General features: G+C 64.9%; 50 protein-coding genes (1 of these 50 only partly in view). 28 read left to right on the forward strand and 22 right to left on the reverse strand.

Going from position 1 to position 56,364, the window contains the following annotated elements:
- A partial coding sequence (locus HL671_RS38080) for a hypothetical protein (protein ID WP_210264161.1) occupies nucleotides 1-330 on the reverse strand: 330 nt, incomplete at its 3' end.
- On the reverse strand, nucleotides 302-1,267 hold the full coding sequence (locus HL671_RS30160) for a DUF4238 domain-containing protein (protein ID WP_172241389.1): 966 nt from the start codon (nucleotides 1,265-1,267) through the stop codon (nucleotides 302-304). The genes HL671_RS38080 and HL671_RS30160, both read right to left, overlap by 29 nt.
- Nucleotides 1,268-1,603: 336 nt before the next feature.
- On the opposite strand from HL671_RS30160, the gene HL671_RS30165 reads away from it, so the two are divergent.
- Nucleotides 1,604-2,014: an SRPBCC family protein gene (locus HL671_RS30165; protein WP_172241392.1), complete on the forward strand. Its 411-nt coding sequence runs from the start codon at nucleotides 1,604-1,606 to the stop codon at nucleotides 2,012-2,014.
- 875 nt (nucleotides 2,015-2,889) lie between these two features.
- On the opposite strand, the gene HL671_RS30170 is transcribed toward HL671_RS30165, so the two are convergent.
- Both HL671_RS30170 and HL671_RS30175 read right to left on the reverse strand, forming a co-directional pair.
- Nucleotides 2,890-4,239, reverse strand: a complete 1,350-nt coding sequence (locus HL671_RS30170; RefSeq protein ID WP_172241395.1) for a malonyl-CoA decarboxylase — start codon at nucleotides 4,237-4,239, stop codon at nucleotides 2,890-2,892.
- 133 nt (nucleotides 4,240-4,372) lie between these two features.
- Nucleotides 4,373-5,179: an AraC family transcriptional regulator gene (locus HL671_RS30175; protein WP_012046155.1), complete on the reverse strand. Its 807-nt coding sequence runs from the start codon at nucleotides 5,177-5,179 to the stop codon at nucleotides 4,373-4,375.
- 62 nt (nucleotides 5,180-5,241) lie between these two features.
- On the opposite strand from HL671_RS30175, the gene HL671_RS30180 reads away from it, so the two are divergent.
- The 4 genes from HL671_RS30180 (at nucleotide 5,242) to HL671_RS30190 (ending at nucleotide 8,850) form a co-directional block, all read left to right on the forward strand.
- Nucleotides 5,242-6,435 carry an MFS transporter gene (locus tag HL671_RS30180; protein WP_172241398.1) on the forward strand — a complete coding sequence of 398 codons (1,194 nt, stop codon included), beginning with the start codon at nucleotides 5,242-5,244 and terminating at the stop codon, nucleotides 6,433-6,435.
- A 328-nt stretch (nucleotides 6,436-6,763) separates the two neighbouring features.
- Nucleotides 6,764-7,501: a hypothetical protein gene (locus HL671_RS30185; RefSeq protein WP_307769049.1), complete on the forward strand. Its 738-nt coding sequence runs from the start codon at nucleotides 6,764-6,766 to the stop codon at nucleotides 7,499-7,501.
- Between the two features lie 151 nt (nucleotides 7,502-7,652).
- On the forward strand, nucleotides 7,653-7,886 hold the full coding sequence (locus HL671_RS38570; RefSeq protein ID WP_246579725.1) for a hypothetical protein: 234 nt from the start codon (nucleotides 7,653-7,655) through the stop codon (nucleotides 7,884-7,886).
- A gap of 166 nt (nucleotides 7,887-8,052) precedes the next feature.
- Nucleotides 8,053-8,850: a transporter substrate-binding domain-containing protein gene (locus tag HL671_RS30190; protein ID WP_172241404.1), complete on the forward strand. Its 798-nt coding sequence runs from the start codon at nucleotides 8,053-8,055 to the stop codon at nucleotides 8,848-8,850.
- 77 nt (nucleotides 8,851-8,927) lie between these two features.
- On the opposite strand, the gene HL671_RS30195 is transcribed toward HL671_RS30190, so the two are convergent.
- From HL671_RS30195 to HL671_RS30205, 3 genes are all read right to left on the reverse strand, one after another.
- Nucleotides 8,928-9,722, reverse strand: a complete 795-nt coding sequence (locus tag HL671_RS30195) for a substrate-binding domain-containing protein (protein WP_012046150.1) — start codon at nucleotides 9,720-9,722, stop codon at nucleotides 8,928-8,930.
- A 203-nt stretch (nucleotides 9,723-9,925) separates the two neighbouring features.
- The gene (locus HL671_RS30200; RefSeq protein WP_172241407.1) at nucleotides 9,926-11,413 is read right to left on the reverse strand and encodes a flavin-containing monooxygenase; all 1,488 of its coding nucleotides are present in this window, start codon (nucleotides 11,411-11,413) and stop codon (nucleotides 9,926-9,928) included.
- 309 nt (nucleotides 11,414-11,722) lie between these two features.
- The gene (locus tag HL671_RS30205; RefSeq protein ID WP_012046148.1) at nucleotides 11,723-12,172 is read right to left on the reverse strand and encodes a cupin domain-containing protein; all 450 of its coding nucleotides are present in this window, start codon (nucleotides 12,170-12,172) and stop codon (nucleotides 11,723-11,725) included.
- A gap of 132 nt (nucleotides 12,173-12,304) precedes the next feature.
- Between HL671_RS30205 and HL671_RS30210 the strand changes: the two genes are divergently transcribed.
- Nucleotides 12,305-13,348 (forward strand): AraC family transcriptional regulator, encoded by a 1,044-nt coding sequence (locus tag HL671_RS30210; protein ID WP_172241410.1) that lies wholly within the window; start codon nucleotides 12,305-12,307, stop codon nucleotides 13,346-13,348.
- Here HL671_RS30210 and HL671_RS30215 read toward each other — a convergent pair.
- On the reverse strand, nucleotides 13,338-14,558 hold the full coding sequence (locus tag HL671_RS30215; protein ID WP_172241413.1) for a polyhydroxyalkanoate depolymerase: 1,221 nt from the start codon (nucleotides 14,556-14,558) through the stop codon (nucleotides 13,338-13,340). The two genes, HL671_RS30210 and HL671_RS30215, sit on opposite strands and share 11 nt — an antisense overlap.
- 208 nt (nucleotides 14,559-14,766) lie before the next feature.
- On the opposite strand from HL671_RS30215, the gene HL671_RS30220 reads away from it, so the two are divergent.
- A complete protein-coding gene (locus tag HL671_RS30220) occupies nucleotides 14,767-15,420 on the forward strand; it encodes a glutathione S-transferase family protein (protein WP_172241416.1) in 654 nt (217 codons plus the stop codon).
- Nucleotides 15,421-15,926: 506 nt separating this feature from the next.
- Here HL671_RS30220 and HL671_RS30225 read toward each other — a convergent pair.
- Nucleotides 15,927-16,208: a hypothetical protein gene (locus HL671_RS30225; RefSeq protein ID WP_012046144.1), complete on the reverse strand. Its 282-nt coding sequence runs from the start codon at nucleotides 16,206-16,208 to the stop codon at nucleotides 15,927-15,929.
- 135 nt (nucleotides 16,209-16,343) lie between these two features.
- Here HL671_RS30225 and HL671_RS30230 point away from each other — a divergent pair, with 135 nt between their 5' ends.
- The 5 genes from HL671_RS30230 (at nucleotide 16,344) to HL671_RS30250 (ending at nucleotide 21,165) form a co-directional block, all read left to right on the forward strand.
- Nucleotides 16,344-16,706: a hypothetical protein gene (locus HL671_RS30230; RefSeq protein WP_012046143.1), complete on the forward strand. Its 363-nt coding sequence runs from the start codon at nucleotides 16,344-16,346 to the stop codon at nucleotides 16,704-16,706.
- A 79-nt stretch (nucleotides 16,707-16,785) separates the two neighbouring features.
- A complete protein-coding gene (locus tag HL671_RS30235) occupies nucleotides 16,786-17,625 on the forward strand; it encodes an AraC family transcriptional regulator (RefSeq protein WP_172241419.1) in 840 nt (279 codons plus the stop codon).
- A 173-nt stretch (nucleotides 17,626-17,798) separates the two neighbouring features.
- Entirely contained in the window at nucleotides 17,799-18,725 is a 927-nt protein-coding gene (locus tag HL671_RS30240) for an SMP-30/gluconolactonase/LRE family protein (RefSeq protein WP_172241422.1), read from the forward strand.
- 148 nt (nucleotides 18,726-18,873) lie between these two features.
- Entirely contained in the window at nucleotides 18,874-19,467 is a 594-nt protein-coding gene (locus tag HL671_RS30245; RefSeq protein WP_012046140.1) for a GNAT family N-acetyltransferase, read from the forward strand.
- Between the two features lie 63 nt (nucleotides 19,468-19,530).
- Entirely contained in the window at nucleotides 19,531-21,165 is a 1,635-nt protein-coding gene (locus tag HL671_RS30250) for a GMC family oxidoreductase (RefSeq protein WP_172241425.1), read from the forward strand.
- 83 nt (nucleotides 21,166-21,248) lie between these two features.
- Here HL671_RS30250 and HL671_RS30255 read toward each other — a convergent pair whose 3' ends face one another.
- Nucleotides 21,249-22,394: an ABC transporter substrate-binding protein gene (locus HL671_RS30255; RefSeq protein WP_172241428.1), complete on the reverse strand. Its 1,146-nt coding sequence runs from the start codon at nucleotides 22,392-22,394 to the stop codon at nucleotides 21,249-21,251.
- 177 nt (nucleotides 22,395-22,571) lie between these two features.
- On the opposite strand from HL671_RS30255, the gene HL671_RS30260 reads away from it, so the two are divergent.
- Complete coding sequence (locus HL671_RS30260) at nucleotides 22,572-23,360, forward strand: response regulator transcription factor (protein WP_172241431.1); 789 nt, start codon at nucleotides 22,572-22,574, stop codon at nucleotides 23,358-23,360.
- A gap of 86 nt (nucleotides 23,361-23,446) precedes the next feature.
- Nucleotides 23,447-24,625, forward strand: coding sequence for a cytochrome P450 (locus HL671_RS30265; RefSeq protein ID WP_172241434.1), 1,179 nt, complete (start codon nucleotides 23,447-23,449; stop codon nucleotides 24,623-24,625).
- 45 nt (nucleotides 24,626-24,670) lie between these two features.
- On the opposite strand, the gene HL671_RS30270 is transcribed toward HL671_RS30265, so the two are convergent.
- Nucleotides 24,671-26,350 carry a methyl-accepting chemotaxis protein gene (locus HL671_RS30270; protein ID WP_172241437.1) on the reverse strand — a complete coding sequence of 560 codons (1,680 nt, stop codon included), beginning with the start codon at nucleotides 26,348-26,350 and terminating at the stop codon, nucleotides 24,671-24,673.
- A gap of 323 nt (nucleotides 26,351-26,673) precedes the next feature.
- Between HL671_RS30270 and HL671_RS30275 the strand changes: the two genes are divergently transcribed.
- Nucleotides 26,674-27,789: a helix-turn-helix transcriptional regulator gene (locus tag HL671_RS30275; RefSeq protein ID WP_172241440.1), complete on the forward strand. Its 1,116-nt coding sequence runs from the start codon at nucleotides 26,674-26,676 to the stop codon at nucleotides 27,787-27,789.
- An 848-nt stretch (nucleotides 27,790-28,637) separates the two neighbouring features.
- Here HL671_RS30275 and HL671_RS30280 read toward each other — a convergent pair.
- Nucleotides 28,638-30,230: an ATP-binding protein gene (locus tag HL671_RS30280; RefSeq protein WP_244424194.1), complete on the reverse strand. Its 1,593-nt coding sequence runs from the start codon at nucleotides 30,228-30,230 to the stop codon at nucleotides 28,638-28,640.
- A 276-nt stretch (nucleotides 30,231-30,506) separates the two neighbouring features.
- Here HL671_RS30280 and HL671_RS30285 point away from each other — a divergent pair, with 276 nt between their 5' ends.
- A complete protein-coding gene (locus tag HL671_RS30285) occupies nucleotides 30,507-32,636 on the forward strand; it encodes a phosphocholine-specific phospholipase C (protein ID WP_012046132.1) in 2,130 nt (709 codons plus the stop codon).
- Between the two features lie 45 nt (nucleotides 32,637-32,681).
- Here the strand turns inward: HL671_RS30285 and HL671_RS30290 are convergent, their stop codons facing one another.
- Nucleotides 32,682-34,196 carry a helicase HerA domain-containing protein gene (locus HL671_RS30290; protein ID WP_012046131.1) on the reverse strand — a complete coding sequence of 505 codons (1,515 nt, stop codon included), beginning with the start codon at nucleotides 34,194-34,196 and terminating at the stop codon, nucleotides 32,682-32,684.
- Nucleotides 34,197-34,429: 233 nt separating this feature from the next.
- Here HL671_RS30290 and HL671_RS30295 point away from each other — a divergent pair, with 233 nt between their 5' ends.
- Both HL671_RS30295 and HL671_RS30300 read left to right on the forward strand, forming a co-directional pair.
- Nucleotides 34,430-38,119 carry a PAS domain-containing protein gene (locus HL671_RS30295; protein WP_172241443.1) on the forward strand — a complete coding sequence of 1,230 codons (3,690 nt, stop codon included), beginning with the start codon at nucleotides 34,430-34,432 and terminating at the stop codon, nucleotides 38,117-38,119.
- Nucleotides 38,112-38,477, forward strand: coding sequence for a response regulator (locus HL671_RS30300; protein ID WP_012046129.1), 366 nt, complete (start codon nucleotides 38,112-38,114; stop codon nucleotides 38,475-38,477). The genes HL671_RS30295 and HL671_RS30300 overlap by 8 nt, the downstream gene beginning before the upstream one ends.
- Before the next feature lie 62 nt (nucleotides 38,478-38,539).
- On the opposite strand, the gene HL671_RS30305 is transcribed toward HL671_RS30300, so the two are convergent.
- Complete coding sequence (locus tag HL671_RS30305) at nucleotides 38,540-39,382, reverse strand: AAA family ATPase (RefSeq protein ID WP_012046128.1); 843 nt, start codon at nucleotides 39,380-39,382, stop codon at nucleotides 38,540-38,542.
- A 109-nt stretch (nucleotides 39,383-39,491) separates the two neighbouring features.
- The gene (locus HL671_RS30310; RefSeq protein ID WP_012046127.1) at nucleotides 39,492-39,737 is read right to left on the reverse strand and encodes a GlsB/YeaQ/YmgE family stress response membrane protein; all 246 of its coding nucleotides are present in this window, start codon (nucleotides 39,735-39,737) and stop codon (nucleotides 39,492-39,494) included.
- A 117-nt stretch (nucleotides 39,738-39,854) separates the two neighbouring features.
- Between HL671_RS30310 and HL671_RS30315 the strand changes: the two genes are divergently transcribed.
- The 3 genes from HL671_RS30315 to sseA all read left to right on the forward strand — a co-directional run bounded on the left by HL671_RS30315 (nucleotide 39,855) and on the right by sseA (nucleotide 42,516).
- On the forward strand, nucleotides 39,855-41,030 hold the full coding sequence (locus HL671_RS30315) for a vWA domain-containing protein (RefSeq protein WP_012046126.1): 1,176 nt from the start codon (nucleotides 39,855-39,857) through the stop codon (nucleotides 41,028-41,030).
- A 91-nt stretch (nucleotides 41,031-41,121) separates the two neighbouring features.
- Entirely contained in the window at nucleotides 41,122-41,535 is a 414-nt protein-coding gene (locus HL671_RS30320) for a rhodanese-like domain-containing protein (protein WP_012046125.1), read from the forward strand.
- Between the two features lie 123 nt (nucleotides 41,536-41,658).
- Nucleotides 41,659-42,516 carry a 3-mercaptopyruvate sulfurtransferase gene (gene sseA, locus HL671_RS30325; RefSeq protein ID WP_172241446.1) on the forward strand — a complete coding sequence of 286 codons (858 nt, stop codon included), beginning with the start codon at nucleotides 41,659-41,661 and terminating at the stop codon, nucleotides 42,514-42,516.
- Between the two features lie 6 nt (nucleotides 42,517-42,522).
- On the opposite strand, the gene HL671_RS30330 is transcribed toward sseA, so the two are convergent.
- Nucleotides 42,523-43,530, reverse strand: a complete 1,008-nt coding sequence (locus HL671_RS30330) for a hypothetical protein (RefSeq protein WP_172241449.1) — start codon at nucleotides 43,528-43,530, stop codon at nucleotides 42,523-42,525.
- 364 nt (nucleotides 43,531-43,894) lie between these two features.
- On the opposite strand from HL671_RS30330, the gene HL671_RS30335 reads away from it, so the two are divergent.
- The gene (locus HL671_RS30335; protein WP_041750962.1) at nucleotides 43,895-45,115 is read left to right on the forward strand and encodes a L,D-transpeptidase; all 1,221 of its coding nucleotides are present in this window, start codon (nucleotides 43,895-43,897) and stop codon (nucleotides 45,113-45,115) included.
- 75 nt (nucleotides 45,116-45,190) lie between these two features.
- On the opposite strand, the gene HL671_RS30340 is transcribed toward HL671_RS30335, so the two are convergent.
- Together HL671_RS30340 and HL671_RS30345 are read right to left on the reverse strand one after the other, a co-directional pair.
- Nucleotides 45,191-46,153: a D-2-hydroxyacid dehydrogenase family protein gene (locus tag HL671_RS30340; protein ID WP_172241452.1), complete on the reverse strand. Its 963-nt coding sequence runs from the start codon at nucleotides 46,151-46,153 to the stop codon at nucleotides 45,191-45,193.
- A 120-nt stretch (nucleotides 46,154-46,273) separates the two neighbouring features.
- The gene (locus HL671_RS30345; RefSeq protein WP_172241455.1) at nucleotides 46,274-46,492 is read right to left on the reverse strand and encodes a hypothetical protein; all 219 of its coding nucleotides are present in this window, start codon (nucleotides 46,490-46,492) and stop codon (nucleotides 46,274-46,276) included.
- A 304-nt stretch (nucleotides 46,493-46,796) separates the two neighbouring features.
- Between HL671_RS30345 and ettA the strand changes: the two genes are divergently transcribed.
- The 3 genes from ettA to HL671_RS30360 all read left to right on the forward strand — a co-directional run bounded on the left by ettA (nucleotide 46,797) and on the right by HL671_RS30360 (nucleotide 50,949).
- Entirely contained in the window at nucleotides 46,797-48,446 is a 1,650-nt protein-coding gene (ettA, locus tag HL671_RS30350; protein ID WP_012046119.1) for an energy-dependent translational throttle protein EttA, read from the forward strand.
- Nucleotides 48,447-48,586: 140 nt separating this feature from the next.
- Complete coding sequence (locus HL671_RS30355) at nucleotides 48,587-49,168, forward strand: TIGR00645 family protein (protein ID WP_012046118.1); 582 nt, start codon at nucleotides 48,587-48,589, stop codon at nucleotides 49,166-49,168.
- A gap of 554 nt (nucleotides 49,169-49,722) precedes the next feature.
- Entirely contained in the window at nucleotides 49,723-50,949 is a 1,227-nt protein-coding gene (locus HL671_RS30360) for a lytic murein transglycosylase (protein WP_172241458.1), read from the forward strand.
- 101 nt (nucleotides 50,950-51,050) lie between these two features.
- Here HL671_RS30360 and HL671_RS30365 read toward each other — a convergent pair whose 3' ends face one another.
- Both HL671_RS30365 and HL671_RS30370 read right to left on the reverse strand, forming a co-directional pair.
- Entirely contained in the window at nucleotides 51,051-51,332 is a 282-nt protein-coding gene (locus tag HL671_RS30365) for a hypothetical protein (RefSeq protein WP_172241461.1), read from the reverse strand.
- 219 nt (nucleotides 51,333-51,551) lie between these two features.
- A complete protein-coding gene (locus HL671_RS30370) occupies nucleotides 51,552-51,890 on the reverse strand; it encodes a hypothetical protein (RefSeq protein ID WP_012046115.1) in 339 nt (112 codons plus the stop codon).
- A gap of 166 nt (nucleotides 51,891-52,056) precedes the next feature.
- Here HL671_RS30370 and HL671_RS30375 point away from each other — a divergent pair, with 166 nt between their 5' ends.
- The 3 genes from HL671_RS30375 (at nucleotide 52,057) to bfr (ending at nucleotide 53,392) form a co-directional block, all read left to right on the forward strand.
- The gene (locus tag HL671_RS30375; protein ID WP_172241464.1) at nucleotides 52,057-52,329 is read left to right on the forward strand and encodes a hypothetical protein; all 273 of its coding nucleotides are present in this window, start codon (nucleotides 52,057-52,059) and stop codon (nucleotides 52,327-52,329) included.
- Nucleotides 52,330-52,508: 179 nt separating this feature from the next.
- Nucleotides 52,509-52,787 carry a (2Fe-2S)-binding protein gene (locus HL671_RS30380; protein WP_012046113.1) on the forward strand — a complete coding sequence of 93 codons (279 nt, stop codon included), beginning with the start codon at nucleotides 52,509-52,511 and terminating at the stop codon, nucleotides 52,785-52,787.
- A gap of 119 nt (nucleotides 52,788-52,906) precedes the next feature.
- A complete protein-coding gene (gene bfr / locus HL671_RS30385; RefSeq protein ID WP_008964970.1) occupies nucleotides 52,907-53,392 on the forward strand; it encodes a bacterioferritin in 486 nt (161 codons plus the stop codon).
- Nucleotides 53,393-53,486: 94 nt separating this feature from the next.
- Here bfr and HL671_RS30390 read toward each other — a convergent pair whose 3' ends face one another.
- Complete coding sequence (locus tag HL671_RS30390; protein WP_012046112.1) at nucleotides 53,487-53,798, reverse strand: DUF3240 family protein; 312 nt, start codon at nucleotides 53,796-53,798, stop codon at nucleotides 53,487-53,489.
- Nucleotides 53,795-56,364: the 3' portion of an efflux RND transporter permease subunit gene (locus HL671_RS30395; RefSeq protein ID WP_172241467.1), read on the reverse strand. It continues 508 nt past the right edge of the window; only the last 2,570 of its 3,078 coding nucleotides appear in the window; the start codon falls outside the window, past its right edge; its stop codon occupies nucleotides 53,795-53,797. Before HL671_RS30395 ends, HL671_RS30390 begins: the two co-directional genes overlap by 4 nt.

Raw genomic sequence — 56,364 nt, forward strand, 5'->3', positions numbered from 1 at the left:
AACTCTAGTTATGGGTGGTCCAAAGTTCGGTCTCACTGCAGGTAGCTTGTATTGAAAGAACCAGGGTAGACCAGGAAGATCGATGCGAACATCATAGCCAAGATCCGCTTCTTGGACGAGGTTCGGAAAAACGGGGGCGCCGCTCGGCGACAAAGGCGAGGAGCGAATCAAGTTCTCTGTAAAGGCGTAACCGAAGGAAAATTCAGAGTATCCGAGCTTCATAGCGGGCCTAAAAGGAATAGCTTGGTAATCGGTGTGCAAAAAATGGAGCCGAGTCGTTGCTTTCGAGTTGCTGACGTCCTCACTTTTTGCGGCGGAATAGAAGGTCATTCACTAGATCTGCTCCTCGTCGCGGCTTCTCCGTATAACTGCGAGAGTAGGTGAATCCTGTGTCATGTGCGTAAACCTGCCGCTCGGCGTAAGCGACGATTGCGCCGTTCACACCGGCAACATTTTCCTCGGTCAGTTGAATCTCATCCTCCTCGAGTTCGAACGCGCCGACAAGAGCTAGGCGTTTTCCGACGGGAAAGATGATCTCAGTTCCGCGCAGGCCATGGCCTGGCCCAATTACGCCTCCGCGCATGCTCGGGTCAGAAAACATCAAGCAGACGGGATGATCCGAGGTGATAAAGCCACTTGAATCGCTTGGAGGGGTTAGGCTAACCCACTTCCTGTTGAACAAGGTTGGCAGAATGGCATCAAAGCCTTTCAATTCGCTAGAGATATTGAAAGTGTTATTAAGCTCGATCCGATGAGCTTTCCTTTCAACAAGATCTCTCATTTGTTCGTATGTGACGTTGGCGGACCCCTCTTTGAGGTAGCCGTTCTCCCTCATGCGTTTTAGCTGTCCTTCCCACCTATCAGGGGTGGCTGTGGCGAGATCCATTACTCTGTCCATTATCTGCTCGTTGAAGTCGCGGAAACTCTCGCGAAATCGCGGGTTGCGTATTGCAATCAGGCCGATAAAATTCAGCAGAATAGCTCGGTCTTCGCTATTTCTGATGTTTTGAGCTTGGAGCACTCTCGTAATAGCAGGAGCAAGTTGGCCTTCAAAAGTTGCCATAATCTGCTCGAATGCGTCTGGTGCGTGCCCTTCTATTTCCACGCGGTTGAAGTCTTGCTCAACAGCAATATTCAGAATGTTAGACGTGAACGACTTTCCGCTCCTGTCAAATGTGACAACCTGGTGCGTTTTGCCGCGCTTCTTCGATCGGCTAAAGCCCCTTAGATAGCATTGAGGTAAGAAGTGGTGCCGGCGAGCCACCATCGGCGTTCTTTCCTTTGCGAATCGTGAATTTAGTTTAGTCGCCTCCTGCGGATGCTCCAGTCCGGGAGAACGGCTCCTATCGCGAAACTTAGGGCAAAAAAGCCGTCTGCGAGCAGCGCTAGCTGAGAACGGCCGCGCTAAGGGCGGCCCACTCACCAGGGCTCCGAAGGCGATGAATGACGCTTGCATCGCGGTTCCCGCCGGCGATGCGCGCTGCGCCCCCGGAGGCCAGATTGTTCTACGGTCTGTCGGGATCTGCCAGTCTGTATCGTCCTTCGAGCACAAACTCCTGCACGTCTGCAGCGGGCCGTCAAATCGAACCAAGGAGCAATGGTCATGCGGATCACCGTCGAAACCGCCGTCGCAGCCCCGATCGATCAGGTCTGGCGCGCCTATACGACGCCGGCGGACATCGTGAAGTGGAACGCCGCGTCCGACGACTGGCATACGACCAAGGCCGCGGTCGATCTCAGAGAAGGCGGCGCGTTCTCGTCGCGGATGGAGGCCAAGGACGGCAGCATGGGCTTCGACTTCGCCGGCACCTACACGAAGATCGCGGAACACAAGCTGATCGCCTACGCTTTCGGCGACCGCAAGGCCGAGGTCCATTTCGAGCCCGGTCCGAACGGCGTCGTCGTTCGCGTGGTCTTCGATCCGGAAACGATGCACCCGGTCGAGCAGCAGCAGCAAGGCTGGCAGGCCATTCTCGACAATTTCAAACGGCACGTGGAGGCGAAGACGTCGTGAATTTGCTGTTGCACGGCGTCCCGATGGGGCGTCGTGAACGGCCTGAATCTTCGGTTTGACAAATTCTGAAAATCAGCAATACTGCGCGCGTCCTGCCTCATCACACAAGGGGCGTACGCGTCGTCACGAACGTCGGGGCAGGGATGCGGTGGCCGTGAGGATGTCGGCAGACGACCGGCGTCGGCACGGACGGAGAAGTCGTGTGGTCCTGACCTCTCGACGCTGAGGTCAAGCCCGTGGTCGTTGCTTGACGGCACGCGCGGGCGATGGGGGCAAAAGAGCCGATCCCCAGGGAGAGCACGAAGGACACCGTTCAAACCATCGCGCAGGGAAGGCCGGATGCACCGGTCGTACCTGTGGTTCCTGCCCCGTGCATTTTCTCACGCACGGGGGCCATGGGTTGCGGCCAGCACCCGGTCTTCCCTGCGCCCTCTGTTTCGATCGGAGGGATATGAGTGATGCAGCACTCGGGCGTGAAGCGCCGCGAGAGCGCGGTCGCACGTCCCCCAGCTGTTTGAGATGTGAAAGCGGTTCCCCCACAGTGTCGTCCCGGGCAAGCCGTGCCGCGCTGCGCGCGTCACAGCGCCGGCCCGGGACCCGTACGCTGCGGCGGATGTGGCGTGCGAGCAGGTCATGACGAGCCTGCCTCGAATGACTTCCGGGGGGTATGGATCCCGGCGTTCTTGGCGTCAGCACAGTCTCTGACCAGCGTCATTGCGAGCGAAGCAATCCAGAGTCGCGCACGTAACTCTGGATTGCTTCGTCGCTTCGCTCCTCGCAATGACGGAGTTTGGAGCGGGCGGCTTGCCCCGGAGGCAATAGGCTTGAAGTCGACGCGACGATGACGGGCGCGATTGAAAGCGCCCGCGCTTCACCTACGACGACAACCTCATGTCCAGCAGCCGCCGGCCCTCGCCGCGCAGCAGCTTCTTCACGGCGCTTGAGGCGACAACCTCGCCGTCATTGGCATAGGCCTCGTGGTTCTTCTCGATGTCCTCGAGACGATAGAGGTAGTTCACCATGACAGTCGCCGACTCGCGCTGGCCCTTGGCGGAGAGGTCGCCGAGCCAGTTGATACGCTCGAGGCGCGCGCCGTTGCCGAGGTGGAAGCGCGCGACGGGATCGATCAGCCTGCCCTTCGCCGTGCGCGCCTTGAGGAAGTAGTGCGCGGCAAGCGGCTCGATCACGGTGCGCAGCTCGGCGGTCATCTCGGCGTCTTCGATCCAGCGCGGCTCGTTCAGGAGCTTGAGCACGTTGCGATCCTCTTCGGTCGCATCGCTGGTGGATTTCAGCCAGCCCATGAAGCCCGGCACCGGCGACAAGGTGACGAAGGTGTCGAGCTTCGGCAGCTCGCGCCTGAGCTCCTCGACGACCTGCTTTATCAGGAAGTTGCCGAACGAGATGCCGCCGAGGCCGCGCTGGGTGTTGGAGATCGAATAGAACACCGCGGTGCGGGCGCGATCGGCCGGCACCGGCGGGCGGTCGACCGCGAGCAGCGGCGCGATCGCGCCGGGGATGGCTTCCGTCAGCGCGATCTCGACGAAGATCAGCGGCGCATCCGGCATCGCCGGATGGAAGAACGCGTAGCAGCGGCGATCGACCGGATCGATGCGGCGGCGCAGATCATCCCAGTCATGGATTTCGTGCACCGCCTCGTAGCGGATGATCTGCTCCAAGATGTTCGCCGGCGTCGACCAGTCGATCTTGCGCAGCACGAGAAACCCCCTGTTGAACCACGAACTCAAGAGATGCACGATGTCGCGATCGAGCGCGGCGAGTTCCGGATTCGCCTTCAGGAGATCCAGGAGATCGGTGCGCATCGCGACCAGTTCGGGCGTGCCGCCCGGCGCGCGGTTGAGGCGGCGGATCAGCTCCTGCCGCCGCGGCTCCGAGGCGAAATGCAGCGCGCTCGCGCCTTCGTCCGAGGGCGCCGCGCGCCAATCCTCGATCGCCTTGGCGAGCCTGGTCTTGTCGGGACCGAAATCGTGCACCAAAGCGGTGAAGAACGCCTTGCGACCCTCGGCATCGAGATCGTGATAGCCGTCGAGCACGTCGCGGGCCATCGCCGTGCCCGAGGCTTCGCCGGCGCCGGACACCAGCGCCTCGCACAGCTCCGCGAGACTCGTCGCATCGTGCTTGTCGACCGGGGCGCTGCCGCCGCGCAGCAGCGTCCGGCCGCGCTCGGAAATCGTGGTGATCAGGTCAGTGAAAAACGCGTTGGCCATCTGGTCTCAGTCGAATCCCCGCACAGCGATGGCGGTCATGTTACATGGATTTATGGCAAAGATGGCGACATTCAACCATAACAAATCGTCAACGCCGTCGTCACCGCGCGCATGCGCCCATGATGCGCGCAGGTCATGCGCCGGACTGCTCGGCGAAGTCTGTCGGCGTCCGGCCGGTCACCTGCCGGAACGCATGCGAGAACGCCGGCACGCTGGCATAGCCGAGATCGGCGGCGAGCTGCTTGACGGACAGATGACGGTCGGTCGACAGGCGCTCGATCGCGGCGGCGATCCGGGCGCGCTGGCACCACGCCTTGAAACTCAGCCGCGTCTCCGCCGCGAACAGCCGCGACAGAGTGCGGGCCGAGCTCCCGACCATGCTCGCCAGGGTCGCGAGATCCTCCTCGGTCGCGGGCGAGGCGAGGACGAGCAGGGCGGCACGCCGCGCGCGCGGATCCTGCGGCAGGGGGATGAAGGTCGAGGAATCCTCGGCGCGGCGCAGTTCGAGCAGCGCCAGCCGCACCAGCAGCGCGGCGCGCTCGGCGCCGCCGTCGGGAGCGAACAGCGCCAGGATCGCCTGATGCAGCAGCGGCGACACCTGCACCACGAACTCGCGGTCGAGCCGCAGACCGCGTGCCGCCTGCCTGAGCCAGTCGAGCTCGAAATAGAGCGTGCGCATCTGGCTGTCGGCCAGCATATCGATGGCGTGGGCATGGCGTGCGGGAACCCAGACCGCGCGATCGGGCGGCACCAGCCAGCGGCCCTGCGGCGTCGTCACCTGCATCGTGCCGCGCGATGCGTAGATCAGCTGCGACTCGCGGTGCATGTGCGGATCGAGCCGCGCGCCCTTGTGATAGAGGCGTGCGATCAGGTGGACGCCGGGCTCGGTCGTCATTCGGTCGGCGCCGAGCGCCTTCAATGGCGTGTCCACGATGGTCATTGGCGCCTTCTCGTTGGGGCGAGCCAGTATAACCGATTTGTCCGGGAATCGAGGATCTGCGCATGAACAACCCCCGCCGCGTGATCGGCTTCGTCAACGTCGCCCATTTCGTCGACCATTACGCGATGCTGATCTTCGCGGCTGCAGTCATCATCATGGGGCCGGCGCTCGGCATGGCCTATGCGGAGCTGCTGCCCTATGCGACGCCCGGCTTTGTCGCCTTCGGCGCCGGCGCGCTTCTCACCGGCTGGCTCGGCGACCGCTGGAGCCGGCGGCACATGATACTGATCTTCTATCTCGGCATCGGCCTGTCGATGATCTCGGTCGGCCTGGTACAGACGCCCTGGCAGCTCGGCGCGGCGCTGTTCGCCATCGGCCTGTTCGCCTCGATCTATCATCCGGTGGGAACCGCGATGCTCGTCTCCTATGCCGACCGGCTCGGCCGCGACATGGGGCTGAACGGCGTTTTCGGCAATCTCGGCGTGGCGTCGTCGGCGCTGGTCACGGGTGTCGTGGGGCAATATCTCGGCTGGCGCTTCGCGTTCATCGTGCCCGGAGTCATCACGGTCGGCCTCGGCGTGGCCTTTGCGATGCTGGTCGCGCATGAGGACCGCAGGGGTTCGAAGCAGGCGGCGGCGCAGGCCCGCGTCGCGCGCGATCAGATGTGGCGCGTGGTGCTGGCGCTGTTGCTGGTGGTGGTGGCGATCTCCACGACCTTCAACGCGATCACCGTGGCGCTGCCAAAGCTGTTTGCGGAACGGCTGGCTGGGCTGACGCAGAGCCCGGCGCTGCTCGGATTGATCGCGGCTTGCGTCTACGTGTTCGGCGCGCTGACGCAGTATACGATCGGGCGATTGCTCGATCGTCACACGTTGAAGGCTGTCGCGCTGCCGCTGTCGCTGGTGCTGGCGCCGCTGCTGTATCTCGCCGCCGATGCCCGCGACTGGACGCTGATCCTGGCCTCGATCGGTATCGTGATGGGCGCGTTCGGCCAGGTCACCGTCAACGACGCGATGGTCGGCAAATACACTGCGGAAGAGTGGCGTTCGCGCGCTTATGCTGTGCGCTATTTCGTCGGCTTCACCGCGGCCGGCGCCTCGGTCGGCCTGGTTGCCTGGCTGTATGAGCGCGGCGGCTTCGTCACCATGCTGCAGGCCTTCGCCGCGCTGGCCCTGGTCGCGATCGTCGCCGCCCTGATCCTGCCGCCGGAGCTTCCGGCGGCGCAGCCGGCCTTGCGCGTGTCGCCGGCGGAATGAGGATGCGGTGCGGCACTGGGCTCACTCCGCAGGCTGCACGGTGATCGCCTGGCCTCGCACCGGTCGTAAGCCGCTAAGCAGCAACGGCAGCGCAACACGCATGTGCCCCGAGAAAGCAGGGCTGGTGCCGATCCGCCCAAAATGTCATAATTGCCATGCGCCCGTCGCCGCCGCAGCTTGCGCCACCGGTGGGGCGGGTACCTGTCAGAACAGACGCGCATACTAACATCATTATTAGTCGCAGGCCTGCCCGTTTAGTCGTGACCTAAGGATTAAACCCAATGTCATTGAGGATCGACGGATGATCAATCGTCACGGATGGACTCGCGTGCTCGGCCTGGCGGCCGCAGCGGGCGTTGTCGCGACGCCGGCGCTCGCGCAGACCGACGCGCAGCGCAGCGCGATCAAATCGGCTTGCCGCTCGGACTACATGGCGAAATGCGCGAGCGTTCCGCCCGGTGGCGCCGCGGCCTTCCAATGCCTGCAGAAGAACATCGCGGGTCTGTCGGGCCCTTGTCAGACCGCCGTCAAGGCGCTCGAACCCGCCGCGGAGACGAAGCCTCCTGCCGACGTCAAGCCTGCTGCCGAGGCCAAGCCGGCGTCCGCGCCGGTCGTGAGCAAGCCGCCGGAAACCGAAGCAAGCAGGCCCGCTGTCGAAACGGCCAGACCTGTCGCGCAACCGGTGACGCCGGCCCAGCCCGCGCAGCCCGTCTCGGCCACCAGATCCGAGCCGCCGTCGAAGCCCGCCGCGAAGCCAGAGCCGACCACGCCCGGCGGATCGGCGGCGAAGCCCACGGCGACCGCGCCCGGGAATACACGGCCGGCGGCGGTGCCGCCAGCGACCACTCCCGCCGCCGCGGCAGCCGTACCGGCCATGGTGCTGCGGCCGCTTCGGCCGCTGCAGGAATTGCGGATCATGAGGGCGGCGTGTGGCGCGGATGCGCGCGCATTTTGCAGCGGTATTGCGGCCGGCGGCGGCCGCGTTGCGCAGTGCCTGGCCGCCAATGCCGGCGCGCTATCGGCCGGGTGCCGGGGGATGCTGGCCGAATTCGCCGCCAACCGGTAGCGGAGGAGGTCGCCGGCAGCGCGGTTGACCCATGCGCAACACCATCCAGCCGTTTCGATCCACCCAATTTGTTACAGTTGCCAAGCCCCGCCACCCCGGCAAATCTCCGGCGGATATTTGACCTATCAATGACGACGATCGGGAGTTCGACATGCGCACCATTTTCTCACGTATCGCTTTTTCCAGTCTGTGCGGCCTGTTCGTCCTGACATTGATGCCGTTCGTATCAATGTCGGATGTCCATGCCGTCGTGTGCGCGCGCGGCGTCGTCCGTGCCGGCTGTGCCGGTGCGGCCGGCGCCGTTGTCGTGCGGAAACCGCCGGTTGCCGCCGTTGCTTGCCGGACCGTGGTGGTGAACGGCGTCAGGGTTCGGCGCTGCGTTTAAGCCGGGTTTAATCGGTTTTCGATATGGGCTAATTCGAAACGGACATGACGACGCGCAAGTTTTGCGCGTCGCGTGATGCTTTGCCTAAGCAAAGTAAGCTGTATTTAACATTGCTCCCCGCAAGGTGCCGCCCGGATCCACCTATGCAATTCGATGGGAGAGGGCCATGTTGAAGTGGCACTGGCTGCGCAATGCAGCGCTGATCGCTGCGGTATTTGCGTTGTTCAGCAACGGCGCTGATGCGGCCAGTTTGAAGGAGGAGATCGCGCCGACCGGCAAGCTGCGCGTGGCTGTGGCGGTGGGCCCGGCGGGCGGGGCGTTCTGGTGCGTCAAATCCGACAGTGGATATACGGGGGTGCCTGTTGAACTGGGCAAGGCGATGGCCGCCCAGGCCGGCGTGCCGGTCGAGTTCGTCGAACATCCGAACGCGAACGCGATCGTCGAGGATGCCGCACAGGGCGCCTGGGATGTCACCTTCATTCCCAAGGACGCCGAGCGTGAGAGCAAGCTCTCATTCGGCCCCGTCTACGACTCCGTCGATACGACGTTCATCATCCGCGCCGGGCTCGACATTCCGAACATCGCTGCACTCGACCAGGCCGGCCATGAGGTTGCCGCGATCAACGACACGACCGTACTGCGGGCGACGAAGGGGTTGATGAAAAAGGCGACGGTGACCGGGTTCAAATCCTACGACGAGGTCCACGCGCTGCTGTCGGCCGGCGAGATCGATGCGCTGGCGCTGGCCCGCGATCAACTCACGATCCTTGCCAAGCAAATCCCGGGCACCAAGGTGCTCAGCGACACCTTCAAGAAGACGGACACGGCCGTCGCGGTCCCGCTCAAACACCCGCAATCGCAGGCCTTCGTGACCAAGTTCATGATGGACGCAAAAGCAAATGGTCTGCTCAAGAAGGCCTACGGCGCCAACAATCTGAGCGAATCGACGCTGTTCACGCAGTGAGCATCCCCGCCGGACCGGGCTCATCGTCCAGATTGCGCTCTCCCTGCCCCCAGCAGGGAGAGACAGCAAATGATAGCTCAGTTCGGCGCTTTCCTCACGATCGGATCGAGCCCGCTCTCCACGATGGTCTTGCGCGCATCCGGTGAGCTCAGGAACTTGATCAGCGCCTTGCCCGCCTCCGGCTCCCTGGCGTTGGTGGCGATGCCCGCCGAGAACACGGTGATCTTCTGCAGGCCCGCCGGCAGCGGTCCGACGATGTCGATGCCCTTCACCGGCTTCAGCTCGCTGATCTGCTGAAAGCCGATTTCGGCTTCGCCCTGGGCCACGATCTCGCCGACCGGGGTCGCCGGTATCATCCGCGCTTTGCCCTTCATCTCCTCCCGGATGCCGAGCTTGTCGAACATCTCGGTGGAGACGTAGACGCCGCTGGCGCTGTCCGAATAAGCGATGGTCTTGGCGGCGATCAGCATGCGCTTGACGGCATCGGCGTTCGAAATGTCGGGATGTGGGGTGCCCGACTTCACTGCGACACCGATCGGCGAGTTGGCGAGCTCGACAAGACTGTCGGGCATCACCTTGCCCTTGGTGGTGAGGTCGCTGAGCGCATAGCCGACCATGATCAAGACATCGGCCGGCTCGCCGCGCTCGAGGCGGACCGGTATCGCATTCGCCGTCGTCCCCATCGACGGCCCATAGGCGATATCGACCTTGTGGCCAGAGCGCCGCTCGAACTCCGGCACCAGCGACTTGAAGGCGGCGGTCATGCCGCCGGAGATCATGACGTGGATCTCCGCAGCCTGGGTCGCGGTGGACAGCAGGATCGCGGCCGAGAGGGTGAGACCGAACAAGCGCAGGCGGGTCGAGAAGGTCATGGTAGGCTCCGGGGCAGACGGCTGGCGGCCGAGGGCGCCCTGGATAGCTCGGCTGCGGCGAGAAGGCTAGATGCCGGGCCGACGGGCGTCCGGCGCGGGCCGGACGCGAGGCGGCGGCAGGATGGGCCGTCGTTCAGCAATCAGTCCTGCGCGTGGCATCGCCATGGTTGCCATGTGGCGGGCGTCATCCGCCATCCCGCGGTTCAGCCGGCCTGGTAGACGGGGGCGGAGGCCAGGAAGTCACCATAGGCGTCCGCGTCGGGAGGCGTGAACATCTCGGCCAGGGCACTTCTCTTCCTGCGCGTCGCGCCGATATCGGCGAGCAGCTCGTCGAAATGCTTGAAGTGATACGGCGCGACGCATAGCCCGCCATACACGCCAGCCGCTGGCCGTTCGACCCGCTTGAAGCGCAGCATCATCTCGATGTTGTCGCGCATCTCGCGATCGCTCGGCTGCCGGGCCAGCTGCCTGTCGGCGTAACGCACCAGCCAATGGGCCGCCATGTCGGCGCAGAGCACGGTGCAGAAGCTCGAATTGAAGCCGACAAAGCCCATGTCGGGGAGGTCGGGATTGGCGATCAGCCGATAGAGTCGGTACTGTCCGTCCGGATCGACAAGCTTGGCGCGATCAGTGTCCGACAAGAAGGGAACGCCGAGCTTGTAGCCGATGGCAAGGATGGCGACGTCCGCCGCGATCCGCTCGCCGCCGCTCGCCACGATCGTGTTCGGCTCGTAGTGATCGAACGTTCCGAGCACCGCCTTGATGCGGCCATCGGCGACCATCGGATAGAAGTCGGGGGTCGCGATCGGCACCGAGCAGTTGACGCCGTCCTCGATCCTCTCCTTCGGCACCATGTTGCATTTGCCGAGCTTCAGCTGTGCCTTGAGCAGGCTCTCGAGGCCACGCCAATTGGCCCAGACGAATGGCTTCGCCAACATATGTGCGAGCCGCGAGAGCGGGCCGATGCCCCAACTCGCGAACATCTGCTCCTGTGCGCGAATGTACAGGATGCGCTTGAAGTTGATCAGACCGCCGATGAAATAGGGAATGCGCCAGACCGGCTCGCGAAACACGATCGTCACCGAACGCGCGCCCGAGCGTACCGCGTTGACCGCGATGTCAGTGGCGGATTTCGAGCCGCCGAGCACGACGATGTTGCGGCCCTTGGCGAGGGTGGCGTCATTGTATTTCGAGGAGTGCATGATCGCGCCGCCGGCGGCCTTGAACTGATCCTCGCCCGGAAGCGACAGCGTTTGCGGCTCATTGAACTGCCCGGTGCAGACGGCCACGAAATCGAAATCTTCGCGCCGCGCGCCATCTCCGGTCTCAAGATCGAGCGTCCAGCCCGGTTTTCCGTCGGCGCGGCGCTGCATCGACCGGACGGTGGTGTTCAGCCGCGTCAGGCGCGTCAGATCGTGGCTCCTCGCATAGTCGGCCAGGTAGGCGTAGACCTGCGGCCCCTTCGGCCATTCCGGATAGGCATCGGGCATCGCCTTGTCGGTGTAGCGATAGAGCTCCTTGGGGCTTTGGGTCTGGACGTCGGGATAGGAGCGGGCCGGCTCCCAGACGCCGCCGAGATCGGCGCTTCGTTCGATGATGGTGACGTCGTGGCCGCGCGCCTTGAACGCCTTTGCCGCTGCGAGGCCGGAGACGCCGGCACCGATCACGCAGACATTCTTTCGAGCAATCATGAGATCTCCTGCTGGCATGAGCATAGCCGCGTGCGGGCAGCGTTCGTCTGCCACGCGAGACTCGCCCGTTGAAAGGAATGAGCTGACGTTGGTCGCCCGGCGCGACCAAGCATGCGGCGCCGATGCCTGCCTCACCCCGGGAGGTCGGCGCCGAAACGAGAGCGAGACTGAGCTCGCCGATGACACGCCGTGCGGACCGCCGCTGCGATCATCCGCTTGGGCAGGTCGCACCGGTCACGCCCGATCGATGAAGCCTTCTGCGACCGCTCGATCTGTTACGTGCGCGATGTTCGCAGCCGCCGCGGCTGATTAGTCATTGGCCTCCGGCGGCAGGAAGTTGACCTCATGCTCGGCCGAAATCCGCACCACCTCGGCCGGATCGGCGAGATTGTCCAGCATGTTGAAGAGCGCCTCGAGCTTCTGCATCGGCGACACCCAGAACAGCGCGCGCGCCGGCTTGTCGGATTTGTTGAAGTAGCCATGAGGAATGCCGCGCGGCATCCGCACCAGATCCCCAGCATGCGCCTTGACCCAGACGCCATCGAGCTTGAGGTCGAGCACGCCCTCCTGCACCAGGATGAATTCGTCCTGTGTCGGATGGACGTGAACCGGCACGAACTGACCGGGCTCGCTGTTGGTCTCGAACGCGAAGGTGGAGTCGGTGACGGCTTTGGGGAAGTAGAGCTGACCGAGGATGTTCCAGGTCTTGCCGGCATAGCCGGTGCCGGCGCGCGTGATGCCCTTTTCGAGTGTGATCATGCTGTGTCTCCTTCCTGCACACGCATGAAGGATCCGGCGGCCGCAGCGATGTGTCTATCCAGAAAACGAATCCCTCGACGCCAGCTGCTAATTATTATAGGTTTCAAATGAATTCGACGGGCGATGTAGGTCATGACTGCAGATGCCGCCTCTGATCGCAGTTTGAGCCTGGCTGCGCAGCCGCCGCGGCTTGCGGCCTATGGCCGTGTTGCAACGCACGATGTCGATGAAGCGGCTGAACAAATAGGTCGCATTTTCTGTCCGCACGGGCTCCAGCCGCAGGCAGATGCTGCGTGCGATTTCGTCGCGCTGCATAATTGCGCGGCATTCGACGGCTTTTCCATCAACTACGTCGCCTATGGCGGAGTGGTGACCATCGATCCCGGCTGCCTCGACCGCTTCTTCCTGATCCAACTGCCGCTGGCCGGCGCGGCGCGGGTTTTCACCGCCGCGAACGAGGTCGCGACGGCACCGGAGCACAGAGCCTCCCTGTTGTCGCCGACCTTGCCGACCCGGATGGTCTGGAACGATTGCTCCCAGCTGATCCTTCTGCTCGACCGGCCATTGGTCGAGCAGCGGGCCGCGGCGCTGTCGGGGCGCGCGGTGCGGCCGGTCGAGTTCGACCCCTCGGTCGAACTGTCGGCCGCTCACGGTGCGCGGCTGCGGGCGCATATGGTTGAGCTTGCCGACCTTGCTGAACGTCTGGGCGCTGAGCGCAAGCTGCCGGCGGCCGCTGCCGCCAATTGGCGCGAAACGCTCTTGAATATCCTGTTCGACCAGCCGAGCGCAGGGCTATCGGAGGCGATCAGGCTCCATTCGGGTCAGGTCGACACGCTGCCGCGGGCCGTCCGCACCGCTCGCGATCTGCTCGATGCGCATGCGGCCGAGCCGCTCGATTTGGCGCACCTGGCGGCATCTGCCGGGCTCGGCATTCGCGCGCTGCAGGGCGGCTTCCGTCGCCATTTCGGCATGTCGATCTCCGACATGCTGCTCGACATCCGGCTGGCCCGGCTCAACGCGCAGTTGCTGTCAGCCGCGCCGGACGCGCGCATCATCGACATGGCCTTCGAGCTCGGCTTCACCCATCTCGGCCGCATGGCCGGCGCCTATCGCAGCAAGTTCGGTGAAACGCCCTCAGCGACGCTGCAACGCAGCCGCGGGCGGCTTACGAATTGACGTGAACGAAGTCGCGCAGCAGCGGATAGATCTCGTTATTCCATTTCTTGCCGCTGAACACGCCATAATGCCCGACGCCGGCCTGCATGTGATGTATGCGGCGATAGGCGCGCACATTGGTGCAGATGTCCTGCGCGGCCAGCGTCTGGCCAATCGCACAGATGTCGTCGCGCTCGCCTTCGACCGTCATCAGGCCGATGCGCCGGACGGCCTTCGGATCGACAGGGCGGCCGCGGTGCATCAGTTTGCCCTGCGGCAACAGATGCTCCTGGAACACGTCACGGACCGTCTCGATATAGAACTCCGCCGGCAGGTCCATGACGGCAAAATATTCATCGTAGAACGTCTTGATGATCTCGGCCTTCTCCACCTCGCCCTTGGCAAGGTGGTTGGCCAGGTCCACGTGCTGCTTCACATGGCGTTCGAGATTCATCGACACGAAGGCGGTGAGCTGCACGAAGCCAGGATAGACCTTCCTGAAGGCACCCCTGCACTGGAAGGGCACGTAGTGAATTAGATTGTCCTCGAACCAGCCGATCGGCTTGCTTTTGGCGAACTCGTTGACCTTGGTGGGCTGGATCCGCGTATCGATCGGTCCGGCCATCAAGGTGAGGGTCGCAGGGCGTGAAGGGTGGTTGTCCTCGCACATCACGGCGGTCGCCGCGAGGGCCGAGACGGACGGCTGGCAGATCGCGATCATGTGGGGGCGTGGCCCGAGCTGGCCGAGGAAGCTGATCAGATGATCGGTATAATCCTCCAGTCCGAACCTGCCATGGTCGCGGGGGATGTCGCGCGGATTGTGCCAGTCGGTGATGTAGACGTCGTGGTCCTGCAGCAGGGTCTTGACGGTGCCCCGCAGCAATGTGGCGAAATGGCCCGACATCGGCGCCACCAGCAGGACGCGCGGCTGCTCCGGCGCGGCGTCCTTCTTGAAGTGCAAGAGCGAGCCGAACGGGGTCTTGAACGTCACTTCTTCCGTGACGGCCACCTCGCGATTGCCGACCATGACGCTGTCGATGCCATAGGCGGGGCGGGCGTAGGTCAGGGCTGAACGGGAGATCAATTCAAGCGCCGCCGACAGCCGCCGCATCGCGCGGCTGGAGAGGCCCGACGGGATCAGGTTGAGATAGCGCAACGCAGCCGCGGCGCCCTGGCGCCAGGGTTCGGTCAGGTCCATGTGGTTCTGGTAGGCTTGGTAAAGCAGCGCCATCGGCTTCCGACCCGTCACTCTGGCTGACATATGCAGTATCGGATGCAATATCGGAGCCAGAGCCGGAGAGTCTTGCCTCAAAAATTGGCATGTCGCTTGCTGTGTGAAATCACTGGAGTATCGGGCTCCGGCCCCGATCGCCCAAGGCGGCGGGCGGACCGGCGTCACAGGGCGACTGAACGACACGCGACAGAGAGGGCAGGGCGACATGGCCAAGGCGACATTGACCATCAGCAGCAAGAATTATTCATCATGGTCGCTGCGCGGTTGGCTGCTGGCCAAGTTTGCCGGCCTCGACTTTGATGAGGTGATTGTCGGTCCGGACGATGCGTCGGCGCGGGCTGAGATCTTGCTGCTGTCCTCCTCGATCTTGGTGCCGTGCCTCAGGCATGAGGGCGCCACGATCTGGGATACGCTGGCGATCGGGGAATATCTCAACGAGACCTTCCCGGGCGCGGGCCTGCTGCCGGCCGATCGCATCCAGCGCGCGCATTGCCGCTCGATCTCAGGTGAAGTCCATTCCGGCTTCACCACGTTGCGGGCCTCGCTGCCGGTCAATCTCAAGGGGCACTTTCCCGGCTTCAAGGTCTGGACCCGTGCGCAAGCCGATATCGACCGCATCTGGGCGATCTGGCGCGACTGCCTGGAGAAGTCGGGCGGACCGTTTCTGTTCGGCGCGCGCGGCATGGCCGATGCGATGTATGCGCCCGTGGTGACGCGCTTCGTCACCTATGACGTGAAGCTCGAACCGCAGCTGAAGGCCTATGCCGATCTCATCATGGCGATGCCCGAGATGCGCGAATGGATCGCGGCCGCGAAGGCGGAGCCCGAGGAGATCGAGGAGCTCGAGGTCGAATATTAGGCGGGCAATCGGCGGCTGCCGGGCGATGAGCCGAGCGCAAGTGGCCGATCGGCAGGAGCGTGAGCGGCGACAAGAAACATCGTGCTGCCTCCGCCGTATCCGCCGCATCCGTTAAGAGTCGAGCCGCCGCGTCGCCTCGTTGCCGGCACTGCGCTTCAGGATGTGGTAGGTGGCGACGCATGTCGGTCCATATCTTGCCGTGAACAGGAGACGTACCTGGCGATTCGGCTGATTCGGGCGCGATTTGTTCCGGTCGCGTTCCCGAGGTTAAGGTTCGCGTATACCGCGTCACATTTTGAAACAGCTGTTGCTTGAACGCGGCCGGCGCGTGTGAGCGCAGCCGCAATCGAATCAGCACTGTTCGGAGCGTCGATGGTGCAAGGAATGTGTCGTTGCGTTTCAGCTGCGGATGGCTCAGCGCCTGGCCTCGCTACGAGGCTCAACCCGTCAAGCTTGCGGGGATCGGCCCTGAGCGAGCTCAGGGCGATCCGCTCGGCGCGATACGATCAATAAGACGAAGCAGAAGAGGTGCGCATGGCGGCGAAGGCCGGCTGCGAGCGTCGCCCGCTGCGGTCGTCAAAACGCGTGCGCGGAAAGCGCCAGCCGATCACGGTCGCCTCGAGGGCGCCGCCGGATTCCTTATTGTGCCATTTGCCATCGATGTAGAAACAGGGAAACGGCAGTTGATAGGTGCCGCTGTGATCTTCGCACAGCACCTCGACGCTTTGTCCCGGCGGCGGTTCTCCGCTGCCGTCAAATTGCGCCAGCCGTTTTTCGCGCGTAGCCATTCTGTGCATCTCCCTAAAAACGGGTCCCAGCGCCGAACCTCAATGCGCGATTGAGGTCTGAGTATGGTATCGTCGATAAATCAGCGCCAGTTCCACGCAAAATCATGTGTTTGGCGAGCCAATGAGGAAATTGTGATGAGGGTTTTCGTTGTCGTATCTGCGCTGACATTGTGGGCCACCGGCTGCATCGCACATGCGCAAGATATTCCGGGGATCGAGATCTGCACGGCGGAGAAGGCGATGGATCGCCGGACATCATGTCTGCAGAGCAATATCGATTTCCTGCAGAAGACGATGACGAAGCAGTCGCTCGCGCATCAACAGAAGCTCGACGCCGCGGATCGCCAGATCCAGGCGCTGAAGGCGGCGCTGATTTCGCAGCAGGGCGCGATCGAGGAGTTGAAGTCGGCGCAGGCCAAGCTTGCCGACGAATTGAAGAAGAAGGCCGATGCGCCGGCCGCGAAGGATGCAACGCCGGCCAAGCCGAGCGGAAAATAGTTGGGCACGCAGAGCAAGAACGATCAAGCCGACCGAATCGTCCTCACGCATGATCGGCGGCTTCGTCAGGAGGACGGACGTGCTCACCAGCCCGGCCCAGAAGGCGCTCTGGTATATCGAGAGTCATCTGTCGGCGCCGCTGTCACTGGACGATATCGCGGCCATGGCCGGTGTCTCGCGCTTCCACATCGTGCGCGCCTTCGCCGCCGCGACTGGCGTCTCGGTGATGCGCTACGTCAGGCTCCGCCGTCTCAGCGAGGCGGCGCGGGCGCTGGCCAGCGGCGCGCCTGATATTCTCGGTCTCGCTCTCGCAGCCGATTACGGTTCCCACGAAGCCTTCACACGTGCGTTCCGCGACCAGTTCGGCGTGACGCCCGAAAAGGTCCGCGCCAGCGCCAGCCTCGATGGTCTCGCACTGCAGGAACCGGTCTTGATGGATCAGACGCCGCTGAGTGATCTTGCCGCGCCGCGCTTCGTCGCCGCCGGGCCGCTGCTCGTCGCCGGCGTCGGCGATCGCTTCAGCGTCGACAACGGCGCCGGCATTCCGGCCTTGTGGCGCCGCTTTCACCAGCTTGTCGCCGATATCCCGGCGCGCCGCGGCACAGTGGCTTATGGCGCCTGCTGCAATGGCGACGATGCCGGCAATTTCGACTACATCGCCGGTGTCGAGGTGGCTGATTTTTCCGACCTGCCGCGCAGCTTCGGCTGCGTGCGGGTGCCGGCAGCGACGTTCGCCGTCTTCACGCACGCCGGTCATATCTCCTCCATCCGCCGCACCGTGCACACGATCTGGAATCGGTGGCTGCCGCAGTCGGGCTGTCAGGTCGCGGACGCCCCGAATTTCGAGCGCTACGATCAGCGCTTCGATCCGCGCAGTGGCGAGGGCGGCCTCGAGATCTGGCTGCCGGTGATCCGCTGAGCGCCGCGCGCGCTGGCCGACTTGCGTCGACACGCTGCGAGCCTGCGTTGGAGCAAGTCTGCCCTGCGGCGACGAAGCGCGCCGCTTGCTTGGCAAGATGCGGCGGCTTTGCGATAACGTCCTGCATAATAACAATGCGCCGCGGCGCGGCGTGACGAGCGGGAGGCCGTCCGATGTCCAACATGCGTGTGCTCGCCACCGATCTCGAATTCCCCGAAGGTCCCGTGGTGATGCCCGACGGCTCGGTGGTGCTGGTCGAGATCCGCGGCCGGCGCCTGACCCGGGTGTTTCCCGATGGCCGCAAGGAGGTCGTGGCGCAGATTCCGGGCGGGCCGAATGGCGCAGCGCTCGGGCCGGACGGCAAGATCTACATCTGCAACAATGGCGGCTTCTCCTGGATCCCGACCGGCACGATGATCATGCCTGGTCCGCAGCCCGAGGATTATCTCGGTGGCTCGATCCAGCGCGTCGATCTGCAGAGCGGCAAAATCGAGACCGTGGTGAGCCGCTGCGGCGAGCATGGGCTGCGCGGCCCCAACGACCTCGTGTTCGACCGCCACGGCGGGCTGTGGTTCTCCGATCTCGGCAAGCGCCGCGCGCGCGACATGGATGTCGGCGCCTTCTATTATCTCAAGCCCGGCATAAGTGAGATCGTCGAGGCCGTGCACGGCATCCTGCCGGCCAACGGCATCGGCCTGTCGCCGGACGAGAAGACCGTCTATATCGCGGAGACGCCGACGGCGCGGCTCTGGGCGTATGACCTTGCCGAGCCCGGCACGGTCAAGCCGCGCGAGGTGATCTATCGCGGCGAGCGCGGCCGTCCGATTGCCGGCCTGGGCGGCTACCAGATGTTCGATTCGCTCGCGGTGGAGGCCAACGGCAATGTCTGCGTGGCGACGCTGGTCTCCGGCTGCATCAGCGTGATCGCGCCGGACGGCACCCTGGTCGAGCAGGTGCCGACCGGCGACCGCGTCACCACCAACATCGCCTTCGGCGGCCCTGAGTTGAAGACCGCCTACATCACGCTGTCCGGAAAGGGCGAGCTGGTGGCGATGGACTGGCCGCGGCCGGGCCTGCCGCTGAATTTTCTGAACAAGTAACGCTTGGCATGATAGTGCCGTCATTGCGAGCGTCAGCGAAGCAATCCAGGAGCCCCGCACGCGACTCTGGATTGCTTCCGCCGTTGCCCTTCGGGCTATGGCGGACACGTCGTCGCTTGCGCTCCTCGCAATGACGGATTTTGCTGACATGCCCTTTCTCGAACCGGTCACCCTGCGCGGCCCACACGCCAGCCTCGTGCCGCTGTCGCCTGACCACCACGACGCGCTGGTCGAGGCCGTCAGCGACGGCGAATTGTGGAACCTGTGGTACACCGCGGTTCCGAAACCCGAGACCATGGCCAAGGAGATCGAGCGCCGGCTCGGCCTGTTCGCCACGGGAAGCATGCTGCCGTTCACGGTGCTCGACGCGGATGGCCGCGTGGCCGGGATGACCACTTACATGAATGTCGATGCCGCCAATCGCCGGGTGGAGATCGGCTCGACCTGGTATGCGAAGCGGGTGCAGCGCAGCGCGCTCAACACCCAATGCAAGCGGCTCTTGCTGGCGCATGCTTTCGAGGTGATGGACTGCATCGCGGTCGAGTTCCGGACGCATTTCTTCAACCATCAGAGCCGCCGCGCCATCGAGCGGCTCGGGGCCAAGCAGGACGGCATCCTGCGCAGCCACCAGATCGCGCCGAACGGCACGCTGCGGGATACCGTCGTCTACAGCATCATCGCCGCCGAATGGCCGACGGTGCGGGCCCATCTCGACTACCAATTGCATGACAAGCCGCGCTGATCGCGCTATGGCCGCTTGCCGCGCTGAGCGGCTGATGATGACGAGACCGGGACGACAGACGAGATGGATACGTTCGACTATGTGATCGTGGGCGCCGGCTCGGCCGGCTGCGTGCTGGCCAGCCGCCTCAGCGAGGACCCGTCGGTCACGGTATGCGTGCTGGAGGCGGGGCCGCGCGACTGGCACCCCTACATCCATCTGCCGGCCGGCTTCATCAAGACCTTCTACATGAAGAGCATCAATTGGGGCTACCAGCAGGAGCCGGGGCCCTACACCAATGGCCGCAGCATCTATGCGCCGCGCGGCAAGACGCTCGGCGGCTCGTCCTCGATCAACGGCCATGTCTACAACCGCGGCCAGCGTCAGGATTTCGACACCTGGGCGCAGATGGGCAATCGCGGCTGGAGCTATTCCGACGTGCTGCCGCACTTCAAGCGGATGGAGAAACGCATCGGCGCCGGCGACGAGCAATATCGCGGCCGCGACGGCAGCCTGCACGTGACCACGATGGAGTGGAAGGACACGCTGTGCGAGGCCTTCATGGATGGCGCTGTGTCGCTCGGCATCCCCCGCAACCCCGATTATAACGGCGCCATCCAGGAGGGCGTGTCCTACGTCCAGCGCACCATCCAGAACGGCCGCCGCGTCTCCTCCGCGACGGCGTTCCTGCGTCCGGCCAGCAAGCGGCCGAATGTCGAGATCCGCACCCACGCCCATGCCACCGGCGTGATGCTCGAGGGCAAGCGCGCGGTCGGTGTGCGCTATAGCCGCGGCGGGCGTGGCGGCGTGCCGGTCGAGGTGCGCGCGCGGAAAGAGGTGATCCTGTGCGGCGGCGCGTACAACTCACCGCAGTTGCTGCAGCTGTCCGGCATCGGCGCGCCGGAGCTGTTGCAGGAGCACGGCATCGAGGTGCGCCATGCGCTCCGAAGCGTCGGCGAAGGCCTGCAGGATCATTATGCGCCGCGCACGGTGGCGCGGGTCAAGAACATCAAGACCATCAACGAACTCGCGCGCGGCCTCAATTTGTGGGGCGAGGCGCTGAAATGGGCGCTGACGCGGCGGGGCATTCTGTCGCTGTCGCCGACCATGGTCTATTGCTTCTGGCACTCCGGCGAGACCGCCGAGAGCTCCGATCTGCAGCTCACCTTCACGCCGGCGAGCTACAAAGAGGGCGTGCAGGGCCAGCTCGAGGACGAGCCCGGCATGACCGTCGCCTCGTGGCAGCAGCGCCCGGAGAGCCGCGGCTATGTGCGGATCCGCTCTGCCGATCCGTTCGCCCAGCCGATCATCCAGACCAACTATCTGACCGCCGAGCTCGACCGCCGCGTCATCGTCGCCGGCATGAAGCTGGCGCGCCGGCTGCTGGCGTCGGCCCCGCTCGCGCCGTACTACGCCTATGAGGACTTCCCCGGACCCAAGGTGCAAAGCGACGACGAACTCCTCGCCGCCGCGATCCAGCGCGCCACCACCACTTTCCATCCCGGCTGCTCCTGCCGCATGGGGCCTGCGGAGGCCACCTGGGCCACGGTCGACGACCAGCTCCGCGTCCACGGCCTGCAGGGCCTGCGCGTCGCCGACGCCTCCATCATGCCGCGCATGATCTCCGCCAACCTGAATGCGGCGACATTGATGATCGGCGACAAGGCGGCGGATCTGATCCTGGGCAAGGCCGACGCGGGGGAGAGGCTGTCGGCGTAGTTGGGCGCCCCACACTCTGCACTTGCTTGGAGTCGAGCTCACTGCACGTGCGGCAGGCGGCGGTCACGCGCGGCGTGCGCAAACTACTTCACAAGTCTGAAGCGCCCGCCCTCGACCTTGATCAGGAATGCCGAGCGTTCGTCATAGCCGTTGTGGTCGGTCGGGCTCATGTTGGAGAGGCCGTTGTTGAGATAGACGTCCTTGCCGCGCTCCAGCTCGTCGCGCAGGGCGGCGCGGAAGTCCGCGGTGCCGGGCCTGGCGGCCTTCAGCGCGCCGGGGATCGCGCCCTTGAGCAGCGTCACCGTGTCCCACAGATGCGCGGCAAAGATGTTCGGCCTGTCGCCATTGGCGGCCTGGTAGGCGGCGACGAACGCATCGTTGGCGCGGCGGAACGGATCCTCGGCGGCGAGATCGTCGGCGATCGAGAACGCCTCGCCGGCGAAGATCGCGCCCTCGACATTCTCTTTGCCGAGCTTGATGAACTCCTGCGTCGCCACGCCATGGGTCTGGAAGATCTTGCCGGCATAGCCGCGTTCGCGCAGCGCCTGCTGCGGCAGCACGGCCGGCGTGCCGGCGGAGGCAATGAACACCGCGTCCGGATTGGTGGCGATCACCTTGAGCGCCTGGCCCATCGCGCTGGTGTCGCCGCGCGCATAGACCTCGTGGGTGGTCACGGTGAGGCCGAGCTTCGGCGCGAGCTTCGTGACCTCCTGATAGTAGCCCTCGCCATAGCCGTCGGAGACGCCGATGAAGCCGAGCGTCTTCACCCCGCTCTTGGCGATGTATTTGAGCATCGCCGCCGCCATGATGTCGTCATTGGGCACGACCTTGAACGCCCATTTGCGCTTGTCGTCCATCGGCTGCACGATTGCGGTCGAGGCCGCCAGCGACAGCAGCGGCGTCCTGCTTTCCAGCGCGACGTCGAGCATCGGCATGGTGACCGGGGTCAGCGACGAGCCGATGATGACGTCGACGCCATCCTGGATGACCAGGCGCCGCGCGTTCTGCAGGCCCTTGACGCTGTCGGACTCGTCGTCGAGCGCGATGTAGACGATCTTCTCGCCGCCGATCTCTTTCGGCAGCGCGGCGACCGCCTTGATCTGCGGCTGTCCCAGCGCCGAGCCGGGCCCGGTCGCGGACACCACGATACCGACCTTGATGTCGGCCCGCGCCGGCGCGGCGAGCATCATCGTCAAGGCCATGCCCAGCACAGCGACAGCGGCTCTCATCGTGTTTCCTCCCCGTTCGGCGTGTCCGGCACGTTGCTTGGCCGAGACTTCGAGCTCCGCAGCCTAGCCGCGGGGCCGTCCCGCGTCTGTCCCCATGGTTGGTGACGGCGGCCGGCGCTTCCCGGCGCGGCGGGTTGCTGCTAGGCTCGAACAAACAGAACATCCGGGAGGAACAGCATGGAGGCCATCAGGCCCGGTGTCGATGCGACGGGCGCCGTCAGCGCCATGGTGCTCGCCATCGGCCAGCCGTCGTTTCCAGACGTCCTGATCGACAGCCTGCGCACGATCGCCGGCGTCGGCCATTGCATGGTGTTCACCTTTGCCGACCAGCGCTCGGCGCGCTGCCTGCTCAGCACCGGCAACATCGCGATCGGACCCGACCTCGGCGCCGCCTATTCGGAGCATTTCCACACCGCCGATCCGAACCGCGAGGCGATCTTCCAGCGCGCGAAAGCTCAACACATCCTGCTGCCGAACTTCGCGCGCCGGATGTATCCGCGCGGCTATCGCAAACTGTTCTTCGAGGATTCCGAGATCGTCGACAAGGCGGCCACCGCGATCTGGGTCGGCGATCACTGCACCTATGTGAACTTCTACCGCACGGCGGCGCAGGGCGGCTTTGCCGCCGACGAGCGGCAGCGCATCACGGCGGTCGCCCCGGTCGTCGCCGCCATCGTCGCGCGCCATTGCCAGGAGCACGCCGCCGTCGCGGACCCGGCCGACAAGCTCGCCTCGCTGTTTGCTGCCGGCGGGCCGCTATCGGTGCTGACGGCGCGCGAGAAGGACGTCTGCCGCCGCATCCTGGACGGCTTCAGCTCGGAGGCGATCGCCGGAGAGCTGGGCATCGCCCTGAACTCGGTCTTCACCTACCGCAAGCGCGCCTATGAGAAGCTCGGCATCGCCTCGCAGAACGAGCTGTTCGCGATTGCGCTGCGGCTGATGACCGCGCCACGGCCGCTGAACTGAACGCCGCTGCAGGCTGTCACCCATCACCGGGACAGACGCCGCCTGCGCGCGCGGCTAGCTTGCCCTTGTCTGACCGGAGGCCGAGCGTGAGCACCGCACCGCATTTCGACATCGATCCCGCCGCGTTCTGGGCCGACCCCTATCCGGCCCTGGCGCGGATGCGCCGGGAGGCGCCGATCGCCTTCGTGCCGCAGCTTGGCAGCACGCTGCTGTGTCGGCGCGACGACATCTTCGTCTCGGAAAAGCAGATCGAGGTGTTCAGCTCGCATCAGCCGCAGGGGCTGATGAACCGGCTGATGGGCCACAACATGATGCGCAAGGATGGCGCCGCGCATTTGGCCGAACGTCAGGCGATCGCGCCCGCGGTGTCGCCACGCGCCGTGCGGGTGCACTGGCTGACACAGTTCCAGGCCCATGCCGACCGGCTGATCGACGCGCTCGACCCCGCCGCCGACGTCGACCTCGTCCGCGACTTTGCGTTGCCGTTCTCGGCCGAGTGCCTGAAGCTGATCACCGGCCTCACCAACATGCGCTTCGAGGACATGAATGCCTGGTCGCAGGCGATGATCGACGGTATCGCCAACTACACCGGCGACCCCGCGGTCGAGGCGCGCTGCAATGCCGCCACGGCCGGCATCGATGCCGCGATCGACGATATGCTGCCGGTGCTGGAGAAGACCCCCAACCAGAGCCTGCTCGGCGTGATGCTCGCTGCGGGCATGCCGAGGGACAGCATCCGCGCCAACATCAAGCTCGCCATTTCTGGCGGCCAGAACGAGCCGCGCGACGCGATCGCCGGCACGGTCTGGGCGCTGCTGACTCATCCCGAGCAACTGGCGCTGGCTGTCCATGGCGAGGTGCGCTGGCTGCAGGTGTTCGAGGAATATGCGCGCTGGATCTCGCCGATCGGCATGTCGCCGCGGCGCATCGCCAAACCCTGGACCATCCGCGATGTCGCGTTCGCGCCGGAAGAGCGGGTGTTTCTGATGTTCGGCTCCGCCAACCGCGACGAGGCGCATTTCACCGCCCCCGATCGCTTCGACATCCGCCGCGATGTCTCCAAGAGCATCGCCTTCGGCGCCGGCCCGCATTTCTGCGCCGGTGCTTGGGCGTCGCGCGCGATGATCGCCGACGTCGCGCTGCCGACCCTGTTCAGGCGGCTGAACAACCTGCGGCTCCGCGACGACGAGCCCGTGCGCATCGGCGGCTGGGCCTTCCGCGGCCTGCTCAATCTGCCGGTGAAGTGGGAGGCGACGCAGGATTGATCCTCGCCGCCGTCCCGGCCGGGGAACGCAATGGTCTGGCTTCCTTTACGCCCGGCCTGCGGCGATCGCCTGCGCCTCGGCGGCGGCGCGCTGCATGCTGGATGACATCTCGCCGGTGACGGTGCTCTGCTCCTCGACGGCGGCGGCGGTCGAGGTGACATATTCGCTGACGTTCTGGATCTCGGCCTTGATTGCGTTCAGCGCGTTCACGACCTCGCTGGAAATTCCGTTCAGCCCGGCGATCTCTGCGCCGATCTTGTCGGTGGCGGCCTTGGCCTGCGTGGCCAGATTCTTCACCTCCGAGGCCACCACGGCAAAGCCGCGGCCGGCATCGCCCGCGCGCGCCGATTCGATCGTCGCATTGAGCGCCAGCAGATTGATCTGCCCGGTGATGTTGCCGATCAGTTCGACGATTCCGCTCATCGCCTGTGTCGCCTCGCTCAGGCGTTTGGCCTGGGAGTCGGCGGAGGCGACCCGGTCAGCGGCTCCAATCGCGGTCTCGCGCGATTTCGTCATGGCTTCCGAGATTTCGCGCACTGAGGCATTCAGCTCCTCGGCACCGGCGGCGACCGACTCCATCATGCCGCGGACACGCTCATTGCCCATCCGCACTAGCACCTGCCTGGTGACATCGGTGGCGTATTTCACGACCTTGAACGGTCTGCCATTAAGGTCGAGGATGGGATTGTAGGAAGCCTGAATCCAGACCTCGCGACCGCCTTTGCCGATCCGCTTATATTCTGCCGCCTGATATTCTCCGCGGTTCAGGGCGGCCCAGAAATTGCGATAGGCCTGGCTGTCCCGCTCCGACGGATCGACGAACATCGAATGATTGCGGCCCTTGATCTCGGACAGCGTATAGCCGAGCGCCTGCAGGAAATTGTCGTTGGCGTTGATGACGGTGCCGTCGAGCTCGAACTCGATCACGGCCTGCGATTTGCCGATGGCGGCGATCTGTCCGGCGAGATCGGCATTCCGGAGCTTCTGGGCGGTCACGTCGGTGGCGAACTTGACGACCTTGAAGGGCTTTCCGTTCTGGTCGAACACCGGATTATAGGACGCCTGGATCCAGACCTCCTTACCGCCCTTGCCGATCCGCTTGTATTCCGCAGCCTGGTATTCGCCACGGTTCAGCTTGGCCCAGAACTCGCGATAGGCGGCACTGTCGCGCTCCTCCGGCGCAACGAATATGCTGTGATGCTTGCCTTGAATCTCCGGCAGGCTGTAGCCCAGCGCATTCAAAAAATTGTCGTTGGCGGTCACGATGGTGCCGTCCATGTTGAATTCGATCACGGCCTGCGATCGGCTGATGGCCGCGACCTGGGCGCCAAAGTCGAGGTTCTGCAGCCGCACGCTGGCGTCGGACCATTCGACGACGGTTCCGGCGCGGGTTCCATCCGGGTGTCTCAGCGGCTGCGCGATCAGATCGAACATCCATTTGCCGATCTTGATCGTGGCCCGGTGCTCGGAGGCGAGCGCCTGCAACATGTGCCGCTGGTGCGAAGGGTCCTTGTGGAACACGTCGATATTGGTGCCGATGAGACCGTCGACACGGAAGTTCGGCAGCTGCGTCTTGAGATCGGCCTCGGCTTCGCGCAACAGTTCCATCACCGCCTCGTTCATGTAGACGATGTTGAGCTTGTCGTCAGCGACCATCACCTTTGCGGTGATTGCGTTTGCGGCGAGGGCGGCCAGGGCTGCAGCGTTGTTCTTGCGGCCGAACATGGGTGTCTCCTGTGACAACGATCACGTCAGCGATGTGCAGGTGCTCGAGGATCACGACGGTGCTGTAATCCGGAGACGCGCTGACAGCGATCGCTTCTGAAAGCGATGCCCCCGTAAAATCCCGGGGCTTTGTTTCAATCTAGCAGGTCTTCAGTAAGATTCGGTTAGGCGGCAATGTGCAGCGGCTGTTCTGATTGTGCAGGAATGATCTCGTCGCGTCCGCCTGGAGTGATCACGTGTCGCAGGGCCGAATTGCCTTGGATCAAGATCGAGAGGCTCCTCGCCGCTAGGCTCAATCGAATTTGGATGCTATCGGCTTCGATATGCCAGGGAAGGACATTGCCGAAATCATCGCGATTCCGCGGCTGTTTCTGGATAGCCTCGGTATCGGCATCTCGGTCGTCGACAGTGCGACGGGACATATCCGGTTTGCCAATGCGGAATGCTGCCGGATCGTCGGATACACGCTGGAGCAGCTCAGGACCGGCGGGCTGACCTTCTTCGAGCTGACGCATCCGGAGGACCGGGAGCGCAACCGGCTGCAACACGAAAGACTGCTCGCAGGCGAGGTTGCGACCTATCAGCTCGACAAGCGCTACCTCCGACAGGACGGAAGCGTCGTGTGGGCGCGCGTGATCGTCAATCCCATCCAGGACGCTGCGGACAATGTGAGATGGTTCTGCGCCGTGGTCGAAGATATCACGGCGACCAGGATCCTGGAGGAGCAGCTTGCCGCCGCGGAGAAGCTGGCAGGGCTGTCGACGTTCAACCTGATCGTCGAGGCAGACGACTCCAAGGGAGAGTTTCCGCCGACGTCGTTATCGTCGCTGAGCGGCATGTTGTGCCACGTGCATCCCGAGGACCGGAACGGGCTCGAGCAGGCCATCCATCGTGCCATCTCGAAGCGAACCGGCTACACGCGCGACTACCGGGTGCTTGGTGAAGACGGAACGATGCGCTGGGTCCGTGGCATGGGGACCTGTGTCTACAGCCCGTCGGACGGACGAACGCACTTGGTCGGCTCGACCATCGACGTCACCGCGGATCACCTCGCGCGTGACAGCGACATTCCCATGCCTATTCGCAGGATCCTGGAGCACATCGAGTCGAACTGGAGTCAGAAGATATCGATCGAGCAGCTCGCGACTCGTTACGGCGTCAGCCCTCGCACGGTCTACCAGCACTTTGCGAAGAGCGGCATTTCGTTGGCCGAGAAGATCAAGCTGACGCGCCTCCAACACGCGCGCCGCATGTTGTACGACGCGAAAGCGGGTGACACGGTGACGTCGATCGCCCTGCGATGCGGCTTCAGCAATCCGGGGCATTTCGCCAGGGAGTATCGAAAGATCTATGGTGAGACGCCATCGGAAAGTCTGCGGCGGGCGTCATTGCCGCCGGTGGCGCGGAGTGAAGCCGCATCTGCTTCGCCCAGCCGCTAGGCGCCAGGCCATCGTCGCTGCTCCCGATGTTGGCGGTGTGCGGGCGTGAAGCGCCCGACGGGCAATCTCCGCATGCGGGTCATGCGCGAAATGCCCGTCGAGTTAGTTTGCCGCGGTCGAGTCCGCTTGTGCTGTCGGGCAAATCGGGCTGATGGTCTTGCCCAACCCGCCTCGAGCAGAGGGACGGACGCGTCGTCACGAACGTGGAGGTGGGCTGCGATGGACGTGACGGCTGCGCCGGACGAGCGCAGGCGTGACGGACGGCAAAGTCGTATGGGTGCGCCCCGAAGGCGCATCTTATCAGTGGAGGCAGGTTCCACACGGACAATTGTCGATTGGTCGGTTAGCTGACGAGCGGTTCAACCGGGCGACTGGTGGGACCGGAGCCTCGTGACGAAGGCCGCGACATGGCGGCTGAGATCCCGTGGGCCGTAACGCGAGTAAAGCCTGAGCAGGCCTCGAATGTAGCGATGCGAACGCCGACCCTCCCCACACGAGGGGAAGGCAGCACGAACAGGCAAGCAATCGACGCGCGCTCCTGTTCGGTTCGCCGGGATAACCCGTACATACGGTGGTGTGGGAGGGGCGGAGTCGCGAGACTCCCCCTATCCCGATTCAGCCGAGGTCCGGCTCTCCCCACGCCCTCTCATTGGTCAGGAGGGCAAGATCGCGGCATCACCCGGGCATCACATGTCGCGGCACGAAAGACGCTTGTCTCTCACACGTGATGATGAGGCCGAAGGTGCCGATCATTTGCTCCGCTGTCGTCCGCGCGCTGCGCGCTTGTCCGGGGCGACAGCGCGTGTATGGCGCTTGCCGTGACAGACCGAACTCCACTTCATCGACGCCTACGCTTCCAGCGCCGTGCGGATCATGCGCGCGAGATCGGCGCTGAGATACGGCTTGGCGAGCAGCAGCACGTCGGCATCGAGACGCCCGTGATGCACGATCGCATTTTCCGTGTAGCCCGACGTGTACAGCACCTTCAGCCCGGGCCGCCGCTTCTCGGCCTCGAGCGCGAGCTGGCGGCCGTTCATGCCGCCGGGTATGATCACGTCGGTGAACAAGAGGTCGATGCGCTCGGGATTGTCGATCAGCGCAAGGCCTTCCACGGCATTGCTGGCCGAAAGGGTGCGATAGCCCAGCCGCCGCACCTGCGCGACGACATAGTCGCGCACCAATGCGTCGTCCTCGACCACCAGGATGGTCTCGTCGCCCCGCGCGACGGCGGGCCGTCCGGTGTCGGCCACCGGCAGCACGGGCGCCTCGGCCGCCCGCGGCAGATAGAGCTTGACGGTCGTGCCATGGTCCGGCTCGCTGTAGATCTTGACGTGACCGTTGGACTGTTTGACGAAGCCGTACACCATGCTGAGCCCGAGGCCCGATCCCTTGCCCGCGTCCTTGGTGGTGAAGAACGGCTCGAACACCTTGTCCATCAGCGCCGGCGGAATGCCCTGGCCGGTGTCGCTGACCGCGATCATCACGTAGTTCCCGGGCTTCACGTCGTTGTTGAGACGGGCATAGTCCTCGTCCAGGACGACGTTCTTGGTTTCCAAGGTCAGCTTGCCGCCATCGGGCATGGCATCGCGCGCATTCAGCGCGAGATTGAGAATCGCGGTGGAGAGCTGGCTCGGGTCGATCAGCGCCGGGGCGCTGTCATGCGCCAGCATGGATTCGATTTCGATCTGCTCGCCAAGGGTCGGACGCAGCAGGCGGGCGGCGTCGACCACCAGCGCATTGATGTCGGTTGCCCGCGGCTGCAGCGGCTGCCGGCGCGAGAATGCCAGGAGATGCCGGGTGAGGTCGGCGCCGCGCTCGGCGGCGGCGCTGATCATGTTGGCGATGCTGGCGAGCTGCGGCCGGTCCTTGACCGCATCGGCGAGAATCTCGATCGTCCCGGTGATGACGGTCAGGATATTGTTGAAATCGTGCGCCACCCCACCGGTGAGCTGGCCGATCGCCTCCATCTTCTGCGCCTGGCGGACCTGGGCCTCGTTGGCCTCGATTTCCTGGAAACGCCGCACCATCGCCTCGGCGGCGCGGCGCTGCCGGATCTCTTCTTCGAGCTGGTCATAGGCCTTTTGCAACGTGATGCGGGTCGGCAGCACCAGCAATTGCGGCAACATCTTGAGCATCGTGGCGATGACGCCGAACGACATCAGCGCCTGCAGCGCATCGACCGCGGTCTCCACGGGCGACACCGGGACCCACAGGCCGACAAGGGCCACCAGCCGGCCAACACCGCAGATCGCCGCGTAGCCGGCGAGGCCGGCGACGACGATCCGGAACATCACATCGCGCCAGCGCCGCCACACGAACAGGCCGATCACGAAGGCGATGGTGAAGAAGGTGCAGGCGATGACGGCATGGGAGAAGGCTTGCAGCCAGATCGATCCCGGTTCGCCCAGTACGCGCGCCGTCAGCGGCGTGAACGTCGGCATGTGCAGACCATCCTCAACAAAGCAGGGCGCCGAACCGCTCGCCAACCGGGCTCGTCACCGCCCCAAACCAAACGGATCATTCAGCTTTTCGGCTCTGGCGCAAGGGCAATGGCGGGGGGTGGACGACGGCCGGCCAGGCCGCGGCAGGCAAGGGCGAGCGCCGCTCCCGCAGCAACTGTCAAAACCCTGCAACACATCCTTAACCAAGCGGTCACGCCGCTGTTAACGCGCCGACCTAAGTCGCTCGACATCGTCATCACCAGGGGAGTGAACGAGATGTCGAACACGATCGCGCATAACCGGCGCGAGTTCTTGCGGCTGCTGGGTGCGTCGGCCGCCACTGCGGCGCTCAGCCAGAGCATCGAGCGGGCCCATGCCATTCCGGCCTTCAATCGCCATGGCAGCATCGAGGACGTCAAGCACATCGTGGTGCTGATGCAGGAGAACCGCGCGTTCGACCATTATTTCGGCGCGATGCGTGGCGTGCGTGGCTTCAACGATCCGCGCGCCGTCAAGCTGCCGAATGGCAATCCGGTCTGGCAGCAGCCGAACGGCACCGGATCGGTCATGCCGTTCCGGGTCGACAATGCCGGTTCGGTCTATGTCGAGGACGTCGCCCATGGCTGGAACGACGGCCAGAAGGCCTGGAACAACGGCAATTACGACAAGTGGATCGCCAATAAGGGCACCACGACGATGACCTGCATGAACCGGCAGGATCTGCCCTGGCACTACGCACTCGCCGACGCATTCACGATCTGCGATCAGTATTTCTGCTCGGTGATGGGACCGACCGATCCGAACCGCTATTATTTGTGGACCGGCTGGGACGGCAATGACGGCAAGAATGGCGGTCCGGTCATCACCAATGCCGAGGCGGGTTACGACTGGACCACGTTCCCGGAGCGGCTCGAGAAGGCCGGCATCTCCTGGAAGGTCTATCAGGACATCGGCACGGGGCTGGATGCCGCCGGCTCCTGGGGCTGGACGGCGAATCCGTGGATCGGCAATTACGGCGACAATTCGCTGCTGTACTTCCACCAATATCAGAACGCGCAGCCGGGCAGCCCGCTGTATGAGAAGGCGCTGCGTGGCAGCAACATCGCCAAGGGCGGCACGTTCGAGAATCTGTTCGACGGGCTGCGCAACGATGTGCGCAACGGCACGCTGCCGCAGGTGTCGTGGATCGCAGCCCCCGAGGCGTTCAGCGAGCATCCGAACTGGCTGCCGGGGCCGGGCGCCTGGTACATTTCCAAGGTGCTGGACATCCTGACCTCGAATCCGGAGCTGTGGAGCAAGACCGTGCTGCTCATCAACTACGATGAGGGCGGCGGCTTCTTCGATCACGTCGTCGGTCCGTATCCGGCGATGTCGCAGGCCTGGGGACAGTCGACCGTCGACGTCAGCACCGATCTGTTCGCCGGTGACGGCAGTCATGTCGCGGGTCCCTACGGCCTGGGCGTGCGTGTGCCGATGATGGTGGTGTCGCCGTGGTCGCGCGGTGGCTATGTGTGCTCGCAGGTGTTCGACCACACCTCGGTGATCCGCTTCATCGAGCGCCGCTTCCATCACAAGGCGCGCGATCTGTTCGAGACCAACATCCCGGCGTGGCGCCGCGCCGTCTGCGGCGATCTCACCTCGGCATTCAACTTCACCTCGCCGAACGAGGGCCTCGCGCCGCTGCCGAGCACGGCCGGCTACAAGCCGCCGGTGGCCGACATCACCTCGGGCACCCGCTTCGACGACTATCACCCGGTGCCGCCGGCCAAGCAGGCGCTGCCGCAGCAGGAGCCTGGCATTCGCCCGGCGCGCCCACTGCCTTACGATCTCCGTGTCGACGGCGATGCCGACGCGGCGCAGAAGAAGTTCGGAATCCGCTTCGTCAATCCGGGGCAGGCGGGCGTCTGCTTCCAGGTCCGCTCCGGCAACACCGCGACCGGTCCGTGGAGCTACACGGTCGAGGCCGGCAAGTCGCTGTATGGCGTCTGGGACCTCGCGGCGAGCGCCGGACAGTATGACCTGTCGGTGTACGGGCCGAACGGCTTCTTCCGCCACTTCAAGGGCGGTGTTGCCAGCACGGCCGCGCTGGTTGATGTCGACACCGTTCATCTCTGCGATTGGGAGTATGGTGACGGCGCCCGCAGCCTGGCGATCGCGCTGACCAACAAGGGCGCGAGCTGCGTGGTGACGCTGACCGACAATTACACCGGACGCAGCGAACGGCACCGCCTGCAGCGTGGCCAGCGGCTGGAGACGCAGATCGGTCTGCACCAGACCCATGGCTGGTATGACCTTGCGGTGACCACCGACAGCGATGCCAACTTCAACTGGCAGCTCGCGGGTCACGTCGAGAATGGCCGCCCGAGCATCAGCGATCCGGCGATGGGCCGGATCGCCGCGACCTGATCGGCGACGACATCGGGATGCGCCCGGAGCGATCCGGGCGCATCCTCACGACGAGGCGACGAGGCCTTCGGCGGCCGGATCGTCGGCGGCATTGGGATCGCCGGGCGCTGTTGCCCAGGCGAGCTCGACCAGAGTGACGATGCGGCGGCCGGCGCCGTCGAGCTGGCAGACGATGAGGCCCTGGTCCTCGATATAGGTCAGCAGGCGCTGGGCCCGGCGCAGCGAATGCGAGCCATAGGCGCGGGCGATCGCCGCGTCGCTCGGGCACGGGCGGCCGTCCTTGGCAGCGCGGGCGATCATCATGAACACGCCCTGCATGTCCTCAGGCAGCAGCGAGGCGCGCAAGGTGACGTCCTGCCAGCCGGCGTCGTCGGCCGTTTCGTCGCCGCCGAGGCCGGCGCGGGCGCGGGTCAGCATGCGGCGGAAGTCATTGAGATCGGGCACGGCGGTGCCGAGTCCCTCGATGCGGCAGCGGACGACGAATTCCTGGTAGAGTACGCCGACGGCGCGGAAGCCGGCGTCGGGCTCGGCCAGCACCGCGCGCAGCACGCGCTCGACGCGGGCCCGGCGCTCGGCGAGCTCCTCCTCGCTGACCTCCGGGGCCGGCGGCTCGGGCCGGAACTCGAGCGCGGCGGACTTCGCCGCGATCAGCTGGTCGAGCAGCTCGGGCTGCGGCTTGCGCTGCGGACGCGCGGTGGTCTCGGGCGGCGGCGCCGCCAGGATGACGGCGCGGGCGTCCTCGAGCGAGGCCTCCGGCAGCGGCGTCAGCCGCGGCGTCGCGTTGCGCGGCTTGGTCTCGGTCGGGCCGATGCGCAGGCCGAGCGGCCGGCGTGACAGTGCGGGACCGAGCGCCATGAACTGGCCGCGCTCGAGGTCGCGGAACGCCTCGGCCTGGCGCCGCTCCATGCCGAGCAGGTCGGCGGCGCGGGCCATGTCGATGTCGAGGAAGGTGCGGCCCATCAGGAAGTTCGAAGCCTCGGCCGCGACGTTCTTGGCGAGCTTGGCCAGCCGCTGCGTCGCGATCACCCCGGCCAGCCCGCGTTTGCGGCCGCGGCACATCAGGTTGGTCATGGCGCCGAGCGAGGCCTTGCGCGCCTCGTCGGAGACCTCGCCGGCCACCGCGGGGGCGAACAGCTGGGCTTCGTCGACGACGACCAGCATCGGGTACCAATGGTCCCGACCGATCTCGAACAGGCCGTTGAGGAAGGCCGCAGCGCGCCGCATCTGGTTTTCCGCGTCAAGACCTTCGAGGTTGAGCACGGTCGAGACGCGATGAATGCGAGCCCGCTCGCCGGCCACCTGCAGCGCGCGCTCGGTGTGGTCCTCGGCCTCGATCACGAGATGGCCGAAGCGCTCGGCCAAGGTGACGAAATCGCCTTCGGGATCGATGATGGTCTGCTGCACCCAGGGCGCGCTCTGTTCCAGCAACCGGCGCAGCAGGTGCGACTTGCCGGAGCCGGAATTGCCTTGGACGAGGAGGCGGGTCGCCAGCAGTTCCTCGAGGTCCAGGGCGGCAGGCGATCCCGCCGCCGTCTGCCCCATCTCGATCGCAATGGTCATGTGCCCCGACTCAAACGCGCATCTCGCGGACCGGCCGCATAACAAGCCCGAGCCAGCCCGTCGAGCCGCAGCAGCGGGTTGTCCCGTATTCGATGGTGCCTGTGGATGGTTCCCGAACCGGGAACTTCTTGAAGCCGAGCGAGTTCGATGATGAACGGATTGTTGGTGGCGGAGAGCGCCCGCTTGGCGTGCTGCTGCGGTTCGCGCTACGCTGCGGCTGAAAGGGGCACCGTGTGAACGAGCATCCGGGCGCCGGGCGCGCCGCGTTTCGGCCGAGCGTGCCCGGAGCAGATTTCCTTCAGGGAGGCGGCGAGATGGGCGCGCTGATGCGCGTCCATGACTGGTCCCGAACGCCGCTCGGCCTGCCGGAGTTCTGGCCCCAATCGCTGCGGACCACCGTCAGCACCTGCCTCGACTGTGCGTTTCCGATCCTGATCTGGTGGGGACCCGAGCTCGTCATGCTCTACAACGACGAGTACCGTCCGATCCTCGGCTCGCAGAAACATCCCGCCGCGCTCGGCGCTCCCGGCCGTGCGGTATGGCCCGAGATCTGGGAGGTCATCGGCCCGATGCTGCGGCAGGTGATCGCCCGCGGCGAGGCGACCCGCTCGCGCGATTTGCCGCTGTTCATGGACCGCCACGGCTACCTCGAGGAGACCTACTTCTCGTTCTCTTATTCGCCGATTCGCGATGAGAGCGGCGGCGTCGGTGGGATTTTCACGCCGGTCATCGAGACCACCGCCAAAGTGGTGGGCGAGCGCCGCATGCGGACCTTGCGCGACCTGGCAGCACGCGGGCGCGCCGACAGCCTGCAAGAGGCCGGTCAAGGGGTCGCCGAGGTTCTTGCGGAGAACCGGCATGATGTCCCCTTTGCGCTGATCTATCAGCCGAGCGAGGATGGACACTCTGCGCGGCTGCTCGGCGCCGCCGGCGTGCAGCCCGGCAGCAGCATGGCTCCGTGGCAGATTGATCTCGCGGCCGCAGACGGCTCGCCATGGCCGATCCGCGCCGCCTTGGGCGCCGCGGCGCCGATCCGCGTCGCGCTCGATCATGCGACCATGTCTGTCCCCGCCGGCGTCTGGCCAGAGCCGCCGCAACTGGCGCTTGCCTTGCCGGTCGCGACCGGGCGCGAGCGCGCCACCGCGGTTCTGATCTGCGGCGTCAATCCGCGCCGTGCGCTCGACGCCGAGCATCAGAGCTTCTTTGAGTTGATGGCCACGCAGCTCGCCAGCTCGTTTGCCGAGACGCTCGCCTACGAAGAGGAGCGGCGTCGCGCGAAGGCGCTCGCCGAGATCGATCGGGCGAAGACCGAGTTCTTTGCCAATGTCAGCCACGAGTTTCGCACCCCGCTGACGCTGATGCTGGGGCCGCTCGAGGATGTCCTGACGCGATCCCCGGCACTCTCGCTGGAGGATCGAGAGCGACTGGAGGTCGCTCAGCGTAATGCGCTGCGCCTGCTCAAGCTGGTCAACACGCTGTTGGATTTCTCCCGTATCGAGGCCGGCCGAGCGCAGGGAGCCTATGCGCCGACCGACCTCGCACGCTTGACTGCCGATCTGGCCGGCGTGTTCCGCTCGGCGGTCGAGAGCGCTGGCCTGAAGCTGATCGTCGATTGTCCGCCATTGCCGGAGCCGGCCTATGTCGATCGGGAGATGTGGGAGAAGATTGTCCTCAATCTGCTCTCTAACGCGTTCAAGTTCACCTCTTCAGGCGAGATCGAGGTCAGGCTGATTGTTTCCCAAGGCAATTTCGAGCTCAGCATCCGGGACACCGGGACCGGGATTCCGCAAGATGAGCTGCCGAAGCTGTTCGAGCGCTTCCATCGTGTCGCGGATGCCCGCGGCCGCACGCATGAAGGATCGGGGATCGGCCTCGCGCTGGTGCAGGAGCTCGCAAGATTGCATGCCGGGTCGGTCGATGTGACGAGTTCGCTCGGGCAGGGCAGCACGTTCACGGTCCGCATCCCCCGCGGTAAGAGTCATCTGCCGGCCGAACAGATCAAGGCGGCGCCGAACACCGGGCCGCTCGGCGCGCAGCCATTCATCGAGGAGGCCTTGCGCTGGCTGCCGGATGCGTCGCCCCTCGAGGCTCATGTCGTTGCCGATGTCGTCCAGAATGTGCCCTTGCAGGACCGCACCGGGGCTCGCGCACGCATTCTTCTCGCCGACGACAATGCCGATATGCGGGACTACGTTCGCCGGCTGCTCGAAGCGCGTTACGAGGTCGAGACGGTCGGGGACGGCGAGGCGGCGCTTGCCGCCATGGCCCGCGCCAAGCCTGATCTCGTTCTGTCGGATGTGATGATGCGGCGGATCGATGGCATGCAACTGCTCGCTCGCGTGCGCGCCGATCCCAAGGTCAGCACCGTTCCGATCATCTTGTTGTCCGCGCGCGCGGGCGAAGAGAGCCGCGTCGAGGGCATGCAGGCCGGCGCGGACGATTATCTGATCAAACCGTTCAGCGCCAGCGAGCTCCTCGCCCGCGTCGAGGCGCATCTCAAGATGACGCAGCTTCGCGCCGAGGCGACTGAAAGCCTGCGTGCCAGCGCGGAGCTCTTTCGTGCCTTCGTGACCGCCAGCTCGGACATCGTCTATCGGATGAGTCCGGACGGGACGGAAATGCGCTATCTGCAGGGCAAGGATTTCGTTCCTCACACCCTGGCTCCGAGCCAACGCTGGCTCGCGAAATACATTCATCCCGATGATCAGGCGCAGATGATGGCGGCGATCGCACGAGCGATCGAGGCGAAGAGCATCTTCGAGCTGGAGCATCGCATCATACGGGCCGACGGCACGCTGGGCTGGGCGCATTCGCGCGCCATCCCGATGCTCGACGGCAGCGGCGATATCGTCGAGTGGTTCGGCACCGCGCGTGAGATCACCGAACAGAAGCAGGCCGAGCATGAGCTGCGCAAGAGCGAGGAGCGCCTGCGCAGCGCAGTGGAAGTCGGGCGGCTCGGTTTGTGGGATTGGAACGTCACCACCGGCGAGGTCTACTGGTCGGATGAGCACTTCCGCATGGAAGGCTATGGCGTCGGCGAGGTCACGCCGAGCTATGACGCCTGGACGGCGCGGATCCATCCCGCGGACCGCCCCGCGGCCGAGGCCGCGCTGCGTCAGGCGATGCAGACGCGCCAGGAGTTTGTCAGCGAGTTTCGCGTCGTGCATCCGGACGGAGTTATTCGCTACCTGTATGGACGCGGGCGCTTCTTCTACGACGAGGCCGGGCAGCCGATCCGCATGACCGGCGCGATGGTCGACATGACGGAGCGGCGCGAATGGGAGGAACGGCAGAAGGTGCTGGTCGCCGAATTGCAGCATCGCACGCGCAATCTTCTGGGCGTCGTTCGCTCGACGGCGGACAAGACCGCGCGTGCCAGCACCGATTTGTCCGATTTTCGGGTCCGCTTCCGCGATCGACTCGAGGCTTTGTCGCGCGTCCAGGGCTTGCTGTCCCGCCTCGGGGAGCACGATCGGGTCGCCTTCGATGATCTGATCCGCACTGAGCTCTCGGCTGTTGCTGGCGGATCCGAGCGGATCGTGCTCGACGGACCCGCTGGCGTTCGGCTGCGATCATCCACCGTGCAGATGCTCGCAATGGCGCTGCATGAGCTCGCGACCAATGCCGTCAAATATGGTGCGCTCGCGCAACCTGCGGGCCGGCTCTCGGTGCAATGGTCGCTGCAGCGCAACGGCACCGATGGAAAACCGTGGCTCAATATTGCGTGGCGGGAAAGCGGCGTCGACATGCCGCCACGTGGCGCCGGACCCGTCGGCACGGGACAGGGGCGCGAACTGATCGAGCAGGCGTTGCCCTATCAGCTCAGCGCGAGAACCTCCTACACATTCGCGTCCGACGGGGTCTGCTGCACGATTTCGATCCCTGTTTCGCTCAGCACGCTGGAGCTCGATGAGCATGCTTGAACGCCCGCTGCGTGATCGCATCATCCTCGTCGTCGAGGACGAATATATGCTGGCTGACGAACTGCGCTGCGAAATCGGCGATGCCGGCGCAACGGTGCTCGGGCCGGTCGGAACCGTCGCGGATGCGCTCGCGCTCGCCAAGCGTGAGGCGCGGATCGATGGGGCCGTGCTCGACGTGAATCTGCGCGGCGAGATGGCGTTCCCGGTTGCCGATCTGCTGATCCAGCGCGGCGTCCCTTTCATATTCACGACGGGATATGATGAGTCCGTCATTCCCGACCGCTTCGCGAACATTCTCCGCTGCGAGAAGCCGATCGCGGTCGACGGCATCATTCGCGCGCTCGGACGCATGGCCTGAAGGCGGGCAGAGAGGGGACGATCCGCTCCGCCCGAGTCACTTCCGCCTGCGCTGACGCGCGGTCAAACCTCGCGCCGGCTCAGAAATGCCAAGCGCTCGAACAGATGCACGTCCTGCTCGTTTTTCAGGAGCGCGCCGTGCAGCGGCGGGATCAGCTTGCGCGGATCGCGCTCGCGCAGCTGCTCGGGCCCGATGTCCTCGTTCAGCAGCAGCTTGAGCCAGTCGAGCAGCTCGGAGGTTGACGGCTTCTTCTTCAGGCCGGGCACGTCGCGAACCTCGAAGAAGATGCGCAAGGCTTCCTCGACCAGCCGCTTCTTGATGTTCGGGAAGTGCACATCGACGATGCGCCCCATCGTGTCGGCATCGGGGAATTTGATGTAGTGGAAGAAGCAGCGGCGCAAAAACGCGTCCGGCAGTTCCTTCTCGTTGTTCGAGGTGATGATCACGATCGGGCGCAGCCTGGCCTTGATGGTCTCGCCGGTCTCGTAGACGTGGAATTCCATCCGGTCGAGCTCGAGCAAGAGGTCGTTCGGAAACTCGATATCGGCCTTGTCGATCTCGTCGATCAAGAGCACCGGGCGTTGCTCGGCGGTGAACGCCTCCCACAGCTTGCCGCGCTTGATGTAGTTCTTGATGTCCGACACGCGGCTGTCGCCGAGCTGGCTGTCGCGCAGGCGCGACACCGCGTCGTATTCATACAGGCCTTGCTGGGCTTTCGTCGTCGACTTGATATGCCAGGTGAGCAGCGGCGCGTTGACCGCCTTGGCGACTTCCTCGGCCAGCACCGTCTTGCCGGTCCCCGGCTCCCCCTTCACCAGGAGCGGGCGCTCGAGCACGATCGCCGCGTTGACGGCTACTTTGAGGTCGTCGGTGGCGACGTAATCCTGAGTGCCGGTAAATTTCATCGCGCCTCGCTTGTCATCCAAAGCTTATTGTTGAACTTGTGTTGAGTGGCTACGCGGCCTTGCCGCCGCGCAGCTTTGATATGATGGCTGCCATTGCAAGCGGAAATAATCAAGCGCGCCGGATCAAAGAGAGGATCACGAGCACGATCACGGCACCGATCGTGGCGTCCAGGATCGCCCCCAGCGTGCCGCTGGCGAGCGTGATATGCAGCGCCGGCAGCACGTAGCCTGCCACCAGTGCGCCGATGATGCCGACGACGATATTGCCGATCAGGCCGAAGCCGGCGCCGCGGACGATCAGGCCGGCCAGCCAACCCGCGATCGCGCCGATGATCAGCGCGGCAATGATACTCATGAAAGCCCCCATTCCACCTGTTGTTCCACGGATTGTAGAGCAAAAACCCGGCGGGTCCAGGCCGCGGGCGTCGGGGCGGCCCTTGACGCGCCCTCCCGGCCGGGCGATCTAATGGGCATGTTCCTGCAATTCTTCACAGCGCTGCGCGACGCGCAGGTCCCGGTCTCCTTGCGTGAGTATCTCACGCTGATGGAGGCCATCGACGCCGATCTCGCCGAGCATTCGGTCGAGAATTTCTACTATCTCTCGCGCACGGCCCTGGTGAAGGACGAGCGCAATCTCGACAAGTTCGATCGCGTGTTCGGCTCCGTCTTCAAGGGGCTGGAGAACCTGCTGGACGCGATGGAGAAGGCGGAAATCCCCGAGGAGTGGCTGAAGAAGCTGGCCGAGAAATACCTGACCGAGGAAGAGAAGAAAGAGATCGAGGCCATGGGCTGGGACAAGCTCATGGAGACGCTGAGGAAGCGCCTGGAAGAGCAGAAGGGGCGGCATCAGGGCGGCAACAAGTGGATCGGCACGGCCGGGACCTCGCCCTTCGGCGCCTATGGCTACAATCCCGAAGGTGTTCGGATCGGCCAGGAGAAGAACCGCAACAACCGGGCCGTCAAGGTCTGGGACCGGCGCGAGTTCAAGGATCTGGACGGGAATGTCGAGCTTGGCATCCGCAACATCAAGGTGGCGCTGCGCCGGCTGCGCAAATTCGCCCGAACCGGCGCGCCGGATGAACTCGATCTCGACACCACGATCCGCGAAACCGCCAACCACGGCTATCTCGACGTGCATCTGCGGCCCGAGCGGCGCAATGCGGTGAAGGTGCTGGTGTTCTTCGACATCGGCGGCTCGATGGATTCGCACATCGCCCAGGTCGAAGAGCTGTTCTCGGCGGCGAAGAGCGAATTCAAGCACATGGAATATTTCTACTTCCACAATTGCCTTTATGAAGGCGTTTGGAAGCAGAACAAGCGGCGTTTCACCGACCGCACGCCGACCTGGGACGTGCTGCACAAATATCCGCACGACTACAAGGTGGTGTTCGTCGGCGATGCCTCGATGTCGCCTTACGAGATCATGGTCCCCGGCGGCTCGGTCGAGCATGTCAACGAGGAGCCGGGCTCGGTGTGGCTCGATCGCGTGATCCGCACCTATCCGCACACGGTGTGGCTCAATCCGGTCGCCCAGAAGCACTGGGACTATTCGGAGTCCACCACCATCATTCGCCGCATCTTCTCGGAGCGGATGTATCCGATCACGATCGAGGGATTGGAAGCGGCGATGAAGGAGCTGGTGCGGTAGAATCAGGTTCTGCTGGCCCAGGCATTGCCAGCATTCCGGCGGGCGACAGCGGCCGAACCCGTAAAGCTTGAGATTGTTCAGGAAGAAGCTCATGCCCCAGACCATTACCCGCGGCATCAAGGTACTGCTCGACGAAGCCAATGCCGAGATTGCCACGCTCTCGGCGGCCGAAGCCATCGAAGCCGCCAAGCGCGACGATGTCGTGATCGTCGATATCCGCGACCCGCGCGAGATCGAGCGTGACGGCCGGATCCCCGGCGCATTTTCCTGCACCCGCGGCATGCTGGAATTCTGGATCGATCCGCAGAGCCCCTATGCCAAGCCGATCTTCCAGCAGGACAAGACCTTCATTTTCCATTGCGCGGGCGGCCTGCGCTCGGCGCTGGCGGCCAAGACTGCGCAGGATATGGGCCTGAAGCCGGTCGCCCACATTGGCGGCGGCTTCGCCGCCTGGCGTGAGGCGGGCGGACCGGTCGAGGCGTGGGCGCCGAAGAAGAAGGATTGAACGCCAGGGACGCGCGCGAGGTCTTGACCCGTGTGTCCATCGCCTGAACAAAGCGCTTGAACAAGATGCGTCGCCGGATCAGGTCCGGCCTCGCCGCATTGAAGTGACGTTGGAGCCCAGGCCATGACCATCCCCAATGACCCTCTCGTCTCGACCGATTGGCTCGCGGCGCATCTCGGCGATCCCAGGGTCAAGGTGCTCGACGCGACCTTCAAATTGCCCGGCGTGCTGCCGCTGCCGAAGGACGACTATCTCAAGGCCCACATCCCCGGCGCCGTGTTCTTCGATGTCGACGAGGTCTCGGACCATGCCAACCCGCTGCCGCATATGTATCCGAGCGCCGAGCAGTTCGGCCGTGATGCCGCCCGGCTCGGTGTCAGCAATGGCGACATCGTGGTGGTCTATGACGCCGGCGGCTGGGTCGCCGCGCCGCGCGCCTGGTGGATGTTCCTGTCGTTCGGCCACGCGGATGTGCGCGTCCTGGATGGTGGCCTGAAGAAGTGGATCGCCGAGGGGCGGCCGATCGACGGCGGCCAGGTCACGCCTACGCTCGGCACCTACAACGCGCGCTTCGACGCGGCGCGGGTGCGGAGGATCGAGCAAATGGTCGCCAATCTGGCGGAGCGCGCAGAGCAGGTGATCGATGCGCGGCCGGCGCCGCGCTTTGCCGGCGCGGTGGCCGAGCCGCGGCCGGGCCTGCGGTCCGGCCATATTCCGGGCAGCCGCAATCTGCCCTATGCCGAGCTGTTCGACGCGGCCACCGGCGTGATGAAGCCGCTCGACCAGCTGCGGAGCGCTTTCGGCGCGGCTGGGGTGGACCTGGCGAAGCCGATCGTCACGTCTTGCGGCTCTGGCGTGTCGGCCGCCGTGCTGACCTTGGCGCTGTACCGTCTCGGCATACGCGACACCGCGCTCTATGACGGATCCTGGTCTGAATGGGGCGCCGAGAACGGCCCGCCGGTAGTCACCGGCCCGGCCTGAGATCTCTTATCGCGTCCGCGGCGCCACGGCCTGCTGTCCTGCCGCCTGCTGTCCGAAAGTCTGCGGTTGACCGAATGGCGGTTGACCGAAGCCCGGCTGTTGCTGGAACGGATCGGGGAATTGCGCCTGCTGGGCGGCGGCCTGCCGGGCCGCTCGGGCGCGCTCCGCGATGCGCCGTTGCTTGGCCCGGCGCGCGGCCATCTGCTTCTCGCGGGCCTGACGCTTCTTCATGATGCTTCGGCGCAGCTGGACGCTCGCGACCTTGACCGAGGCCCGATGCTCGCCGGCTGCTGGCCTCTCCTGGCGGGTGGGCTGTTCACCGAGCGCTGCGAGCTTGGCCGCGATCGGATCATCGGCAGGCGTTGCTGGCGCGGGCGCGGGAACGGCCGGCGTTGTGATCGCCGGATCAGCGCTGGCGAGGACCTGGGGGGATGATGTCGGCGCGGCCACGGCGTCGGTCGGAACGGCCGGGGCTGCTTGCGGAGTCGTGTCCAATCGCGGCTTGTCCGCGAGCTTTTCGACGGCCGCGACCGTCCTCGCAGCGTCGTCGGCCATGCCGCGATCCGGCGCTGCGCTCTCGATGCGATCAACCGGTGTGGTCAACGTCTTCGGCAGGACCGTCGCAGCGGTCGTATCGACCGTCTCCGCGGGCAAGGAGGGCGTCGGCAATGCAGGTGATTCGGCGGTCGTGGTCACCTCGACTGTCTCCGCGGCCGGCGGCACGCTCGGCTGTTCGGCCGGCAGCACTGCCGTTGCGGGCGTATCGGTGACCGTGGCAGGCGGCGTCTGCGGTTGCGGTGGGAGCGGGTCGACCCGCAGCACGGCCAGAACCGGAGCGGGTTCGGCCGGCGGCAGGAACGTCGTGAAGCCCGACGCCTGAGTCGCATGCCATGACGAGTTGCTGGCAAACTGCTCGTGGGCGGCGCGCAACAGGGCCGCCGCGCCCATGCCGAAGATGGTAAGAGAGATGGAGCAGACGATCGCGGCGACAAGGAAACGGAAGCCGGGAAGCATTGACGAAAACTCTCGCCGCGGCAGCGGGGAGCCGCCGAGACCTTCGAGCCAGTGGGGAACGCGGTGATCACAGGGAATGCCGCGTTCGCGACGGGGCCGGCTTCTGCCGTGCATCGCGAATCAGGCTAGGTTCACAATACCGCAAGCGTTCCGGCTCGCTCGTCAAATCGAGGCATCTGTGGGGCTCGCGGCGGCTTCGTTGCACTTTTTCAGCGGCGTGAGACTTCCGTGCAACGACGGAGACATGATCACAAATCGCCGAACTGGGACCGACTTGGCCCAAAATGTCTTGAATGCGCCGCTATCTTCGGCCATTTGGCAAAGCAGATGACCCAATCGGCGGCTTGGGGATACTGCAAGGGCAATGATGATCAGACAAATCCTGACGGTTTGCGCGGTCGCGGCAGCGGGCGCGACGGCAACGACGTTTGCTGGGGCGCAGCAGGTCTATCAGACTGCACCTGGTGCCTATTCGCCCGCGCCGACCCCTTACCCGGCTGACAGCCGCGGCCGTGGTCCGGATTTCGACGCGCTCGACGACGAGGACATGCCCGGCAATTCGGCCGCGCTGCCACCGCCCGGCCCGGTTCTGTCGCCGGATGATCCGCGCTATGGTCGTCCCGCCAATGCGCCGGTCTATGGTGCGGCCCCGAACGGTCCGATCCTGTCGCCCGACGATCCGCGTTATGGACGGCCGGCCAGCGCGCCGGTTTATAGCGCGGCTCCGACCGGCCCGGTGATGTCTCCGGATGATCCGCGTTACGGTCGCCCGGCCGGCCCGCCGCCGGTAATCTATGGCGATCGTCCCGCGTCCGCTCAGCAGGCATATGGCACCTATGGCAATGGCGCCCCCGGTGGCGATGCCGGTGCGCCGCGCCCGCCAGGTGCCGTGAGCGGGGCGGTCACGGGGACCGTGCAGGCTCCGGCGGGTGATCGGCCGCTGACCGTGGCGGCCCTGCCGCCCGAGGAGCAGCCGGATGCCGCGCCTGCGCCGCTGCCCGCTAATCTGCGCCGCCAGGAGGTCGACTTCGTCACCAAGGAGCCGCCGGGAACCATCGTCGTCGATACCCCCAACACCTACCTCTATCTGGTGCTCGGGAATGGCCGCGCGATGCGCTACGGCGTCCGTGTCGGCCGTGAAGGCTTCACCTGGACCGGCGTGCAGAAGATCACCAAGAAGACCGAGTGGCCAGACTGGTATCCGCCGAGCGAGATGATCGAGCGCCAGCCTTATCTGCCGCGCTTCATGGCCGGTGGCCCGGGCAATCCGCTCGGCGCCCGCGCGATGTATCTCGGTTCGACCGTGTACCGCATCCATGGCACCAACCAGCCGTCGACGATCGGCAAGTTCGTGTCGTCGGGCTGCATCGGCATGCTCAACGATGACGTCTCCGACCTGTTCGATCGCGTCAAGGTCGGCACCCGCGTGGTCGTCATGCCCGGTGGACCGCCGCCGGGCTCGGCCAAGAACATGGCGGCCGCGGCCGCAGGTCCGGCGCAGGCTCCGGTCCAGGCCCAGGCCGCCGTGCCGGGCAACCAGCCGACCACCGTTCAGCCGTTGCCGCCGCCGGTGACGATCCGCTGAGATCGCTTCCAGAACTGACGAAAGCACCCTCCGCTCGGAGGGTGTTTTGCTTTGGGGCGCTGGGCGCGGCTGAGGTCAGGCGAGCCGGCGCGGCGGCTCGGCCCCGCCGAGCCAGGCGGCGATGGATTCAACCATCTGGCTGTAATGAGCCCGAAAGCTCTCTTCCGTGACATAGCCGAGATGCGGCGTGAGCACGACGTTGTCGAGCCCGCGCAGCGGGTGCGGCACCGGAAGCGGTTCCACCGTGAATACGTCGAGCGCTGCACCCGCGATGCGCTTGTCACTCAGGGCCTGGAGCAGGGCCGCCTCGTCCACGATCGGCGCGCGCGACGTGTTGACGAGATAGGCACTCGGTTTCATCCGGGCGAGGTCCGCCGCGCCGACCAGTCCGCGGGAGCGGTCGCTGAGCACGACGTGGATGGTGATGATGTCGGCGGTTGCGAACAACGCCTCCTTCGTGGCGTAGCCGACGCCGGCCTCCTGGCAGCGTTCGGGCGTCAGGTTCGGACTCCATGCGATCACGTTCATGCCGAACGCCTTGGCGAGCCCCGCGACCTTGCTGCCGAGCTTGCCAAGTCCGACGATCCCGAGCGTCTTGCCCTCAATCTCGACGCCGCCGAGCGCCTGCCACGCTGCGCCAGCATGCATGCGCGCGTTTTCCTGGCCGATCTTGCGGGTGAGTTCCAGAATCAGGCCTATCGTCAGCGGCGCGGTGGGATCGCGGCCATATTGGGTGCCGCAGACCACGATGCCGCGGCCCTTGGCGGCATCCATGTCGATGGCGGCATTGCGCATGCCCGAGGTGATCAGGAGCTTCAGCTTCGGCAGGCGTTCGATCAGCGTGCGCGGGAACGGCGTCCGTTCACGCATCGCGCAGACAATATCGATGTCCGCGAGCGCGCCGGCGGCGGCATCCTCGCTGCCGAAGGGATGTGTGAAGGCCGTCACGTCCACTTTGTCGGCGAGCCGGCGCCAATCCGCCAGCGCGAGAGCCTTGTCGTAATAGTCGTCGAGAATTGCACAGCGCAGCCGAGTCATCGTCAGGTCCATTCATCGGGACAACGGCGTGATCGGTGAACGCCGTCAGAATGGACATGCTTGCGCGCAAAGCGCCGAGGGCGCAAGGCACCGCCCCGCTCCGCCCGCGGGCGCGACAGCTCAGTCGAGGTCGGTCTTGAGACGGAACGCGGCGTCGCTGCCATATTTGGCGCGCCAAGCCGGCCCCGGACCGCGCATATAGTGCAGTTCCGGCCGGTATGGATTGAAGGCGCGGGCGACGTATTCACGAAGGAAGCCCCGGACGTCGTCCAGGAGACGGGAGCGGTTTCGGCGTTCTGCCGCGGAAGCGGACAGGGAGGCTGACGTGAAGGTGGCCATGACGGGCTCTCGCTGTTGTCGTCTCGGGCTTTTGCCGATTGGGCGCGCGGTTCTTGCGCGCCGAGACCGAGTGTCCCGCCGAATTAATTAAAAGATGGTTGCAATTGTCGTGATCGGCCGCACACATGGTGTTGAACCCGTAATCGACCGTGGGCCAAAGGCGGGGACGGCCGCGCTTCGAGCGCAATTCTCCCGGTGATCGCTGCGACCAAGGCTGCCTCGCCGGTTGCCCTTTGGGGACCGCGCGGTTACATCAGCGGCAACCATTTTCCGAAAAATCCGGCAGTTTTCCGAGGGACACGCGATGGCGCGCCAGTTCGTCTACTTCATGCAGGGTCTGTCCAAGACCTACCCGACCCGCAAGGTGCTCGATAACATCCATCTGTCCTTCTATCCCGACGCCAAGATCGGCGTGCTCGGTGTCAACGGCTCGGGTAAGTCGACCCTGCTCAAGATCATGGCAGGGATCGACAAGGAGTACACCGGCGAGGCCTGGGTCGCCGAAGGCGCCCGCGTCGGCTATCTCGAGCAGGAGCCGCAGCTCGATCCCAAGCTCTCGGTGCGCGAGAACGTCATGCAGGGCGTCGCCAAGCAGAAGGCGATCCTCGATCGCTACAACGAGCTGGCGATGAACTATTCCGAGGAAACCGCCGACGAAATGACCAAGCTGCAGGACGAGATCGAGGCCCAGGGCCTGTGGGATCTCGACAGCAAGGTCGACCAGGCGATGGACGCGCTGCGCTGTCCGGCCGACGACGCCGATGTCAGCAAGCTGTCTGGCGGCGAGCGCCGCCGCGTCGCGCTGTGCCGGCTGCTGCTCGACCAGCCCGAGCTGCTGCTGCTCGACGAGCCGACCAACCATCTTGACGCCGAATCGGTGTCCTGGCTGGAAGGCCACCTGCGCAACTATCCCGGCGCGATCCTGATCGTCACCCACGACCGCTACTTCCTCGACAACGTCACCAGCTGGATCCTCGAGCTCGATCGCGGCAAGGGCATTCCCTACGAGGGCAACTACTCGTCCTGGCTGCAGCAGAAGCAGAAGCGGCTGGAGCAGGAGGGGCGCGAGGAGGCGGCGCATCAGCGCACCCTGGCCCGCGAGCAGGAGTGGATCGCGGCCTCGCCGAAGGCCCGCCAGGCCAAGTCCAAGGCGCGCTACCAGCGCTACGAAGAGCTGCTCAAGAAGGCCAGCGAGAAGCAGACCCAGACCGCGCAGATCATCATTCCCGTGGCTGAGCGCCTCGGCAACAACGTCATCGATTTCGAAGGCCTGACCAAGAGCTTCGGGGATCGCCTGCTGATCGACAATCTCACCTTCAAGTTGCCGCCAGGCGGCATCGTCGGTGTCATCGGCCCGAACGGTGCCGGCAAGACCACGCTGTTCCGCATGATCACCGGGCAGGAGAAGCCGGACGCCGGCACCATTACCGTCGGCGAGACCGTGCATCTCGGCTATGTCGACCAGTCGCGCGATGCGCTCGACGGCAACAAGACGGTGTGGGAGGAGATCTCCGGCGGCAACGAGCTGATCCTGCTCGGCAAGAAGGAAGTGAACTCGCGCGGCTATTGCTCGTCCTTCAACTTCAAGGGCGCCGACCAGCAGAAGAAGGTCGGCGCGCTCTCCGGCGGTGAGCGCAATCGCGTGCATCTCGCCAAGATGCTGAAGTCGGGCGCCAACGTCCTGCTGCTCGACGAGCCGACCAACGATCTCGATGTCGACACCTTGCGCGCGCTCGAAGAGGCGCTGGAGGATTTCGCCGGCTGCGCCGTCATCATCAGCCACGATCGCTGGTTCCTCGACCGTATCGCGACCCACATGCTGGCCTTCGAGGGCGACAGCCATGTCGAATGGTTCGAAGGCAACTTCCAGGACTATGAGAAGGACAAGATGCGCCGGCTCGGCCAGGACAGCGTCATCCCGCACCGGGTCAAGTACAAGAAGCTGACGCGCTGATCGTCAGGATATCGCGAGGCGCGACGCTGTCTCTTGCGAGACAAAGCGTCGCGCCCTGGCTGCGACCCGTTGTCGCTTTTCCGCGTGCTGCGATTGCGTAGATAAGTGGTCCGCAATCCCTCAGCCGCGAGATTCTTCACATGTCTTCCTCCGACGCGCCCCTGTCCTCCAAGGGCGGAGCGCTGCGCCCCATTCCCATGCTGATCTTCGGCTCGCGCTGGCTGCAGCTGCCGCTCTATGTCGGGCTGATCATCGCGCAGGGCGTCTATGTCGTGCTCTTCCTGAAGGAGCTCTGGCACCTGTTCGCCCACGCCTTCGACTTCTCCGAGCAGCAGATCATGCTGGCCGTGCTCGGTTTGATCGACGTCGTCATGATCTCGAACCTGCTCGTGATGGTGATCGTCGGCGGCTACGAGACCTTCGTGTCACGGCTCAATCTGCAGGGCCATCCCGACGAGCCGGAATGGCTCAGCCACGTCAATGCCAGCGTGCTGAAGATCAAGCTGGCGATGGCGATCATCGGCATCTCGTCGATCCATCTGCTGCGGACGTTCATCGAGGCGGGCGCGCTGTCATCGGGCAAGTCGACCTACACCGAGACCGGCGTGATGTGGCAGACCATCATCCATACGGTGTTCATCCTGTCCGCGATCGGCATCGCCATGGTCGACAAATTGTCGAATGCCGCGATCGAGGACGCGAAGCAGGCGGCGGGGCATTAGGCAGGGCGTCGCATGCGCAACCGGTGTCGCAAATCACCATGTCGATCAAGGAAGCGCCGCGCGCGCGGCAGCGCGTCGTGAAGGAACTGCCGGGGCTCGCGTAGCCAAAGCCCGTCGATCTGACGCGAACCGGATTCCGAGATCAGGATCTCGGTTGGCAGATCGACAAGCGACGCTTGCCAGCCCGGGGAAAGGCGGCGAGCGCGCCGGAACATCAGTGCAGCAGCGCGTCTTCGGTGGTCAGGCCGTCATAGTCGAAGGCGTTGTGCTCGTTCGCGACAAAAATGTGATTTCCCACATGGCCCGGGGCCGGCCTGATCCATCTCGCACGAATCCCAGGTCCGGATAGCGTTCGAGGAATGCGTAAGCCAGAATGTGGCAGGCACCGTTGGCGAAAAACTGGCGATCCGGTCGATGCCGGCGCCGGATCGGATCCAGTTTAACGTTGGCCTGGGGGAGGAACATTGACCGTCGCTCCTGATTCGACGACCTTCTGATCGACACGGTCTCGGATGGATGGTTGCGCGAGGCGCGCGCGGAGGCAAGCTGCAGTGATGATGAAGAGCCGCCTTGTCTGGTGCGCCGTCCTCTTACTCGGGATGTTCCAGCCGGCCCGCGCCGGCGACGCCGCCTTCACGCAGTTCATCGCCTCGCTCTGGCCCGAAGCCAAGGAGCAGGGTGTCTCGCGCGCGGCATTCGAAACCGAGACGCGCGGGCTGGAGCCCGACTACAAGCTCCCGGACCTGCTGCTGCCTGGCCGCCCTGCGACAGGGGCCCCTGCCCAGGCCGAATTCGTGCAGGTGCCGGCCGACTACATCAAGGACGCCTCGATCGCGCGGCTGGCTGCGCACGGCCAGAAGCTGATCCAGCAATATCGTCCGGCGCTCGCCGAGATCGAGCGCCGCTTCGGCGTGCCCGGTCAGATCGTGCTTGCCATCTGGGGCCGCGAGACCGATTTCGGCCGCTATGCGCTGCCCTATGACGCGCTGCGCGTGCTGGCGACCCAGGCCTATGTCGGCCGGCGCAAGGACCAGTATCGCACCGAGTTCATCATGGCGTTGAAGATGCTGAGCGATGGTGTCGTGACGCGCCGCGACCTCAGGGCGTCATGGGGTGGCGCGGTTGGCCTGACCCAGTTTCTGCCGTCGGAGTACTACAAGCACGGCGTCGATCTCGACGGCGACGGCAAGGTCGATCTCTGGCACTCCGTGCCGGATGCGCTGGGCTCGGCGGCAAAACAGCTCGCCAACAAGGGGTGGCAAAGCGGACTGCGCTGGGCCTATGAGGTCAAGCCGCCGGCCAATGTCGATTGCACCATGGGCGTGCCGGAAGTGAAGAAACCGATCGGCGATTGGTTGCGGGCCGGCTTCGTTCCGGTACGCGGCCAGCGGTTGAGCGCCGCCGAGCAGCAACAGCCGGCGTCGCTGCTGCAGCCCGAGGGCATCTACGGTCCGGCGTTCCTGACGACGGCGAACTACTTTGTCATCAAGGAGTACAATTTCTCCGACCTCTACGTGCTATTCGTCGGCCATCTCGCCGACCGCATGAGCAGCCAGGCTGGGTTTGCGACGCCGTGGTCGGCGTCCCAACAGCTGCGGAGCAAGGATGTCGAGGCGATGCAGAAGGGGCTCACGCGATTGGGCCTCTATGCGGACAAGCTCGACGGCAAGGCGGGCATGCAGACCCGCGCCGCGCTCGGCACATTCCAGAAGAGGGCCGGCCTGAAGGTCGATTGCTGGCCGAGCGAAACGGTGTTGCAGGCGATCAACGCCGCGCGCTGACGGCCGTCGCGAAGGCTGGACACCGAAGAGGCTGGACGTCGGCAGCAAAAAGCCCGGCCATGGGGCCGGGCTGGTGCCGCATCGAAATGCGTCGTCAGGAATCAGTAGCAGACGCGAACCGGGCGAGACACCCAGCCATAGCCGTCCCAATAGCGCTCACGGCGCCACACGCACGGCGGCGGAGCCGGCGGGGGAGCTTCGACATAGACCGGGCCGCCATAGGCCGGACGGCTGGAAGCGATCGCACCGCCGATCAGGGCGCCGCCGATCAGACCGGCAGCCACGCCCGCGCCAACGTCGCCGGCCTTTGCGGCCGGGGCGCTCACGGACAGCGAGCCGGCGATTGTCGCAACCGCAACCAATGCGGTCAGGATCTTCTTCATGTTCCGAGATCTCCTGGAGGAGCGCCCCTGAAGGCGCCCGGTTGGTGATTTGCACGCTCGACGAAGGGCCATCAGCGACGTGAGAAAACACGACAACTCGTCAACCCTTCGTAAACTCTCTCCGACGTCATGCGACGGAAAAACGGTTTTTTGTGGCCGACCGGGCCACGGCTATCCGAAATTCCAGTGCAAGGTCATGGAATTAATGAAGGTGAACGATCACTCGCACACCCGCACGCGGCGAATCCGCCAGCCATAGCCGTCCCAGAAGCGCTGGCGCTGCCAATAGCACTCATAACCGGGGTCGGCGACGTAGGCCGGGCCACCGTAATACGAGTAGCCGGGTCCGTAAGAGTAGCCGGGAGAATAGGTGTAGCCGGGCCCGTAGTAATAGGGATTGCTGCCCGCTGCGATTGCACCGCCAATCAGGGCGCCGCCGATCAGCCCCGCCGCTACGCCGGCCGCCACGCGACCATTGCGCGCTTCAGCAGGAGCAGGAGCCAACGCTGCGGTCGACAGCGTCGCGACGGCGGCCAGGGCCGCAAGTGTCTTCTTCATGACCTCACCTTTCTCACTCGGTCGGCAGGTGGCGCATCAGGCCACACACCAGATTCACATATCCCGCTTGAATGATCAATGAACGGGCTCGTCCAGTTGGACGACCCATATTCGGAATGCGTTCAATGCTGCATTGCACAAAATTTCTCGGTGGGGCAAGACGGCCATGACCACCCCGATTGCCATCGCCATGGCCGTCTGCCTGACCTCGGCCCTCGGTTACGTGCTGCTGGTGCGGGTCGATCGGCGCCGGGATGCGCGCCGCTCGCCTGCCGACAATGATACCCGACGCGACTCCGGCGTGTCGGACAGCGGCACCGACGGCTCCGGTCTGTCGAGCTGGTTCTTCAATACCTCGACCGATGCCATGGGAAATCCAATCGATGGCGGAGGCGACAGCGGCGGTGGAGATGGCGGCGGCGATGGAGGAGGGGATTGAGCCTGGCGCTGCCTCGTCCATCAATATCTTTGCCAGTTTGATCTGCGGCAAGTCGCATCATTGGATCCATTCTAGGTTGATCGTGAGATTGGAATAGCTTCAAAAGCGCCGTTTTCCCTTTGCGCGGCTAGGGGCGGATGACTATCGATAGCTGACCAACGAGGATTGGCCGGTTTCTCATGATTGTTTGTTCCTGCAACGTCATCAGTGATCACGACATCCGCCAGGCGGTGAAGTCGGCGGACGAAACGCCGCGGAGCCCCAAGCAGGTCTATGGCTGCCTTGGCTGCAGCGCGGAATGCGGACGGTGTGCACGCACGATCAAGAGCATCATTGATGAGGCGCTGGGGCCCTGCGCGCGCGCCTGCCAGACAGGCTGCCAGCATGGTCATGGGCACGCTTCCGTGCAGGCCGCCGATGACGACCTTCAAAGCCGCTTCGCCTTGGCTGCCTGCTGATCCGCATTTGCCCGTAAACGCGGCTGTTTCGCTCTGAAAATGCGCATGAACAGAGTCGTCTCCGCACTCCGAACCTGTTATTGAGCGCCTGCGGCCTCTAACTTTTTCGGAGCTTATCTATGCAGGGCGACCCAAAGGTCATCGAATATCTCAACAAGGGATTGCGCAGCGAGCTGACTGCCATCAACCAGTATTGGCTGCACTATCGCCTGCTGAACAACTGGGGCCTTCTGGAGATGGCCAAGGTCTGGCGCAAGGAATCCATCGAGGAGATGGAGCACGCCGACAAGTTCACCGACCGCATCCTGTTTCTCGACGGTTTCCCGAACATGCAGGTGCTCGATCCGCTGCGCATCGGCCAGAACGTCAAGGAGATCATCGAATGCGATCTCGCCGCCGAGATCGCCGCGCGGACGCTGTACCAGGAGGCCGCAACCTATTGTCACGGGGTGAAGGACTACGTCTCGCGCGACCTGTTCGAGCAGTTGATGAAGGACGAGGAGCATCACATCGATTTCCTCGAAACTCAGCTCGATCTGATCGGCCGCATCGGCCTCGAACTTTACACCCAGAAGCATGTGGGTGGGCTCGAAAGCGAGCACTGATCTCCGCCCTCCGGCGCTTGCTCTTGGCGCTGGTCGATTCAGGGCCGAACACGCCTGGCCCCGAATCGACCACTCCGGAGAGGGCCGGAACGGCTTAGTCGAGGACGCCGAAAGTCTTCACCGGGACAACCCAATAGATGAGCTTCGTTCCGGCGAACGCGCTCTTGAGCCGCTCCAGCAGCTGCTCGAAGTCTTTGTCCTGTAGCACGATCTGCACTGCGACTTCGTCGGCATGTCCCTTGACCCGCTCCGCAGCGCTGCGCAGCCGGATGCGTGTGCCATGCCCGGCGACCTCGGAGGCCGTGAAGCCGGTGACCAGATCGGTTTGCTCGGCGATATAGTCGAACAGCTCGCCGCGCAGCTCGTACGGGGCAATCAGCGTCAGGCAGACGGATTGGCTGGTCATCTCGCCTCCTTGGACGGCCCGCCGTATCGACGATACAGAATCGGCAGCAGGATCAGCGTGAGCAGGGTGGAGGACAGCAGTCCACCGATCACGACGATGGCCAGGGGACGCTGAACCTCGGATCCCGGCCCGGAGGCAAACAACAGAGGAACCAGTCCGAGCGCGGTGATGCTCGCCGTCATCAGCACCGGCCGAAGCCTGCGCTTGGCGCCCTCAACGACGATGAGGTGCTCCGCCAGCCCCTGCGTGCGAAGCTGGTTGAAGTGAGAGACCAGCACGACGCCGTTGAGAACGGCGATTCCGAGCAGTGCGATGAAGCCGACCGAGGCCGGCACCGACAGATATTCGCCGGTCGAGACCAGTGCGAACACGCCGCCGATCAGGGCGAAGGGAATGTTGATGAGCACCAGCAGGGCCTGGCGAACGGAGCCGAAGGTGGTGAAGAGCAGCACGAAGATCAGCCCGATCGCGACCGGCACGACGACGGACAGGCGCGCGGCGGCGCGTTGCTGGTTCTCGAACTGCCCGCCCCAGGTGAGCCGATAGCCCGCCGGGAGTTGCAACTCGGCGGCCACTTTCTGCTGGGCCGCCTGGACGAAGCCGACCATGTCGCGGCCGCGGACATTGCTGCGCACCACGCTCATGCGGTTGCCGTCCTCGCGGTCGATCTTCACCGGCCCGTCGACCCGCTGAATGCGCGCGACCTGCGACAGGGCGACATGCTGTCCGGCAGCCAGCGTGAGCGGCAGCATTGCGAGCAGGGTCGGAGCCTCGCGCGTCGCTTCGCTGCCGCGTACCAGGATCGGGGTGCGGCGGCCGCTTTCCAGCGCGGTGCCGATCGTCCGTCCCTCGATCTGAGTGCGCAAGGAGGTGGCGATGGAGTCGACGGTGAGACCGAGGCGGCCGGCTTCCAGCCGGTTGACCGTGACCGTGTAGTACTGCGCCCCCTCGTTCAGCGTCGTATAGACGTCCTCCGCGCCATCGATGCCCGACAGGATCGTCGAAAGCCTGGCGGCGATGTCGTTGAGTTTGGCGATGTCGGGACCGAAGATCTTCACGGCCACGTCGCCGCGGACGCCGCTGATCATCTCCTGGACGCGCATGTCGATCGGCTGGGTGAAGCTCAGCGAGATGCCTGGAAAATCGCTGAGCACATCGCGAAGCTTCTGCAGCAGGGCTTCGCGGTTTTCGCTCTGCCGCTGCTCCGCCGGCTTGAGCACCAGGAAGGTGTCGGTCTGATTGGGGCCCATGGGATCCAGGCCGAGCTCGTCGGAGCCGGTGCGCGCGATGATCCCGGCGACATCGGGCACCTTCATCAAGGCGGCCTGCAGCCGGGCATTGATGGCGAGCGATTCATCGAGGTTGACGGAGGGGAGGGTTTCGACGCTGACGATGATGTCGCCTTCGTCCATGGTCGGCATGAAGGTCTTGCCGAGCCGAGTATAGCCATACCCGGCGGCGAAGAGACACAGGATTGCGGCGAGGATGACCTTGCGCTCATTGCCGAGCGCCCATCCGAGCGCCGGCGCGTAGACCCGCTGGGCTGCGCGGATCAGCAGCGGATCATGGTGGGACGCCGATGTGAGCGCGAAGGAGGTGGCGACGGGGATCACGGTCAGTGCGAGCAGCAGCGACGCCGCCAGCGCGAAGATGATGGCCAGCGCGACCGGGATGAACAGCTTGCCCTCGAGGCCCTGCAAGGTCAGCAGCGGCACGAACACGATGATGATGATCAGGACGCCGGAGGCCACCGGCTGCAGGACCTCACAGACGGAGCGGAACACGATGTGGACCAAGGGCGCGTTTCGGCTCTGATCATGCTTGCCGAGATTGCCGACGATGTTCTCGACCACGACCACCAGCGCATCGATCAGCATGCCGATCGCGATGGCGAGCCCGCCGAGACTCATCAGGTTGGCCGACATTCCGACGGCCCGCATCACCAGCAGCGCCATCGCGATGGCGAGCGGGAGGCTCAGCGCGATCACGAGCGAGGCGCGCCAATTGCCGAGGAACAGCAGCAGTAGCACGACGACCAGGACCGTGGCCTCGCCGAGCGCCCGCACGACGGTGCCGACGGCGCGGTTGACCAGCTTGCTGCGGTCATAGAACACGTTGATGCTGACGCTGGCCGGCAGCGACGGCTTCAACTCCTCGAGCCGGTCGCGCACGTCGCGCACCAATTGGCCGGCATTGGCGCCGCGCAGCCCGAGCACGAGGCCCTCCACGGTCTCGCCCTTGCCGTCGGCCGTGACCGCGCCATAGCGGGTCAGCGCCCCGATCCTTACCCGGGCGACGTCGCTGACGCGGATCGGGATGCCATCCCTCGTATCCACGACGATGGCCTTGATGTCGTCGATGCCGCGGATGCTGCCCTCGATGCGCACCAGCGCACTGTCTTCGCCCTGGTTGACGCGGCCGGCGCCGTCGTTGCGGCTGTTGGCCTCGATCGCCTTGCGAAACAGCTCGTAGGAGATGCCGCGCGCGGCCAGCGCATCCGTCCGGGGAACGATCTCGAAGGCCCGGACCTGGCCGCCCAGCGCGTTGACATCGGCCACGCCGGGCA

Origin of the sequence: Bradyrhizobium denitrificans (assembly GCF_013179005.1) — a bacterium.
Classification (GTDB): domain Bacteria; phylum Pseudomonadota; class Alphaproteobacteria; order Rhizobiales; family Xanthobacteraceae; genus Bradyrhizobium; species Bradyrhizobium denitrificans.

Excerpts from the sequence above, each read along its gene's own strand:
- HL671_RS30390 (WP_012046112.1), bottom strand. The coding sequence starts at position 53,798 with ATGACCAGCCAATCCGTCTGCCTGACGCTGATTGCCCCGTACGAGCTG.
- HL671_RS30190 (WP_172241404.1), top strand. The coding sequence starts at position 8,053 with ATGTTGAAGTGGCACTGGCTGCGCAATGCAGCGCTGATCGCTGCGGTA.
- HL671_RS30170 (WP_172241395.1), bottom strand. The coding sequence starts at position 4,239 with ATGGCCAACGCGTTTTTCACTGACCTGATCACCACGATTTCCGAGCGC.
- HL671_RS30285 (WP_012046132.1), top strand. The coding sequence starts at position 30,507 with ATGTCGAACACGATCGCGCATAACCGGCGCGAGTTCTTGCGGCTGCTG.
- HL671_RS30365 (WP_172241461.1), bottom strand. The coding sequence starts at position 51,332 with ATGAAGAAGATCCTGACCGCATTGGTTGCGGTTGCGACAATCGCCGGC.
- HL671_RS30245 (WP_012046140.1), top strand. The coding sequence starts at position 18,874 with ATGCCCTTTCTCGAACCGGTCACCCTGCGCGGCCCACACGCCAGCCTC.
- HL671_RS30290 (WP_012046131.1), bottom strand. The coding sequence starts at position 34,196 with ATGACCATTGCGATCGAGATGGGGCAGACGGCGGCGGGATCGCCTGCC.
- HL671_RS30335 (WP_041750962.1), top strand. The coding sequence starts at position 43,895 with ATGATGATCAGACAAATCCTGACGGTTTGCGCGGTCGCGGCAGCGGGC.
- bfr (WP_008964970.1), top strand. The coding sequence starts at position 52,907 with ATGCAGGGCGACCCAAAGGTCATCGAATATCTCAACAAGGGATTGCGC.
- HL671_RS30375 (WP_172241464.1), top strand. The coding sequence starts at position 52,057 with ATGACCACCCCGATTGCCATCGCCATGGCCGTCTGCCTGACCTCGGCC.
- sseA (WP_172241446.1), top strand. The coding sequence starts at position 41,659 with ATGACCATCCCCAATGACCCTCTCGTCTCGACCGATTGGCTCGCGGCG.
- HL671_RS30380 (WP_012046113.1), top strand. The coding sequence starts at position 52,509 with ATGATTGTTTGTTCCTGCAACGTCATCAGTGATCACGACATCCGCCAG.
- HL671_RS30360 (WP_172241458.1), top strand. The coding sequence starts at position 49,723 with ATGATGAAGAGCCGCCTTGTCTGGTGCGCCGTCCTCTTACTCGGGATG.
- HL671_RS30260 (WP_172241431.1), top strand. The coding sequence starts at position 22,572 with ATGGAGGCCATCAGGCCCGGTGTCGATGCGACGGGCGCCGTCAGCGCC.
- HL671_RS30205 (WP_012046148.1), bottom strand. The coding sequence starts at position 12,172 with ATGATCACACTCGAAAAGGGCATCACGCGCGCCGGCACCGGCTATGCC.
- HL671_RS38570 (WP_246579725.1), top strand. The coding sequence starts at position 7,653 with ATGCGCACCATTTTCTCACGTATCGCTTTTTCCAGTCTGTGCGGCCTG.
- HL671_RS30230 (WP_012046143.1), top strand. The coding sequence starts at position 16,344 with ATGAGGGTTTTCGTTGTCGTATCTGCGCTGACATTGTGGGCCACCGGC.
- HL671_RS30340 (WP_172241452.1), bottom strand. The coding sequence starts at position 46,153 with ATGACTCGGCTGCGCTGTGCAATTCTCGACGACTATTACGACAAGGCT.
- HL671_RS30175 (WP_012046155.1), bottom strand. The coding sequence starts at position 5,179 with ATGACCATCGTGGACACGCCATTGAAGGCGCTCGGCGCCGACCGAATG.
- HL671_RS30275 (WP_172241440.1), top strand. The coding sequence starts at position 26,674 with ATGCCAGGGAAGGACATTGCCGAAATCATCGCGATTCCGCGGCTGTTT.
- HL671_RS30300 (WP_012046129.1), top strand. The coding sequence starts at position 38,112 with ATGCTTGAACGCCCGCTGCGTGATCGCATCATCCTCGTCGTCGAGGAC.
- HL671_RS30355 (WP_012046118.1), top strand. The coding sequence starts at position 48,587 with ATGTCTTCCTCCGACGCGCCCCTGTCCTCCAAGGGCGGAGCGCTGCGC.
- ettA (WP_012046119.1), top strand. The coding sequence starts at position 46,797 with ATGGCGCGCCAGTTCGTCTACTTCATGCAGGGTCTGTCCAAGACCTAC.
- HL671_RS30215 (WP_172241413.1), bottom strand. The coding sequence starts at position 14,558 with ATGGCGCTGCTTTACCAAGCCTACCAGAACCACATGGACCTGACCGAA.
- HL671_RS30270 (WP_172241437.1), bottom strand. The coding sequence starts at position 26,350 with ATGTTCGGCCGCAAGAACAACGCTGCAGCCCTGGCCGCCCTCGCCGCA.
- HL671_RS30345 (WP_172241455.1), bottom strand. The coding sequence starts at position 46,492 with ATGGCCACCTTCACGTCAGCCTCCCTGTCCGCTTCCGCGGCAGAACGC.
- HL671_RS30370 (WP_012046115.1), bottom strand. The coding sequence starts at position 51,890 with ATGAAGAAGACACTTGCGGCCCTGGCCGCCGTCGCGACGCTGTCGACC.
- HL671_RS30315 (WP_012046126.1), top strand. The coding sequence starts at position 39,855 with ATGTTCCTGCAATTCTTCACAGCGCTGCGCGACGCGCAGGTCCCGGTC.
- HL671_RS30160 (WP_172241389.1), bottom strand. The coding sequence starts at position 1,267 with ATGGTGGCTCGCCGGCACCACTTCTTACCTCAATGCTATCTAAGGGGC.
- HL671_RS30255 (WP_172241428.1), bottom strand. The coding sequence starts at position 22,394 with ATGAGAGCCGCTGTCGCTGTGCTGGGCATGGCCTTGACGATGATGCTC.
- HL671_RS30220 (WP_172241416.1), top strand. The coding sequence starts at position 14,767 with ATGGCCAAGGCGACATTGACCATCAGCAGCAAGAATTATTCATCATGG.
- HL671_RS30195 (WP_012046150.1), bottom strand. The coding sequence starts at position 9,722 with ATGACCTTCTCGACCCGCCTGCGCTTGTTCGGTCTCACCCTCTCGGCC.
- HL671_RS30165 (WP_172241392.1), top strand. The coding sequence starts at position 1,604 with ATGCGGATCACCGTCGAAACCGCCGTCGCAGCCCCGATCGATCAGGTC.
- HL671_RS30200 (WP_172241407.1), bottom strand. The coding sequence starts at position 11,413 with ATGATTGCTCGAAAGAATGTCTGCGTGATCGGTGCCGGCGTCTCCGGC.
- HL671_RS30250 (WP_172241425.1), top strand. The coding sequence starts at position 19,531 with ATGGATACGTTCGACTATGTGATCGTGGGCGCCGGCTCGGCCGGCTGC.
- HL671_RS30320 (WP_012046125.1), top strand. The coding sequence starts at position 41,122 with ATGCCCCAGACCATTACCCGCGGCATCAAGGTACTGCTCGACGAAGCC.
- HL671_RS30310 (WP_012046127.1), bottom strand. The coding sequence starts at position 39,737 with ATGAGTATCATTGCCGCGCTGATCATCGGCGCGATCGCGGGTTGGCTG.
- HL671_RS30330 (WP_172241449.1), bottom strand. The coding sequence starts at position 43,530 with ATGCTTCCCGGCTTCCGTTTCCTTGTCGCCGCGATCGTCTGCTCCATC.
- HL671_RS30305 (WP_012046128.1), bottom strand. The coding sequence starts at position 39,382 with ATGAAATTTACCGGCACTCAGGATTACGTCGCCACCGACGACCTCAAA.
- HL671_RS30225 (WP_012046144.1), bottom strand. The coding sequence starts at position 16,208 with ATGGCTACGCGCGAAAAACGGCTGGCGCAATTTGACGGCAGCGGAGAA.
- HL671_RS30280 (WP_244424194.1), bottom strand. The coding sequence starts at position 30,230 with ATGCCGACGTTCACGCCGCTGACGGCGCGCGTACTGGGCGAACCGGGA.
- HL671_RS30240 (WP_172241422.1), top strand. The coding sequence starts at position 17,799 with ATGTCCAACATGCGTGTGCTCGCCACCGATCTCGAATTCCCCGAAGGT.
- HL671_RS30180 (WP_172241398.1), top strand. The coding sequence starts at position 5,242 with ATGAACAACCCCCGCCGCGTGATCGGCTTCGTCAACGTCGCCCATTTC.
- HL671_RS30210 (WP_172241410.1), top strand. The coding sequence starts at position 12,305 with ATGACTGCAGATGCCGCCTCTGATCGCAGTTTGAGCCTGGCTGCGCAG.